At 71.9% G+C, this 46,794-nt stretch carries 36 protein-coding genes (1 of these 36 running past the window's edge); 19 read left to right on the top strand and 17 right to left on the bottom strand.

Annotated elements, in window-relative coordinates; translation table 11 throughout:
• Positions 1–2,955, bottom strand: partial view of an amino acid adenylation domain-containing protein gene (locus ACGFIV_RS23340; RefSeq protein WP_392837605.1) — the 5' end (the start) only. Its footprint begins 3,282 nt before the window's first position; the window shows 2,955 of its 6,237 coding nt (coding positions 1–2,955); it begins with the start codon at positions 2,953–2,955; the stop codon falls past the left edge of the window.
• Positions 2,956–3,352: 397 nt separating this feature from the next.
• On the opposite strand from ACGFIV_RS23340, the gene ACGFIV_RS23345 reads away from it, so the two are divergent.
• From ACGFIV_RS23345 to ACGFIV_RS23385, 9 genes are all read left to right on the top strand, one after another.
• Positions 3,353–3,676, top strand: coding sequence for a phosphopantetheine-binding protein (locus ACGFIV_RS23345; RefSeq protein ID WP_358559978.1), 324 nt, complete (start codon positions 3,353–3,355; stop codon positions 3,674–3,676).
• An 8-nt stretch (positions 3,677–3,684) separates the two neighbouring features.
• Positions 3,685–4,983 (top strand): glycosyltransferase, encoded by a 1,299-nt coding sequence (locus ACGFIV_RS23350; RefSeq protein ID WP_358559976.1) that lies wholly within the window; start codon positions 3,685–3,687, stop codon positions 4,981–4,983.
• A complete protein-coding gene (locus ACGFIV_RS23355; RefSeq protein ID WP_392837607.1) occupies positions 4,983–6,341 on the top strand; it encodes a glycosyltransferase family 4 protein in 1,359 nt (452 codons plus the stop codon). The genes ACGFIV_RS23350 and ACGFIV_RS23355 overlap by 1 nt, the downstream gene beginning before the upstream one ends.
• Complete coding sequence (locus ACGFIV_RS23360; RefSeq protein ID WP_358559972.1) at positions 6,338–7,327, top strand: thiamine pyrophosphate-dependent dehydrogenase E1 component subunit alpha; 990 nt, start codon at positions 6,338–6,340, stop codon at positions 7,325–7,327. Before ACGFIV_RS23355 ends, ACGFIV_RS23360 begins: the two co-directional genes overlap by 4 nt.
• Positions 7,324–8,337 carry a transketolase C-terminal domain-containing protein gene (locus tag ACGFIV_RS23365; RefSeq protein ID WP_358559970.1) on the top strand — a complete coding sequence of 338 codons (1,014 nt, stop codon included), beginning with the start codon at positions 7,324–7,326 and terminating at the stop codon, positions 8,335–8,337. The genes ACGFIV_RS23360 and ACGFIV_RS23365 overlap by 4 nt, the downstream gene beginning before the upstream one ends.
• Positions 8,334–9,569: a 2-oxo acid dehydrogenase subunit E2 gene (locus tag ACGFIV_RS23370; RefSeq protein WP_358559968.1), complete on the top strand. Its 1,236-nt coding sequence runs from the start codon at positions 8,334–8,336 to the stop codon at positions 9,567–9,569. Before ACGFIV_RS23365 ends, ACGFIV_RS23370 begins: the two co-directional genes overlap by 4 nt.
• Positions 9,566–11,350, top strand: coding sequence for a condensation domain-containing protein (locus ACGFIV_RS23375; protein ID WP_392837611.1), 1,785 nt, complete (start codon positions 9,566–9,568; stop codon positions 11,348–11,350). Before ACGFIV_RS23370 ends, ACGFIV_RS23375 begins: the two co-directional genes overlap by 4 nt.
• A gap of 334 nt (positions 11,351–11,684) precedes the next feature.
• Positions 11,685–12,581, top strand: coding sequence for an aldose 1-epimerase family protein (locus ACGFIV_RS23380; protein WP_358558361.1), 897 nt, complete (start codon positions 11,685–11,687; stop codon positions 12,579–12,581).
• Between the two features lie 92 nt (positions 12,582–12,673).
• Positions 12,674–13,672, top strand: coding sequence for a phosphotransferase family protein (locus ACGFIV_RS23385; RefSeq protein WP_392837613.1), 999 nt, complete (start codon positions 12,674–12,676; stop codon positions 13,670–13,672).
• 138 nt (positions 13,673–13,810) lie between these two features.
• Here the strand turns inward: ACGFIV_RS23385 and ACGFIV_RS23390 are convergent, their stop codons facing one another.
• Positions 13,811–14,341, bottom strand: a complete 531-nt coding sequence (locus tag ACGFIV_RS23390) for a hypothetical protein (RefSeq protein ID WP_358558364.1) — start codon at positions 14,339–14,341, stop codon at positions 13,811–13,813.
• Between the two features lie 167 nt (positions 14,342–14,508).
• Between ACGFIV_RS23390 and ACGFIV_RS23395 the strand changes: the two genes are divergently transcribed.
• Together ACGFIV_RS23395 and ACGFIV_RS23400 are read left to right on the top strand one after the other, a co-directional pair.
• On the top strand, positions 14,509–15,726 hold the full coding sequence (locus ACGFIV_RS23395; protein ID WP_392837616.1) for an FAD-dependent oxidoreductase: 1,218 nt from the start codon (positions 14,509–14,511) through the stop codon (positions 15,724–15,726).
• Positions 15,727–15,813: 87 nt separating this feature from the next.
• Positions 15,814–17,154, top strand: coding sequence for a class II 3-deoxy-7-phosphoheptulonate synthase (locus ACGFIV_RS23400; RefSeq protein WP_358558366.1), 1,341 nt, complete (start codon positions 15,814–15,816; stop codon positions 17,152–17,154).
• Positions 17,155–17,249: 95 nt separating this feature from the next.
• Here ACGFIV_RS23400 and ACGFIV_RS23405 read toward each other — a convergent pair whose 3' ends face one another.
• Positions 17,250–17,648 carry a thioredoxin domain-containing protein gene (locus ACGFIV_RS23405; protein ID WP_358558367.1) on the bottom strand — a complete coding sequence of 133 codons (399 nt, stop codon included), beginning with the start codon at positions 17,646–17,648 and terminating at the stop codon, positions 17,250–17,252.
• 282 nt (positions 17,649–17,930) lie between these two features.
• Positions 17,931–20,351: an ExeM/NucH family extracellular endonuclease gene (locus ACGFIV_RS23410; RefSeq protein WP_358558368.1), complete on the bottom strand. Its 2,421-nt coding sequence runs from the start codon at positions 20,349–20,351 to the stop codon at positions 17,931–17,933.
• A 216-nt stretch (positions 20,352–20,567) separates the two neighbouring features.
• Here ACGFIV_RS23410 and ACGFIV_RS23415 point away from each other — a divergent pair, with 216 nt between their 5' ends.
• Complete coding sequence (locus tag ACGFIV_RS23415; protein WP_358558369.1) at positions 20,568–22,034, top strand: pentapeptide repeat-containing protein; 1,467 nt, start codon at positions 20,568–20,570, stop codon at positions 22,032–22,034.
• Positions 22,035–22,059: 25 nt separating this feature from the next.
• On the opposite strand, the gene ACGFIV_RS23420 is transcribed toward ACGFIV_RS23415, so the two are convergent.
• Together ACGFIV_RS23420 and ACGFIV_RS23425 are read right to left on the bottom strand one after the other, a co-directional pair.
• Entirely contained in the window at positions 22,060–22,545 is a 486-nt protein-coding gene (locus ACGFIV_RS23420) for an SRPBCC domain-containing protein (protein ID WP_358558370.1), read from the bottom strand.
• A complete protein-coding gene (locus ACGFIV_RS23425; protein WP_358558371.1) occupies positions 22,542–22,856 on the bottom strand; it encodes a metalloregulator ArsR/SmtB family transcription factor in 315 nt (104 codons plus the stop codon). Before ACGFIV_RS23425 ends, ACGFIV_RS23420 begins: the two co-directional genes overlap by 4 nt.
• Before the next feature lie 222 nt (positions 22,857–23,078).
• Between ACGFIV_RS23425 and ACGFIV_RS23430 the strand changes: the two genes are divergently transcribed.
• A complete protein-coding gene (locus tag ACGFIV_RS23430; RefSeq protein ID WP_392837620.1) occupies positions 23,079–23,783 on the top strand; it encodes a permease prefix domain 1-containing protein in 705 nt (234 codons plus the stop codon).
• On the opposite strand, the gene ACGFIV_RS23435 is transcribed toward ACGFIV_RS23430, so the two are convergent.
• Positions 23,776–23,991, bottom strand: coding sequence for a helix-turn-helix transcriptional regulator (locus tag ACGFIV_RS23435; protein WP_392837622.1), 216 nt, complete (start codon positions 23,989–23,991; stop codon positions 23,776–23,778). The two genes, ACGFIV_RS23430 and ACGFIV_RS23435, sit on opposite strands and share 8 nt — an antisense overlap.
• Here ACGFIV_RS23435 and ACGFIV_RS23440 point away from each other — a divergent pair.
• From ACGFIV_RS23440 to cydC, 4 genes are read left to right on the top strand one after another with little or no spacing between them, the layout of a single operon-like run.
• On the top strand, positions 23,977–25,059 hold the full coding sequence (locus ACGFIV_RS23440; protein WP_358558375.1) for a cytochrome ubiquinol oxidase subunit I: 1,083 nt from the start codon (positions 23,977–23,979) through the stop codon (positions 25,057–25,059). The genes ACGFIV_RS23435 and ACGFIV_RS23440 overlap by 15 nt on opposite strands.
• A gap of 31 nt (positions 25,060–25,090) precedes the next feature.
• Positions 25,091–25,894 carry a cytochrome d ubiquinol oxidase subunit II gene (locus tag ACGFIV_RS23445; protein ID WP_358558376.1) on the top strand — a complete coding sequence of 268 codons (804 nt, stop codon included), beginning with the start codon at positions 25,091–25,093 and terminating at the stop codon, positions 25,892–25,894.
• Positions 25,895–25,901: 7 nt separating this feature from the next.
• Positions 25,902–27,620: a thiol reductant ABC exporter subunit CydD gene (gene cydD / locus ACGFIV_RS23450; protein ID WP_358558378.1), complete on the top strand. Its 1,719-nt coding sequence runs from the start codon at positions 25,902–25,904 to the stop codon at positions 27,618–27,620.
• Positions 27,617–29,305, top strand: coding sequence for a thiol reductant ABC exporter subunit CydC (gene cydC / locus ACGFIV_RS23455; RefSeq protein WP_392837626.1), 1,689 nt, complete (start codon positions 27,617–27,619; stop codon positions 29,303–29,305). Before cydD ends, cydC begins: the two co-directional genes overlap by 4 nt.
• A gap of 122 nt (positions 29,306–29,427) precedes the next feature.
• On the opposite strand, the gene ACGFIV_RS23460 is transcribed toward cydC, so the two are convergent.
• A complete protein-coding gene (locus ACGFIV_RS23460; RefSeq protein ID WP_392837628.1) occupies positions 29,428–30,747 on the bottom strand; it encodes a S1C family serine protease in 1,320 nt (439 codons plus the stop codon).
• Between the two features lie 386 nt (positions 30,748–31,133).
• On the opposite strand from ACGFIV_RS23460, the gene ACGFIV_RS23465 reads away from it, so the two are divergent.
• Positions 31,134–32,069, top strand: coding sequence for a M12 family metallopeptidase (locus tag ACGFIV_RS23465; RefSeq protein ID WP_358559664.1), 936 nt, complete (start codon positions 31,134–31,136; stop codon positions 32,067–32,069).
• 22 nt (positions 32,070–32,091) lie between these two features.
• Here the strand turns inward: ACGFIV_RS23465 and ACGFIV_RS23470 are convergent, their stop codons facing one another.
• From ACGFIV_RS23470 to ACGFIV_RS23510, 9 genes are all read right to left on the bottom strand, one after another.
• Positions 32,092–33,627 (bottom strand): AMP-binding protein, encoded by a 1,536-nt coding sequence (locus ACGFIV_RS23470; protein WP_358559662.1) that lies wholly within the window; start codon positions 33,625–33,627, stop codon positions 32,092–32,094.
• Between the two features lie 472 nt (positions 33,628–34,099).
• The gene (locus ACGFIV_RS23475) at positions 34,100–35,248 is read right to left on the bottom strand and encodes a DUF3103 family protein (protein WP_358559660.1); all 1,149 of its coding nucleotides are present in this window, start codon (positions 35,246–35,248) and stop codon (positions 34,100–34,102) included.
• Between the two features lie 508 nt (positions 35,249–35,756).
• Entirely contained in the window at positions 35,757–36,908 is a 1,152-nt protein-coding gene (locus tag ACGFIV_RS23480) for a Fic family protein (RefSeq protein ID WP_358559658.1), read from the bottom strand.
• A gap of 114 nt (positions 36,909–37,022) precedes the next feature.
• The gene (gene lon / locus ACGFIV_RS23485) at positions 37,023–39,398 is read right to left on the bottom strand and encodes an endopeptidase La (RefSeq protein WP_392837632.1); all 2,376 of its coding nucleotides are present in this window, start codon (positions 39,396–39,398) and stop codon (positions 37,023–37,025) included.
• A 188-nt stretch (positions 39,399–39,586) separates the two neighbouring features.
• Positions 39,587–40,486: an STM4011 family radical SAM protein gene (locus ACGFIV_RS23490; protein WP_392837634.1), complete on the bottom strand. Its 900-nt coding sequence runs from the start codon at positions 40,484–40,486 to the stop codon at positions 39,587–39,589.
• Between the two features lie 56 nt (positions 40,487–40,542).
• A complete protein-coding gene (locus ACGFIV_RS23495) occupies positions 40,543–41,940 on the bottom strand; it encodes an STM4012 family radical SAM protein (protein WP_358556553.1) in 1,398 nt (465 codons plus the stop codon).
• A gap of 2 nt (positions 41,941–41,942) precedes the next feature.
• Entirely contained in the window at positions 41,943–42,770 is an 828-nt protein-coding gene (locus ACGFIV_RS23500; RefSeq protein WP_358556550.1) for an STM4013/SEN3800 family hydrolase, read from the bottom strand.
• Complete coding sequence (locus ACGFIV_RS23505; RefSeq protein WP_392837636.1) at positions 42,767–43,939, bottom strand: STM4014 family protein; 1,173 nt, start codon at positions 43,937–43,939, stop codon at positions 42,767–42,769. The genes ACGFIV_RS23500 and ACGFIV_RS23505 overlap by 4 nt, the downstream gene beginning before the upstream one ends.
• Positions 43,936–44,895 (bottom strand): STM4015 family protein, encoded by a 960-nt coding sequence (locus tag ACGFIV_RS23510; RefSeq protein WP_392837638.1) that lies wholly within the window; start codon positions 44,893–44,895, stop codon positions 43,936–43,938. The genes ACGFIV_RS23505 and ACGFIV_RS23510 overlap by 4 nt, the downstream gene beginning before the upstream one ends.
• A gap of 112 nt (positions 44,896–45,007) precedes the next feature.
• On the opposite strand from ACGFIV_RS23510, the gene ACGFIV_RS23515 reads away from it, so the two are divergent.
• The gene (locus tag ACGFIV_RS23515; protein WP_392837640.1) at positions 45,008–46,531 is read left to right on the top strand and encodes an MFS transporter; all 1,524 of its coding nucleotides are present in this window, start codon (positions 45,008–45,010) and stop codon (positions 46,529–46,531) included.
• Positions 46,532–46,794: the final 263 nt, after the last annotated feature.

The following is a 46,794-nucleotide window of genomic DNA, read 5'->3' on the forward strand; positions in this document are numbered from 1 at the left end:
CGCCAGCAGCGAGTGCCCTCCGAGCGCGAAGAAGTCGTCGTCCGCCGCGAACCGCCGGGTGCCGCCGGTTCCCAGCACCTCGGCGAACACGGCCGCGACGCGGTGCTCGGCCGGGGTCTCCGGAGGCCGTCCCCGGCCAGGGACCGCGCTCTCGGGCTCGGGCAGCGCCTTGCGGTCGAGCTTGCCGTTGGGGGTCAGGGGAAACTCGGTCATCGGGACGAACACGGCCGGGATCATGTACGCGGGGAGCCGGTCGGCGAGCGCGGCCCTGTCGGCCCGCCCGATCACGTAGGCGACCAGGGTCTCCCGGTGCACGGCGACCACGGCCTCGCGCACCTCGGGCTGGGAGGCCAGCGCCGCCTCGATCTCGCCCAGCTCGATGCGGTGCCCGCGCAGCTTGACCTGGTTGTCCGATCGGCCGAGGAACTCAAGGGTGCCGTCGTGGCGCCTGCGGACGGTGTCGCCGGTCCGGTACAGCCGCCCGCCCGCCGGGCCGTACGGATCGGGGACGAACCTCCGCGCGGTCAGGCCGGGACGGCGCAGGTAGCCGTCTGCCACCCCGTCTCCCCCGATGACCAGCTCGCCGGGGACGCCGTCGGGCACGAGTCCGAGGTCCTCGTCCACGACGTACACCCGGGTGTTGGCGATCGGGCCGCCGATGCTCACGCTCGCGGGGCTTCGCGGGACCTGCCAGGCGGTGGACCAGATGGTGGTCTCGGTCGGCCCGTACATGTTCCACAGCCGCCCCACCCGTGAGCGCAGCTCGGCGGCCAGGGGCGGCGGCAGCGCCTCCCCGCCCGCCAGCGCGGTCACCGCCGGGCCATCGAAGCCGGCGTCCAGCAGGACGCGCCATCCTGACGGGGTGAGCTGCGCGTGGGTGACCCCGGACCGCTCGATCAGGTCCACCAGGGCCGCGCCGTCACGGGCCACGCCGGGATCGGCGATCACCACTCGCGCGCCGGTCACCAGCGGCAGGTACATCTCCAGGCCGGAGATGTCGAAGGACGGCGAGGTCACCGCCAGCCACCGGTCCAGGGGCCCGGACCCGAGCGACTCCCGCATCGCGGCCAGGAAGTTCGTCAGCGCCCGGTGCGGCACGACCACGCCCTTGGGACGTCCGGTCGAGCCGGAGGTGTACAGCACGTAAGCCGGATCGCCCGGCCTCGCGAGGCTCGTGAGCCCTGTCCCCGCCTCGGCCCGGTCGTGGTCGCCGGTGGGGTCCAGCACCACCAGCTCGGCATCGTGCGCCGGGAGCCGGTCCACCAGATCACGCTGGGCCAGCACCACCCCGGCGCCCGAATCCCGCAGCACCATCGCGATCCGATCGGGCGGATACCCCGGATCCAACGGCAGATACGCCGCCCCCGTCGCCACCGTCCCAAGGAACCCGGCCAGCGTCCGGGCCGAACGCTCGGCGAACACCGCCACCAGCGCCCCCCGCCCCACCCCCGCCGCCCGCAACCGCGCCGCCACCCCGCACGCGACCCCCTCCAACCCCGCGTACGACAGCTCCACCCCGCCCTGGACCACCGCCACCGCGCCAGGCGTCTCAGCGGCACGGGCCGAGAACATCTCCACCACCGTGGGCAGGCCGGGGATCTCCAGTTCAGCGCCCTCGCCCCGGGCCAGCGACCGCCGCCGCTCGTCCTCCTTTACATCCAGCAGCCGCGACAGCCGTAGGCCAGGGTCGGCGACGGCGCGCGAGAGGAGGGACAGGAAGGCCGAGGCGTACCCGGCGATCGTGCCGGGCTCGAACAGGTCGGTGTTGTAGGTGAGGATCAGCCGCCGGTCGTCGCCCTCGCCGAACACGTCGGCGACCAGGTCGTGGTGGACCTGGTGGTACCCGGCGTCGATCACTTCCGCCCGCACGCCGGGCAGGGCGAGCCGCGTCTCCCCCATGTCGTGCAGCACGAGCATGGTCTGGAACAGCGGGGCGCGGCTGAGGTCGCGTTCGACGCCCAACTCGTTCAGCAGCAGCTCGAACGGCACGGTCTGGTGCCGGTAGGCCCCGACCGCGGCGGCACGGGTGCGCTGGAGGAGCTCGCGGAAGGTGGGGTCGCCCGACAGGTCGCCCCGCAGCACGAGGGTGCCGGCGAAGAAGCCGACGAGGGAGGCGTACTCCAGCCGGTCGCGCCCCCCGATGGCCGAGCCCACGCACAGGTCGTCCTGGCCGCTGTAGCGGGCGAGAAGGGCCTGGTAGGCGGCCATCAGCACCATGAAGCTCGTACACCGCTCACCGGCGGCGAGCCCGCGCACTCCGTCCATCAGACCGGGCGGGAGCGGGACGACCAGGGCGGCTCCGTTGGTCGTGGCCAGCGCCGGCCGCGGGCGGTCCGCCGGCAGTTCGAGGGCCCGCGCCCCGGCGAGCCGCGCCTTCCAGTACTCCAGCGACTCCGCCGGCACGCCCGTCCCCGCCGCTCCGGCGGGCTCGGGCGCCCGCTGCGAGCGGGTGAAGTCGGCGAAGCGCGCGGGCAGGGGCGGCAGCGGCGAAGGCTTGCCCTCGCCGAACGCCGCGTACAGCCGGGCGACCTCGTCGAGCAGCAGCTTCAGCGACCAGCCGTCGCAGGCGATGTGATGGACCACCAGGCACAGGACGTGCTCGGCGGGGCCGAGGCGGGCCACGCTCGCGCGGATCAGCGGCCCGGCGGCCAGGTCGAACGGCCGGTTCGTCCGCTCAGCGAGGTATCCGGGCACCTGGCCGGCGGTCAGCTCGGCGTACTCCAGCGGGAACGGCGCGGGGGCGTCGATCACCTGGACCGGCCCGCCATCCCTCGCGGGGAACCGCGCGCGAAGTGGCTCGTGCCGCGCGACCACCTCGGTCAGCGCCCTTTCGAGCACCCGGACGTCGAGAGGGCCGATGAGCCGTAACGTCGTGAAGAGATGATGCGATGAGTCCCCTGGGCGGAGCTGGTCGAGGAACCACAGCCGTTCCTGGCCGAACGATAGGGGGATCATTTCCGTGGGCTCGCGCATTGCGTCAGTACCTCTGCCGGACCGCGGCGGTGAAAGGGCTCTTGTCCGTCAGACAAGCGCGCGTCCAAAGCGAAATCACATAAGGCGTGGTGCAAACGCTCCCAAGGCCGACAGGTTAGAGATTGCGCTTTGGCGGCGTCAAGATGTCATACACGTTTCGTCCGGAATGGCCGTTATAGCGGGATATTCAATGACAACGATGTGTCCAGATCCTCACAAAAGCTTTGTCATTCTTGACACTTGTTCGGCCGGGTCCCTAGGGTGTGGGAGCGCTCCCACCTGACCAAACCCCCACGAAACCCCGTGCTGGAGGTTCAGTGACGCATTCGCTCCTGCCGGGCACGCCCGAAACCGCCCGAAACACCGCGTGGAGGGTCGCGTGACAGCCACGGAGACCGCGGTCGCCGCGATGTGGGCCGAGCTGCTGGGCGTCACGCCGGGCTCGGTCGACGACGACTTCTTCGAACTCGGCGGCCAGTCGCTGACCATGGTGAGGTTCCTCGCGCGCGTCCAGGAGACCTACGGGATCGAGCTGCCCGTCGACCTGCTGTTCACGGGCGACTTCACCATCGCCGAGGCGGCCAGGGCGATCGACCGGGGCCGGCTCGAAGCCGCCGACGACACCGAGATCGCGGCGCTCCTCGCGGAGCTGGAGAGCCTGTCCGACGAGGACGTGCTCGCCCTCCTCGCCGAGGAGGACTGACCTCCCTCATGGCCACCATGCTGCTGGTGACCCATGGCACCGACGGCGACGTGCTGCCGTTCGTACGGCTCGGACGGGAGCTCCGCGCCGGCGGCCACGACGTCACGCTCCTCACCCACGCCCACTACGCCGGGCACGCCGCCCGCGCCGGGCTCGACTTCGTCGCCATCGACACCCAGGCGGCGTTCGAGCGGACGCTGGCCGACACGCCCGAACTGCTGGACGGCCTCGGCTGGCCGGAGTTCTACGAGCGCAACGGGCTGTACGAGCAGATGACCCTGGAGTTCGGCGCCCTGGCCGCGCGGCACCGCCCTGGCCGGACCGTGCTCGTCGGGCGGCACACCTCGGCGCTGTCGGTGCTCTTCGCCGCGGAGGCACTGGGCGCCCCCGCCGCCTGGGTCGCCGTGGCGCCGATCCAGCTCATGGCCGCGCGCGGCGCCCTGCACGCCTACAGGAACCTGCTCGCGGACGGCATCGTCCGGGTGCGGCGGGAGCTCGGGCTCGACCCGGCCGCCGACTGGGACGCCTGGTTCGCCTCGGCCCGGCTCGAACTGGGCCTGTGGCCGCGCTGGTTCGACCGGGCGGGCGCCCGCTCCCCGGCCCGGGTCAGGCTGACCGGCTTCCCCCTCCCCGACGACGACCAGGACGACACGCTCCCCCCGGGACTGGACGCGACGCTGGACGGGCCCGTACGGCCGGTGCTGGTGACCGGCGGCACCGGCCGCATGCTGCACCGGGAGTTCTACACGGCCGCCGTCGAGGGCGGCAGGCTCGCCGGACGTCCCGTGCTGCTCGTCGTACGGCACCGCGACCTGGCTCCCGACCCGCTGCCTCCCGGCGTGAGCTGGTACCCGCGCCTGCCCTTCCGCGCCGTCATGCCCCGGGTCGCCGCGCTCGTGCACCACGGCGGCATCGGCACCCTGAGCCGCGCGCTCAGAGCCGGAACCCCGCAGGTGATCCTCGCCCACGGGGTCGACAGGCCGGACAACGCCGAACGCCTCGAACGCCTCGGCCTCGCCTCCTGGCTCCCCGCACCGCGCTGGACGCCCGAGGAGGTCTCGGCGCTCCTCACCAAGGAGATCGAGCGCCCTTCTCAGGCCGGGGAGCCCGGGGGGCCCCGCGACGACGCGGCGCTCTACGACACGGCGCTCGGCGAGGCGGCCGGGCGGATCGCGGCGCTGCTGGAGGCGCCCGCCACCGAGACCCCCGCCGACGGCATCCGCCGGCGGCTCGACCACCTGTCCGCCGAACAGCGGCGCGTCGTCGCGGAACGCCTGCGCGGGCGGCTCGCCCGGCGGGGGTCGTGATGCGGATCCTGCTCGCCCAGAACATGTTCCACCTGCCGACCCACGGCGGGGCGAACAAGTCGAACCGCATCCTGATGGAGCAGCTCGCCGCCCGGGGCCACGAGTGCCACGTCGTCGCCCCCATGTCAGGCGCGCTCCGCCAGACGTCCCTCGACCGGCACCTGTCCTACCTCGAAGGCCTCGGGGCGGCGATCCGCTCGGTGAGCGCCGAGTCGGTGACCTACGAGCACGAGGGGGTGGTGGCGCACGCCGTCGTCTCCCCCTCGCGGCTGGCCCGCGAGGTCGGCGCCGTGGCCGCGGCCCTGGACCCGTCCTGGACGCTGGTGCCGTCCGACGACCCCGGCATGATCATGCTGGGCGCCGCCTCGCGGGCGACGCCGGGCCGGGTCGTCTATCTGGCGCACACCTTGCAGCAGCTTCCCTTCGGCCCTGGAGCGTTCTACCCGAGCGCCGCGGGGACGCGCCTGGTCAAGGCCGCCGCGGGGGTCGTCGCCGTCAGCCGCGCGGCACGCGACCACCTGCGCGAGTGGGGCCCCATCGAGTCGGAGCTGATCTATCCGCAGGTGTACGGCGACCCCGTCACCGTCACCGTCACCGTCACCGTCACCGGCCCCGGCCCCGGCTCGGGCTCGGGCTCGGGCTCGGGCGACGAGGGGGCGGTGACCATGGTGAACCCCTGCGCGTACAAGGGCCTGCCCATATTCCTGGCCCTGGCCGACGCCCGCCCGGACACCTCCTTCCTGGCCGTGCCGACCTGGGGCGCCACCGGCGCCGACCTCGACGCGCTCCACAGCCGGCCCAACATCAGGCTGGTCGAGCCCGCGGACGACATCGGCGTGATCCTCGCCATGACCAAGGTCCTCGTCATGCCCTCGCTGTGGGACGAGACGTTCGGCTACACCGCCGTGGAGGCCATGCTGCGCGGCATCCCCGTGCTCGCCTCGGACGTCGGCGGGCTGTCGGAGGCCAAGCTCGGCGTGCCGTACCTGCTGCCGGTGCGGCCCATCACCGAGTACGAGGCCGGGGCCCACGCGCGGCCCGTGCCGGTCGTCCCCGAGCAGGACGCGCGGCCGTGGGCGGAGGCGCTCGACCGGCTGCTGTCCGACCCCGGCCACCGCCGCGAGCTGGGCAGGCTGTCGCGGGAGGCCGCCACGTCCTTCGTCGCCTCGCTGGACGAGGGGGCGCTGGAGCGCTACCTCGGCGAGCTGACGCCCGCGCCCGCCACCCCCGCCGCCGACCGGCCGAGGGCCAGGGCGCTCACCCCCGAACGGCGGGCGGCGCTGGCCGCCCGGCTGGCGGTCCACGCCGCACCCCCTCCGCCCGGCACCGTCCCCGACCAAGGAGACCATTCATCGTGATCGGCACCGCGCAGGCGCGGAGGTCGCCTGTGGCCAAGGTCGGCGACGAGGACCTCGAACGGCTCCTGCTCATCCGCCACTTCGAGCTGACCCTGCTGGAGCTGTTCGAGCGGGGCGCCCTCAACGGGACCACCCACACCTGCCTCGGCCAGGAGCACATCCCCGTCGCGCTGAGCCCGCTGCTCGGCGAGGACGACTTCGTCTTCAGCAACCACCGGGGGCACGGCCACTTCCTGGCCCGCTACCCCGACCCGCACGGGCTGCTCGCGGAGATCATGGGCCGCGAGGGCGCGCTGTGCGGAGGCGTGGGCGGCAGCCAGCACATCTACCACGAGCGGTTCCTGTCGACCGGGGTGCAGGGCGAGAGCCTTCCTGTCGCCGTCGGCGTGGCGCTGCGCCTCAAGCGCACCACCCACGGCGGGCTCGCCTGCGCGTACATCGGGGACGGCACCTTCGGCGAGGGCTCGGTGTACGAGGCGCTCAACATGGCGCAGCTGTGGCGGGCGCCGCTGCTCGTCGTCGTGGAGAACAACGGCATCGCCCAGTCCACGCCGACGGCCGCGCAGCTGGCCGGCACGGTCGCCGCGCGGGCGGAGGCGTTCGGCATCCGCCACCAGCGGTTCGCCGGCGTCGACCTCGCATGGATCCGCGACGAGCTCGGACCGCTGGTCACGGCGGTCAGGCAGACCTCCGGGCCGCTGGTCGTCGAGTTCGCCGCCCACCGCATCGGCCCCCACAGCAAGGGGGACGACACGCGCTCGGAGCAGGAACGGCTCCACGCGGAGCGGTCGGGCTGGCACCGGGCGTACGCGGAGGCGTTCCCCGAGCAGTTCGCCCGGATCGACGCCCGCCAGCGCGAGCTGGTCGCGCGGGTCGCCACCGAGGTCGCGGCCCGGCCTCCCGTCGCCCGTCCTCCCGTCGCCCGGCCCCCTGTCGCCCGGCCCACCGGCGCCGCGGCCCGCTCGTCCGCCGGGGAACGTCCGTGACGCGGGCGGAGCGGATCGTCGACAACCTGAACCAGGCGCTGCACCAGGTGATGGCCGACGACCCGAGCGTCCACGTGCTCGGCGAGGACATCGTCGACCCGTACGGCGGGGCCTTCAAGGTCACCAAGGGGCTCTCCACCCGGTACGGCTCGCGCGTGATGGCCACCCCGCTGAGCGAGGGCGGGATCGTCGGCGTCGGCGCGGGCCTCGCGCTGGCCGGTGACAAGGCCATCGTCGAGATCATGTTCGCGGACTTCGCGGGACTGGCGTTCGACCAGCTGCTGAACTTCGCGAGCAAGTCCACCATGATGTACGGCAGGCGCGTCGAGATCCCCCTGGTCGTGCGCTGCCCGACTGGGGGCGGGCGTGGGTACGGCCCGACGCACAGCCAGAGCCTGCAGAAGCACTTCATCGGCATCCCCGGGCTGTCGGTGTTCGAGATGAGCCCCTTCCACGACGCCCGCGAGCTGCTTCCCCACCTGCTGTCCCTGGGCGAGCCCTGCCTGCTGTTCGAGGACAAGGTCCTGTACACGCGGCGCGCCTACCAGCAGGGAGAGGTCGAGGACCTGTTCACGTTCGACCTGGTCGGGCCGCCGCCGTACGTCGCCCGCGTCAGGCTCGGCGACGGGTCCGAGCCGGACTGCACGCTGATCGCGCCCGGCGGGGTCGCGCACCGGGCGCTCTCCGCCATGCGGGCCCTGCTGCTGAACGACGAGATCACCTGCCAGCTCCTCGTGCCCGCCCGGCTCTACCCGTTCGACCCCGGGCCGCTGCTGCCGCTGCTCGAAGGGACGCGGCTCGTCTGCGTGGCCGAGGAGAGCACCGCCGGAGGCACCTGGGGAAGCGAGGTGGCCCACCGGCTGCACCGCCACCTGTGGGGCTCGCTCCCTCTGCCGGTGAGCGTGGTCCACTCGGCGCCGGACGTGGTCCCCACCGCGCTCCACCTGGAACGCGACGTCCTGATCCAGGACACCACCATCCGCGAGGCCGTCCTGGAGGCCCTGGCATGACCGACGTGCGCGTCCCCAAACTGAACAACAACGACACCCAGTACGTGCTGGTGGAGTGGGTCGCCAAGGACGGCCAGACGGTACGGGCCGGCGAGCCGCTGGCCGTGCTTGAGACCTCCAAGGCCGCCGAGGAGATCGTCTCCGAGGCCGGGGGCGTCCTCGGCCACCACCTCCCGGAGGGGGCCGACTGCGAGCCCGGCCAGGTCATCGCCCGGCTGTTCGTTACCGAGGAGGAGCGGACTCCCCCGGCCCGCGAGCACGCCAGGGAAGCCCCGTCGGCCGGGCCTGAGACCCCCGCCGATCCCGGGGAACCCGTCATCACCGCTCCGGCGCGGGCCCTGATGGACGAGCTGGGGATCGGCCCCGAGCGGGTGCGCGGCCTCGGAAAGAAGATCATCCGCCGTTCCGACATCGAGGAGCTCTCCCCGGCGGCCGGCCCCGCCCTCACGGCCGTACCTCAGGCCCACCGGGAGCGGGCCGAGCCGCCCGTCCCGGAGGAGCACGGGGAAGCGGAGCGGGCCACCGACCTGCCGCTGTCCCGCGCGCAACAGCGTGCCGCGGCGGTCGTGGAGCTGTCGCATCGGACCATCCCGGCCGCGTACACCGTCATGAAGGTCGACGTCGGCGCGGCGCTGGCGGCCGGCCGCGCGCTCACCAGGAGCCTGCGCACGCTGGTCGGCCTTCCCGAACTGCTCGTCGCGGCGGTGGGGTCGCTGCACGGGCGGTTCCCCCTCTTCTTCGCCTCCCCGGTCGACGCGCGCACCGTGCGGCTGCCGGCGGCGGCGCACGTGGGCGTCACCTTCGACGTCGGCAAGGGGCTGGTCATCCCCGTCGTCAGGGACGCCTCGGCACGCTCCCTGGAGGACGTCTCCCGCGACCTCATGACCTACCGTATGAGCGCGATGCGCGGTGATCTGCGCGAGCACGACCTCCAGGGCGCCAACATCGTCGTGACGCTGCACAACGAGCCCGGTGTGGTGCTGGCTGTGCCGATCATCTTCCCCGGGCACGCCTGCGCGCTGTCGCTCGCCGCGCCGCAGCAGGAGGTGGTCCCGGACGGCGCGGGCGGCTTCGCCGTACGGGAGGTGGTCTACCTGGGCGTGGCGTTCGACCACCGGATCGTGAACGGCCGCGACGCCGTCCTGTTCCTGGACGCCCTCCGCACGGCCCTCGCCTCCCCCGAGGCCCTGGCGTCCCCCGGCTCCTCCGCGAAGGACGGTGGCACGGCATGAGCGAAGAGCTGCGCGGACGGGTCGAGGGGCTCTCCTCCCATCGCCAGGAACTGGTCGCCCGGCTGCTCGCGGCCCGCAGGCGACCGGCCGGCGACACCATCCCCGTCGTGCCCCGCGACGCGGGCCTGCTCGAATGCTCTCCGGAGCAACGGCGGCTCTGGCTGGCCGCCCAGACCGACCGCCAGATCGCCGCGCCGAACGTCACCCTGGGACTCGGCCTGTCGGGGCCGCTCGACCTCGGCGCCCTGGCCAAGGCCCTGACCGGCCTGACAGAGCGGCACGAGGCACTGCGCACGCTCTTCGTGAACGCGGGAGGTGAGCCCCGCCAGATGATCCTCGGCTCGCTGGACGCGCCGCTCACGGTGGTCGACCTCACCTGCGACCCCGATGGCGAGGAGACGGCGCGAAGGCTCGCGGTCGCCGCCGGAGGGGAGCGGTTCGACCTCGCGTCCGGCCCGCTGCTGCGCCTGACCGTCTACCGGACGGCCCCCCGGGAGCACCGGCTGCTGCTCGTCCTCAACCATCTCGTGTGCGACGGCGGCTCCCTGGGCGTCCTTGCCCGCGACCTCGCCGATCTCTACGGCGGACGGGCGCTCCCCGCGCCGCCCTCCGTGACGTACGCCGACTACGCCGCGTGGGCGCAGGCACGTGCCCGCGCTCACGCCGGCGAGCGGCTGGACCACTGGCGCGAGCGCCTGTCCGACCCGCCGCCCCTGTTCGGCGGCGAGCCGGGCGCCGCCGGTGACGCCCCGCCCCGTTCCCCGGACGGGCGGACGAGCGCCACCACGACCGTCCAGGTCGAGGGCGGCCTGATGGACGCGCTGCGCGGCGGTTCCGCGACGCCGTTCGTGACCGTGCTGACGGCCTTCTCGGTCCTGCTGCGCCGCGTCACCGGCTCCCCCGGCCTGGTCGTCGGCACGGTGTCAGGCACGAGGGCGCGCCGCGAGCTGGAGCATCTCGTCGGCTGCTTCATCAACATGGTCCCGATCCCCCTGCGGGTCGAGGGCACCGAGGGCTTTCGCGAGCTCGTGGCGCGGACGCGGGACGAGGTCGGCACGGCGCTCTCCCACGAGGTCCCGTTCGACACGCTGGTGTCCGGTCTCGGGGGACGGCGGCGGCCGGGCGTCCACCCGATCTTCCAGGTGGCGCTCATCCAGCAGGACGACCCCCGGCCGCCGGGCGGGTGGGACGGGCTGCGGGCCTTCGAGTGGAGCCACGAGGTCGACGACTCGGCCTACGACCTCACGCTCACGATGATCCCCCGGGGCACGGGGTACGAGCTGGTCCTCACCCACCGGATCGACCGGGTGCCCGAGGTGGTGGCCGGTTCCCTGGGCGCGGCGTTCGAGGCGTTGCTCGACGCGCTCTCGATCTCGCCGGACGTGCCGGTCGCCGACCTGGCGGTGCCGTCCCTGGAGGCGTTCCTCCGCCGCCCCGCCTCCACGGGGCCCGGCGCGCCGGAGACACCCGCTCGGGAGGCCCGGGCGCCCGTTCCCGGGGCTGAGGCGCCCGGGGCCGTGGGCGACGAGCCCGTGGACGAGAGGCTCGCGGCGGAGGTCCGCCGGATCTGGTCCGAGGTCCTGAGAAGGCCCGATGTCGACGGCGACGCGGACCTGTTCGACCTCGGCGGCGACTCCCTGGCCATCACCCATATCGCGGCCCGCGTCCAGGAGAGCCTCGGCGTCGAGGTCCCGGCGTGGATGTTCTTCGAGGCTCCCACGGTGAGCGGTTTCGTCCGCGCCCTGACCGCTCTCGGAAAAATTCCTGACTCTCTGAATTGACGACACGGGTAGTCAAGCCGCACGCCGGCGGCCCGTGGGAGCGGGACGGGAAGGCGTGGCGCCGGGCTTCGGTACGCGCTGCCTCAGCCACGCTGACCTGCCGTTTCCTGGGCCCGGCGCCCGCTTGGCCAAACCGGCGGAAGATGGGCGCATTTACTGAATTAGTTGACTCCCCGGCCAAAAGCCCTTACCTTTTGGCGCTATGGGAGCGCTCCCACCGCCCCGTGAGGCGGGGGTCAAATTTTGATCACCGGTCGGCAACGGGGATGATGGGGCGTGCCCGCCATGGTGTCGCCCGGATTGTTGCGTTCGCGCGTCGATGAGAGGATTCTCCGTGCCTCAGTACGTTCTCCACGGTGGTGACTACCGCGCCGAGATAACCCGGCTGGGCGCGGCCCTGCGGGTGCTCAGGCACGGCGACCGCGATCTCGTGGCGAGCTGGCCAGAAGGGGGGCCTGTCCCTCACTACAGCGGCACCCTCCTCGCCCCGTGGCCCAACCGCCTCGCCGGCGGCCGCTACACCTTCCAGGGCGAGCGGTTCGAGGTCCCGGTGAACGAGCCCGAGCGGGGTCACGCGCTGCACGGGCTGGTGGCGTTCGCCGACTGGGAGGCCGTCGAGCTGCTCAGCGTCGAGGACGACCACGGGTTCGTACGGCTGGCGCGCACGATCGAGCCGTCGCCCGGCTACCCCTTCCGCCTGGCGCTCCAGGTGCGCTACGCCCTGGGCCCCGACGGCCTGACGACCACGCTCACCGCCGAGAACATCGGCGACCGCCCCGCCCCGTACGGTTGCGGGCCCCATCCCTGGCTGATCGCCGACGGCGGCGCGGAGGAGGGCTGGGAGCTCGAACTGCCCGCCGAGCGCGTGCTGCGCACCGACGAGGTGCTCCTGCCGACCACGCTGGAGCCCGTCGCCGGCACCGCGTTCGACTTCCGGGTCCCGAGGCCGCTCGGCGGCACCGTGGTCGACGAGGCGTTCACCGGGCTCGCCGCCGACCCCGGCGGCACGGCCCACGTACGGCTGCGCGGCCAGGAGGGCGGGGTGGGCATCTCCTGGGAGGCCGCGTCGATGCCGTGGGTGCAGGTCTGCACGGGCACCGGGTTCGGTCACCGAGGCATCGCCGTCGAGCCGATGACCTGCCCGCCCGACGCCTTCAACTCGGGCACCGACCTGGTGGTGCTCGACCCGGGCGGCAAGCACGAGGCGAGCTGGACGATCTCCGTCCTCTGATCGCCCGCGCCCCCGGCGACCGGCCCCCCGGCCGTCCCAGACCCGATCTTCCACGAACCCGAACGTCTCGACGACCCGAAGTGATGTGACCGATGGAGAGCAGGACCAAGCGCCGGCTGTCGGCCGCCCAGCTGGACGCGCTGATCCTTGGAGCGCTGGGGACGGGGGTGGCGTCGGCCGAGGAGCTCACCGACGGGTTCGCCAACGCGGTGTGGCGGCTCGCCCTCGACGACGGCCGGCAGGTCGTCCTGAAGGTCGCCCCGCCGCCCGATCTGGAGCTGCTCCGCTACGAGCGCGACCTGCTGCGCACCGAGGCGCTGGTGTACCACCTGGCGGGCCCCGCGGGGCTCCCGCTCCCCCGGCTGCTGCACTCGGGCTTCGACGACCCCGAGCTGGGGGGCGATTACCTGATCATGTCGGCGCTCGACGGGGTGCCGTGGAACCAGGCCACGGCCCTCGGCGAGGCCGACGAGCGGGCGCTCCGGCACGAGCTCGGGCGCCACCTGGCCACCCTGCACACCATCCCCGGCCAGGGGCTCTACGGCTATCCGTACGCCGCGCTCACCGGCCCCACCTGGCGCGACGCGTTCATCGCCATGATGGGCGCTCTGATGGACGACGCCGTGCGCTACGCCACCCCGCTGCCGTGCTCGCTGGTGGACGTCGCCGGCGGGATCCACTCCAGCGTGCACGTGCTCGACGAGGTGACCGCCCCCGCGCTGGTCCACTTCGACGTCTGGCCCGGCAACGTCTTCCTCACGCCGCCTTCGGAGGGCAGGCCGGGCATCCAGGCGCTGATCGACCACGAGCGGGCGTTCTGGGGCGATCCGCTGGCCGATTTCATCACCCCGACGATCTTCGGGGAGCTCAGTGACGACGATCCGATCCTCGCGGGCTACCGGGAGGCGGGCGGGAAGCTCGACCTCACCCCGGAGGCCCGGAGGCGCGAAGCGCTCTACCGCGTGTACCTCTACCTCATCCTGCTGGTCGAGGACGGCCCCCGGCAGTATCCCGAGGACTCCTACGCCCGCATCCGCGACCTGGCCACCACGGGCCTGACGAACAGCCTGGCGTTCCTCAGGCAGTGGTGACCCCTGGGGCGCCGGGCGCGCGCGTGCCGTACGCAGCGGTGGCCCACCGGCCTCGAAAGGCGGCGGCGGACGGGTAGAGCCGCCCAGGGACCGGGTCCCCGGGCGGCCGGCCGCTTCGAGCCCACCTCCGCCGGCATGTCAGACGCCGGTGTCACGGGGCGAACGGTTGCCCGCGACGAGCTGGTCGGCGGGGTGGGGATCCTTGACCACGCGCACCGGCTGCGTGCCCGCGCCGACCCGCTCGTCGCGGTCGTCGGCGCCGTCGCCGTCACGGTCGGGCACACCGGCGTGCCGTCCCGTGGGCGTGGTCTCGACGGGAACCGCGACCGGGACGGCGGCCGGCGCGGCGGAGGACTCCGACTCCAGCTTGCGCTCAAGCCGGCGCTTCTCCTCCTCCAGCCGCGCGACGCGGTCGCGCGTCTCGACCCGGGCCTCGCGCAGCTTCCTGCGCTTGGCGCCGCTCCGGCGCATGCCGCCGGTGAGCATCATCAGGCCGATCAGGAAAACGGCCGCGGTGGCCGCGCCCGCCAGGAAGAGCTCCAGCTTGCTCAGTTCCAGGGTCCGGTCCAGGACCTGGATCGACGCCGTGACGCCGCCGGTCGCGTCGTTCGCGACCGCGACCAGGGCCGCGCCGGCGATGACGATGAACAGAAGGCCCAGCACGATCATGTGACCTCAACTCCAAGTCGCCTCGGTGCCAAGCCCCTTTGGGGGGCCGACGACCGACTGCCCCGGAGTCATCGGGTTATGCCTCGCCACCGGGATCCACCGGGCCTCCTGCTGGGGAGGCTTTGTCAGGAAGGCGATGTGTGCGATGATTTCAACGGGTGATGAATATGCCGACCACGTGTGTGATCGCCGGAGGAGGCCCCGCCGGGGCCGTGCTGGCGCTGCTCCTCGCCCGCGCGGGCGTGGAGGTGACGCTCCTGGAGAAGCACGCCGACTTCCTGCGCGACTTCCGGGGGGACACGATCCATCCCTCGACCCTGCAGGTGCTCGACGAGCTGGGGCTGTCCGAGGAGTTCCACGCCCTGGCCCACCGCAAGGCGTACGACCTGTCGATCTGGACCGACGACCGGGTGATCGAGCTCGCCTCCCTCAGGGAGCTCAAGACCAAGTACCCCTACATCGCCTTCGTCCCGCAGTGGGACTTCCTCAACCTGATCGTCGCGGCGGCCCGGCGCCACCCGTCCTTCCGGCTGATCATGGAGGCCGAGGTCGTCGGGGTCATCCGCGAGGGCGGCGCGGTGCGCGGCGTCCGCTACCGCGACGGCGAGGGCGAGCACGAGCTTCGCGCCACCCTGACCGTGGGCGCCGACGGGCGGCACTCCGACGTGCGCAGGGCGGCGGGCCTGGTGCCGGTGGAGCGCGGCGCCCCCATGGACGTGGCCTGGTTCAGACTCCCCCGCGAAAAGGGCGATCCCGAGGACTTCTTCCTGCGCGTCTCCTCTGGCCACATGATGGTCGCGATCAACCGGACGACGTACTGGCAGCTCGCCTACCTCATCCCGAAGGGCGGCTACAAGCTGCTCCAGGCGGACGGCATCGAGGCGATGCGCGCGTCCGTCGGCGCGCTGCTGCCCTTCCTCGCCGGCCGCACCGAGAGCCTGCGGGGGTTCGATGAGGTGAGCGTGCTGGTGGTCCTGCTCAACCGCCTGCGGCGCTGGCACAGGCCCGGCCTGCTCCTCATCGGGGACGCCGCCCACGCGATGTCGCCGGTGTTCGGAGTCGGCATCAACCTGGCCGTCCAGGACGCGGTGGCGGCGGCCAACCTGCTCAGCGGCCCTCTGCTCGCCGGTGAGGTGCCGGAGTCGCTGCTGCGCAGGGTCCAGCGCCGCCGCACGGTCCCCACGGTGATCACGCAGGCCGCCCAGCGCCTCGTGCAGAACCGGCTGATCAGGCCCGTGCTCAAGGGCTCGGCGAAGCCGCTGCGGCTGCCCGTGAGCACGTCCCGCCTCCCGCTGATCGGGGCCATGGCACGCCGCTTCATCGGCTACGGCGTCCTGCCCGAGCACGTGCGGTCGCCCTCGGCCGCGAGCACCGGCGAACGCTGACCAGCCCCGCCGCCCGTACCGGGACCCGCCTTCTCACGAAGTGGACACCCGGTCGGTTAAGAGGGGTTGGTGCAATAGCCTTTCAGGGTGAGCGCCGAACCGATCAACCTGGATTCCTGGCGGGAGCTGCCCGCCGCCCAGCAGCCCGACTGGCCCGACCTCTCCGCGCTGGAGCGGGTCGTCACCGAGTTGCAGGGCCTGCCTCCGCTGGTGTTCGCCGGCGAGTGCGACGAGCTCAAAGACCGCCTCGCCGCCGTCGCGCGTGGCGAGGCCTTCGTCCTGCAGGGTGGCGACTGCGCCGAGACCTTCGCCGGGGCCACCGCCGACAACGTCCGCGACAAGCTCAGGACGCTGCTGCAGATGGCCATCGTGCTCACCTACGCGGGCCGTGTCCCGGTCGTCAAGATCGGCCGCGTGGCGGGGCAGTTCGCCAAGCCGCGCTCCAAGGCGACCGAGGTCCGCGGCGGCGTCGAGCTCCCGGCCTACCGGGGCGACATGGTCAACGGGTTCGACTTCACCCCAGAGTCCCGCACCCCCGACCCGTCGCGGCTGCTGCGCGCCTACCACTCCTCGGCCGTCACGCTGAACCTCGCGCGGGCCTTCACCAAGGGCGGGTACGCCGACCTGCGCCAGGTGCACGCCTGGAACCAGGACTTCGTGGCCGAGTCCCCGGCGGGCCGCCGCTACGAGCAGCTCGCGCGCGAGATCGACCATGCCCTGGCGTTCATGCACGCCTGCCGGGCCGATCCCGAGGAGTTCCACACGGTCGAGTTCTACTCCTCCCACGAGGCGCTGATCCTCGACTACGACCGGGCGCTGACCCGCGTCGACTCCCGCACCGGCCTGCCGTACGACGTGTCGGCGCACATGGTCTGGATCGGTGAGCGCACCCGCCAGCTCGACGGCGCCCACGTGGAGTTCTTCAGCCGCATCCGCAATCCGATCGGGGTCAAGCTGGGGCCGAGCACCTCCCCCGAGGACGCGCTGGCGCTCATCGACAAGCTCAACCCGGCCAACGAGCCCGGGCGGCTGACCTTCATCGCCCGCATGGGCGCCTCCCGCGTCCGCGACGCGCTGCCCACCCTGGTCGAGAAGGTCCAGGCGAGCGGCGCCCAGGTCGCCTGGATCTGCGACCCGATGCACGGCAACACCTTCGAGGCGCCGAGCGGCCACAAGACCCGCAGGCTCGACGACGTGCTCGACGAGGTGGCGGGCTTCTTCGAGGTCCACCAGGCCCTCGGCACCCATCCTGGGGGCATCCACATCGAGTTCACCGGCGACGACGTCACCGAGTGCGTCGGCGGCGGCCACGCGATCGTCGAGGAAGACCTCGCGCTGCGCTACGAGACGGCCTGTGACCCGCGGCTCAACCGGGGTCAGTCCCTCGACCTGGCCTTCCGGGTGGCCGAGCTCTACCGCTCCAGCTGAGCCCTGGACACCGGCCGGGGCCCTCCCACCTCATGGGAGGGCCCCGGTTTCCGTCCGCGCCGGCCTGATCGGCCGGGGGTGGGGTGAGCGGCCGGTCAGGGCCTGCGGCCGTCTTCGGGGCCCTCGGCGATCCCGGCGTCGATGTCGGACGCGATCTCCTTGCGGATCGCCTCCATGTCGAGCGCGCGCACCTGCCTGATCAGGTCCTCAAGGGCGGGCTCGGGAAGGGCGCCCGGCTGGGCGAAGACCACGATGCCGTCGCGGATCGCCATGACGGTGGGGATCGAGGTGATCTCGAAGCCCTCCGCGAGACCGCGCTCGGCCTCGGTGTCGATCTTGCCGAAGGTGATGTCCTCGTGCTTCTGGGAGGCCTTCTCGAAGATCGGCCCGAAGGTCCGGCAAGGCCCGCACCAGGCGGCCCAGAAGTCGAGGAGGACGATCCCCTCGTCGGCGATCTCGTTGAAGTTGGTCTCGTTCACCGCGATGGTCGCCACAGGTGGTTCCTCGTCTCGTGTTCTCGTCGTTTTCGATCGGCATAACCATCTACCCGGTACGCGAATTCCTCACCTCGCCACCCCGCCCGCCACCGGGCACGAAGGAAGAAGAGATCCTCGTGCCGCCCCGGCACCGGGTTCGTCCACTCCTGTCACGTCGCACCGCGGATCAGGACCGCCCAGATGATCCCGCATGGCGGCGTAGAGGCTCCGTGACGCGACGAGACCTCTGCGGGCCGGTCGGTCCGCAGAGGTCTCGTAGGGAGATTCAGAGGGTTGAAATCAGTTCTTCAGGTCGATGCCGAAGAGCAGGGGGTCGTGGTCGGAGGAGCGGAAGGCCGCGGACGAGTACAGGTAGGGCGGGTTGAACTCGGTGTTGTAGTCCATGAAGCGGCCCTCGTCGGCGTTGATGTGCCAGATCGTCGCGCCGGTCACCTTCTTGAGGAGCTGCTTGCCGACCAGCACGTGGTCGAGCTCACCCGACAGGCCGTCGAAGAGGTAGCTGTAGCGGTCCTGCTTGTCGATGAACTTCTTGCTCACGCTCACCAGCTTGCCCGCCTCCAGCGTGTGGATCGGGTCCTCCTCGCCGTAGGCGTTGAGGTCGCCGAGCACGACCGGGTTGGTCAGGTTGAGCGTGTCGATCAGCCCGAGCACGGCGTTGGCCTGCCGGATCCGCTCGGCGTTGAAGCAGCTCTGGCCGTCGCCCTGGTCCAGGTCGGCTCCGGTCGCGTCCTCGCAGCCCTTCGACTTGAAGTGATTGACGATCATGGTGAACGGGATCGGGTCGCCCTTGGCCCGCTTGAACTCCTGGATCAGCGGCGGCCTGCGGAACACCGGGTCGGTCGAGGACTGCGCGGCGCCCACCGGCTTGACGACCGCGGGCTTGTAGATGACCGCGACCTGGATGAGGTCCGTGCCCGGCACCGGGGAGAGGATGCCCTTGTACGTGCCCGCGCCGACCTCGGCGTTGAGGGCGTCCACGAGCGTGTTCAGCGCCGTGCTGCCGTTGTTCTGGACCTCCATGAGGCCGGCCACGTCGGGGTCGAGGCCCTTCAGCGTCGAGACGAGCTTGGCGAGCTGACGCTGCTTCTCCTCCTCGGTGGTGGCGCCCCGGGACTTCAGCGTGGTGAACCAGTTCAGCGTGTTGAGGCTGGCCACCTTGACGTTGCCGCCGACCTTGGCGGGCTTGGACGGGCGCGGGTTGGCGGCCGTGAAGACGACCGGCTGGGTCGGCTGCACCCGGTAGAAGTTGAAGCCGTAGGTCAGCACGCCCGTGAGGCCGGTGGTGGCGTCACCCACGCGGACGGTGTTGGAGCCGTTGGTGTGGTAGGGCAGGGTCGCGGGGTTCTGCGCGTTGGATCCGTCGTCGAGCAGGATCCGCCGCCGCGCGTTGAGCGCGGGGTCGATGTTGGGACGGTCGGTGGGCTGGAACAGCCGCCCGTTCGACGCGAGCGTGATCTCGCCGAAGCGGCCGAGGTTGTACACCTCGGAGACGGTGAGCTCCGCCGGGAACGTGGTGAGCATGCCCTCCAGCGGCTCCAGGCTCGCGCCCTCGGCCAGCGGCAGCTTCACCTTGGTCGGCTTGATCGTGCCGGTGCCGCAGACGTCCACGTAGGAGACCGAGGTCAGCTCCGTGAGGCCGTTGAACTCGACGGCGGTGCCGCTGACCAGAACCCGGTCGCCCACGGCGGCGGGCTTGTTCGTGAACACGAACACCGCGTCGGAGGTGGCGGGGTCGGCGTCTGGAGTCGGGTCCTGGATGTAGAAGCCGCCGAACTGGCCGGTGCCCTGGAAGTCACCGGTCACCACGCCCTCGACGCGCACCTCCTGGCCGGCGAGCGGGGTGGTGTCACCGCTTCCCTGCACCTGGGCGATCTGGTGGGTGGCCGGGATCGCGCACGGCTGACCCGTACGGGTCGGCGTCGGGCTCGGCGTGGGGGTGGCCGTGTCCGACGGCGTCGACGTGGGCGTCGCGGTCGGGGTGTCGGTGGGGGTCGCCGTGGGCGTGTCCGTGGCCCCGGGACTGTCGGTCGGGGTCGGCTCGCACGGAGCCGGCGTGGTGGCCGAGTTGCGGGGCGCGGGGGCCACGGCGGTGAAGTCCGCCGCGTTGGCGTCGGTGTCGACGCAGCCGCCACCGGCGCGCAGCGCCGCGGTGGAGTTGGTCAGGGCCGGGGCAGGCGAACCCTCGGAGAAGTTGGCGGTGCCGTATCCCACCAGGTCGGCGATGAGGGCGAGCTGCTCGGCCGTGCAGACCACGGAGCCGCCGTTGCAGGCGAGGCCGTCGGCCGAGCGGACCAGGGCCACCTTGCCGGCCGTACCGCTCAGGTTGAGGCCGCCGGTGGCGTCGGGCGCGGGCAGCGCGCCGCTCGCTGTGGTGCCGGCGGCGAGCTGGACCAGGTGGTACTGCCCCGGCGCCAGCGAGCCGGACAGGTCGACCTTGTTGGAGGCGAAGTTCCCGGTGCCGGTCGCGCTGGTGTACTGCAGCGACCAGCCGCTGAGGGAGGCGGTGTTTCCGCTGCGGTTGAAAAGCTCCACGAAGTCGTTGGTGAACGGGGCGCCGGAGTTGCCGCCCCCGCCGTACACCTGGCTGATCACAACGGTCCCCGGCTCCGCGGATGCCGGGGACAAGGAAACGATGGCGATACCGGCGACCGAAACGCCGGTTGCCAGTAGGGCGGCGAACGCCCGGGATAGTGCACGCATGGTCGGGAGCGTAAGGCCCCAAAACCCTTGAATCTCATACTAGAACTAGATAGAAGATGAAATAAGGGAATCTTGACACTTCATGTCGACTAGTCGTCGTCAGACTTGGCGTCCTTAGATCTAGCGGACCAGCGACATCGTCCAACCCCGGCACCCTGTGTCAGCTTTCCATCACGATTTAGTAACCTGTTACCTGACATTGGGTATGACTTTGGCATGACGCCCCTGCTGAAGATCCTGTCCCTCGACGTCGGCTGGAAGACGTGCGACGCCTCCCCCGAGTGCGTCGGGACCGCGTGCGGGCCGTACGGCCGCTGCATGGCGCACCTCACGCCGGACGAGCTGGACGGGGCGCTTCGCGGGCTGACCCCCGGGCAGGGCGTCGACCTGCGCGGCACCATCATCGGCGAGGAGCTGCTCACCCGCGTCCTGGACGCGACGGAGCGCCGTCTCGGCCGGGCCAGGTTCGACCACGCGACCTTCACGGGAGCGGCGCGGTTCGGCGAGGTGGTCTTCGCGGGCGACGCGACCTTCGACCACGCCCGGTTCGACCGGCTCGCCTCCTTCTTCGGCACGCGCTTCACCAGGAACGCGTCCTTCCGCGAGGCCGGGTTCTCCCGCGAGTTCTCCATGCACGAGGCCCGCGTCCGGGGGCACGGGGCGTTCGACCACGTCCGCATCGGCAGGGACGCGCTCTTCGGCGAGGCCAGGTTCGGAAAGGACGCGTCCTTCCTCGGGGCGGAGTTCCACGGGTTCGCGGCGTTCGACGGGGCCATGTTCGACGGCGAGGCGATCTTCCGCGGCGCCCGTTTCCACCGTGCGGTCTCCTACCGCAAGGCGGTCTTCGCGGGCACGGCCGGGTTCGAGGGGGCCCGCTTCCACAACTCGGCCTTCCTCACCCAGGTCCACGTCGGCCGCAGGCTGACGTTGTCGGGCGTCCACGCCTCGGCGCCCCTTGAGCTGGACACCGCCGGCTGCGCCGTCGACCTGCGGGCGGCGAGGATCTCCGGGCGGTTCACCGCGCGGCTGTCGGACGCCGACCTCGACCTGCGGGAGGCCGTCCTCGCCGGGCCCTCGGCCGTCACCCGGCGCGCCGGGCGGCTGCGCGTGCTGTCGCTCGACCGCCTGGACGCCGTCGCGCTCACGCTGGCCGGGGCGGACCTCAGCGCCTGCCGTCTGGCCCAGCTCCGCAGGCCGGAGGCCCTGCGGCTGACGGACTGCGTCTTCGCCGCCACGCCACGCGGCGTACGCCTGGGCCTGCGCTGGCCGCCCGTGCTGTGGTGGACCAACCGCCGCGTGCTCGCCGACGAGCAGGCCTGGCGCGGCTGGTCGGCGAGGGTGGAGCAGCCCCTGGACGCCGGGCGCCTGGCGGCCCTGTACGAGCGGGTGCGGCGCGGCGTGGACGACAAGAGGACCTCGGCGGACTTCGCCTTCGGCGCCATGGAGATGCGCCGCCTGGCGACCGGCCGGGGGCGGGCCAGGCTGGCGCTGTCGGCCTACTGGCTGGCCTGCGGGTACGGGCTGCGCATGGGCCGCACCGCCGGCTGGGTCGCGCTCGTGGCGGCCGTCGCGGCCGTGGCGGTGTTCTGGTCGGCGGGCGCCCATCCGGCCAGGCGCCCGGTCGGCCACCGCTCCCCCAGCCCGGTCCCCGCCGTGCACGTCTCGGCCGTCCGCGCGGGCTGACCCCGCTCGGATCCCCCCGGGCCTCTCAGGGGAGGTGGACCAGGACCGCTTCCAGGTTGCGGAAGAGGCGGGACTTCCAGCCGCCGCCCATGATCCTCCGGGACAGGCGCTGCGAGGGGTCACGGGGGTCGAAGCCCTCGTGGTCGAGGAACAGCCGGGTGCCCCGGCCCTCCGGCTCCAGCCGCCAGGTGACGGTGGAGTCCAGGCCGTTTTCGTCACGCCTGCCCGCGTCCGCCCAGCTGATCCGGAGCATCCTGCCCACCTCGAACTCCAGCACCTCGCAGGCGACCACGCCGCTGAACCGGACGGCGGGCATCGGCATGGTGTGCATGGTGTAGCGGTGCCCGAGCTCCAGCTTGAAGTCGTTGGGCATCAGCCATCGGGCGATCAGCTCCGGCTCGGTGAGCGCCCGCCAGACCTTCGCGGGCGGGTGCGGCAGGAACTCGACCACGTGGACGGCCGTGAGGTCGTCCTCCGGGCCGTCCTCGGGGAACATCGGGTTGCCGCTCATTCGTCCTCGATCGTGTTGAGAATGTCGCGCAGGCCGGTCAGGCGCTCGCGCCAGAAGCGCTCGTAGGGCGCGAGCCAGTCCTTGACCTCGGCCAGCGGAGCCGTCTCCAGGCTGTACAGGCGTTCGCGCCCGTTCCTGCGCTCGGTGACCAGCCCCGCGTCCTTCAGCACCCTCAGGTGCTCGGAGACGCTGGGTCTCGCCATGGCGAACCGGCCGGCGAGCCGCCGCACCGGCTGTGCGCCCTCATCGCGGAGCAGGCGCAGCAGCTCCCGCCGGGCCGGGCTCGCCAGGGCGGCGAACACGTCGGTCATCCCGCGACCGGACCCTCGGGCGCCGGCCGGTGGCCTATGTGATGAATACGCATGTCAGGGATAATACGTAGGAAGCTTCCTACCCAACACACCGGGTACGCCCGACCGGCCGCGAGCGATCCCGGCCCCAGGGGCGGGTCAGGGATTCCCCGGATTCCGGCCCTCCCCCCGTGGACGACACAATGGGGTCGAGACTCATCGCGGGCGGGACATGAGGAGAACATGGCGAGCGCCGGTGTCATCGACGACTACGTGACCACGCTCGGCCGCACGCTGCGCGGGCCCCGGCGGGTCAGGCGCGACCTGGTGACCGAGGCCCGCGACAGCCTGGCCGACTCCGCCGAGTCCTATCTCTCCGAAGGGCTCGACCCGGTGGAGGCCGAGCGGCTGGCGGTCGCCGAGTTCGGGGCGGTGGCGGAGATCGCGCCCGGCTACCAGGAAGAGCTCGCCGCGCACCAGGGCCGCAGGACGGCCGCGGTCGTGTTCGTCACCGTGCCGCTGATGACGCTCATGTGGAGCGGCATCTGGATGGTCTTCCCCGAGGACGCGTCGGTCGCCGCGCAGGTCAAGCCCGCCTGGTTCTCGCCGCTCGCGCGCTTCCTCGACGTGTTCCAGTTCGGCATGGGCGTCCTCGCCGCCCTGGCCCTGATCGTCCTCGCGGGGCGGCTGCGCAGGATCGCCCGTCCCGAGCTCGTCACCCGGGCCATGGGCATCCTGCTGTGGATCCAGGTGCCGGCGATCGGCGCGATATCGCTGGCCCTGACGCTCGGCGGCTCGGCCGGCCGGGCGGGCTTCGACGACTATCCCCCGGGCGTGGCGGCATCCGTCCTCAGCTACCTGGTGCTGGGCTGGCTGCTGTGCGCCGCCACCCGCTGCCTGATCGTCTCCCGGGGCGTCCCCGCCCGGAAGGCCACGATCCTCAGGTAGCGGAGCCGCGGGGGGCGAGGACGCTGCCGATGGCGTCGGTGAACGCCTGCCAGGCCGATCGCTCGCCCGCGAGGGCCGCGCGGCCGGACGGGGTGAGCCGGTAGGTGCGGCGCCTGCGACCGCCCACCGTCGCCCACTCGCTCGTGAGGTGTCCCACGCGCTCCAGCCTGCGCAGCGCCCCCTCGTCGCGATCATGCAGACCCGCCACGCCATCAGCGGCAAGCCGGTCTTCGAGCGGATGACCCGTTTCTGGGGCCAGATCTACGTGATCAACTACGCGCTCGGCGTGTTCACCGGCCTGGTGATGGAGTTCCAGTTCGGGCTGAGCTGGAGTGGCCTGACCCACTTCGCCGGCGCCGTGTTCGGGGCGCCCCTGGCGATCGAGACGCTGGTGGCGTTCTTCCTCGAATCGACCTTCCTCGGGCTGTGGATCTTCGGGTGGAACCGCCTGCCCAAGAAGGCGCACCTCGCGTGCATCTGGCTGGTGACGCTGACGGCCTACGCGAGCGCGTTCTGGATCATGGTCGCCAACTCGTTCCTCCAGCACCCGGCGGGCACCGTCCGGCAGGGTGACCACCTGGCCCTGGTGGACTTCGGGGCGCTGCTCGCCAACCCCAGCCTCGTCATGGCGTTCCCCCACGTCATCGGCGCCGGGCTGTTCGCGGGCAGCTTCGTGGTCATCGGGGGCAGCGCCTACCAGCTGTTCAGGAGGACCCCCGAGCAGGAGTTCTTCCGCAGGTCGCTGCGCACCGGCGTGGTGTGGGCGTTCATCGGCACCACGCTGGCGGTCGGCTTCGGCTACGCCCAGTTCGGCTTCGTCGCCGGCATCCAGCCGGGCAAGTTCGACGGCGCGGTCGCCGGGCCGGCGCTCGGCACCATGATCACGATCGGGCAGCTCGTCCAGTTCTTCGTGATGCTCGTCCTGCTGCCCCTGCTGTTCAGGAACCTCCTCGCCCGCTTCCGGTGGGTCCACCCCCTGCTGATGATCATGACCCCGCTGCCGTTCCTGGCGGCGATCACGGGCTGGCTCGCGCGCGAGGCCGGCCGCCAGCCGTGGCTCGTGTACGGCGAGCTCAGCGTGGCCGACGCCATGTCACCCGGTCTCACCAAGGGCATGGTGACCTTCTCGCTCTTCGCCTTCGCCGGCGTGCTCGGCCTGCTCGCCGTCGTCGACTACCTGCTTATCGCGAGAACCGTGCGGCGCGGCCCCACGCGGGTCGACCTCGGCGCGGCCGAGCCGGCCGAGCCCGCCCCCGCGTCCGCCCTCGTCCTGTGACCCCCTCACAAACCCCTCAGGAGCTCCCCCCATGGAGATCATCTGGCTCGCGGCCCTCGCCGTGCTGCTGATCGGCTACTTCGCCCTGGAAGGGTTCGACATCGGCGTGGGCATGATGCTTCCCCTGCTCAGCCGGGCCCGCGAGCGCGCCGGGGAGCCGGGCACGCGCCAGTGGCACCGTGACCGCCTGGTCGCCGCGATTGCCCCGTTCGTCCTGGCCAACGAGATCTGGCTGGTCGCCGTCATCGGCACGCTGTTCGGCGCGTTCCCCGTCCTCGAAGGCACGGTGATCGGCGGGCTCTATCCCCTGGTGGTGGCGCTGCTGGTGTGCTGGGTGCTGCGGGACGCGGGCCTGTGGTTCCGGCGCAGGCTCGACGGCGGCGCCTGGCGGGCGTTCTGGGACCTGGTCCTCTGCGCCGCCTCCTGGGGGCTCGCCCTGACCTGGGGCATCGCCCTGGCCTCCATCGTGCGGGGGCTGCCGGGCCGTCCGTTCGACCTCCTCGGCCTGCTGTACGGCGCCGTGGTGGCCGCCGCGTTCTGCTTCCACGGCCGCGCCTTCTCCGCGTGGCGGCTGTCGGCCCCGAGCGAGGCGCGGCGCACCGGACGGCGGCTGCTGCTCTCGGCCGTCGTGACGGCCCTGCCCGCAGCGGTGCCACTGGCCGTGTCCGTACCGTCACTGCTCGGACACGTGGCGCCGCCGGCGACGCTGAATGTGCTCAGTCTCATGGTCCTGCCGTTCGCACCCATCCTGGTCGGGGCGCAAGTATGGGTATGGCGCACGTTCGGCCCCACCCGGGCCACCGGCGCCGCCGCCCGCATACCGTCGTTCTTCTAGGGAACCGATGCACACCGATCTCGTACTGCTGGCGCGCACGGAGCGGACGGTCCGCCGTCACCTGCTGACGTGCGTGGCGGCGGCCGTGCTCGCGGGGCTGCTGGTCCTGGCGCAGGCCGAGCTGCTGTCCGGCGTGCTGTCGGGCGGCCTGACGGCCGCGGCGCTGCTCCCCCTGGCCGGCGTGGTGGTGGCGCGGGCGCTGCTCGGGTGGCTCAACGGGGTCGCGGGCGGCCGTACGGCCACGGCGCTGAAGTCGGTGCTGCGGGCGCGGCTGCTGTCCCGGCTGCGCGATCTCGGGCCCGCCCGGATCACCTCGCACCGCTCAGGCGAGCTGGTCACGCTCGCGGGGCGCGGCCTGGACGCGCTCGACCCCTACGTCACCGGCTACCTGCCCGCGGTCGCCGTGGCCGGCGTGGTGCCGGTCGCCGTGCTGGTGCGGCTGTTCGCGGCCGATCTCGGCACCGCCGTGATCGTCCTGGTGACGCTTCCCCTGATCCCGGTGTTCGGGGCGCTGGTCGGATGGCAGACCAAGGTGGTCACCGAGCGGCAGTGGCGGGCCCTGTCGCGGCTCGGGGGCCACTTCCTCGACGTCGTCCGCGGTCTTCCGACGCTCCGCGCGTTCGGGCGGGCGCGTTACCAGGCGACGGTGATCCGGCAGGTGGCCGACGCCCACCGGTCCGCCACGATGCGCACCCTCCGGGTCGCGTTCCTGTCCTCGCTGGTCCTGGAGCTGGTCGCGTCGCTGTCCCTGGCCCTGGTCGCCGTGCCGGTCGGGCTGCGGCTGCTGTCGGGCTCCCTGGACCTGCGTACGGCCCTGCTGGTCCTGCTGCTCGCCCCCGAGGCCTACATCCCGCTGCGCGCGGTCGGCACGAAGTTCCACGCCGCGATGGAGGGCGTCGCCGCCGCCGACCAGGCCTTCGCGGTCCTTGGGGAGCCCGTCACCGGCGCGGGCGGCGACGCGGCGCCGGCCCCGGGCGTGCCGGAGATCCGGCTGGAGAACGTCACGGTCCGCTACCCGGGCCGCGAGGACGCCGCGCTGGACGGGGTGTCGCTGGTCGTGTCGCCAGGCGAGCGCGTGGCGCTGGTGGGCGAGAGCGGCGCGGGGAAGAGCACCCTGCTCCACCTGCTGCTGGGCTTCGTGACGCCGTCCGAGGGGAGGGTCCTGGTCGGCGGGACCGACCTGACGGCGCTCGACCTTCCCGCCTGGCGCCGGCGGCTCGCGTTCGTGCCGCAGCGGCCCCACCTGTTCGCGAGCTCCGTGGCCGACAACATCCGGCTCGGCTCGCCCGCCTCCCCCGAGGACGTCCGCACGGCCGCCGCCGCCGCGCGGGCCGCCGAGTTCGTGGAGGCGCTCCCCGAGGGGTACGCGACCGTCGTCGGCGAGCGCGGGGCGGACCTGTCGGCGGGCCAGCGGCAGCGTGTCGCGCTGGCCAGGGCGTTCTGCCGCCCCGATGCCGAGATGCTGCTGCTCGACGAGCCGACCGCGCGCCTCGACGGCAGGAGCGAGGCCGCGATCGTCGAGGCGACCAGGACCCTCGCGGAGGGGCGCACGGCCGTCATCGTCGCGCACCGCCCCGCCATGATCGATCTGGCCGACCGGGTGATCCGCGTCGACGCCGGGAGGATCGTCTCCGACCGGCTCGTGTCCCGGCGGGTCGTCCGCGCGGGCCCGGTTCCGGGCACCGGTGCGCCGGACCACGACGCATGGGCGGAGGGGGCGCGATGAACATCCGCCGGATGACCGGGAGGCTGCTGACCGCCGCGGCGGCCGGCGCCGCGGCCGAGCTCGCCGCGCTGGGGCTGATCGCGGCGGCGGCCTGGATGATCACCAGGGCCGCCGAGCAGCCGCAGCTCGCCGCACTGAGCGTGGCGATCGTCGCCGTACGCGCGTTCGCGACCAGCCGCGGCCTGTTCCGGTACGGCGAGCGCCTCGCCGGGCACGATGTCGCCCTGCGCGCGCAGGCGTCCACGCGCGAGAGGCTGTACGAGGCCCTCATCCCGTCCGGGCCGCTCAGCCACCGGGGGGCCGACCTGCTGAGCCGGATGGTGGACGACACCGACGCCGTGCAGGACCTGCTGGTGCGCTGCCTGCTGCCCGCCGTGGCCGCCGCGGTGACCGCCGTCGCGGCGGTGACGCTGGGGGCCTTCCTGCTGCCCGCCGCCGCGCTCGTCCTGCTCGCGGGGCTGCTGGCCGCCGGGCTGCTGCTGCCCGCCGGCACGGCCGCCGCCGCCCGGCGCCGGTCCGCCCGGCTCGCCCCCGCACGGGCCGACCTCGCCGCGCGGGTCGCCGACCTGGTGCACGGAAGCGCCGACCTGGCCGCCTACGGGGCCGGGGAGCACGCCCTAGCGGCCTCGGCGCGGGCCGGCGCGAAGCTGGCGGCGCTCGAACGGCGGCAGTCCAGGGCCAACGCGGCCGCGCTCGCGCTCGGCATGCTGGTCCAGGGCCTCACCGTGGCGGCGATCGTGCTCGTCGCCCAGCGCGCCGGGGCCGGCCAGGTGGCCACCGCCGTCCTGGCCCTGACGGCGTTGGTGTCGTTCGAGCCGATCCTGCCGCTGGCGGCCGCGGGCGAGCGGTTCGCCGGGGTCACCGCGGCGCTGCGCAGGCTGAGGGAGATCAGGGCCACCCCGCCCGCCGTCCCCGAGCCGGCCGCGCCCGCTCCCCCGCCGGAGGGTCCGCTTACCGTCCAGGTGGACGACCTGGTGGTGCGGCACGCCCCCGGCCGGGCTCCAGCGCTCGACGGCGTCTCCCTCACCCTGACCCCCGGCAGGCGTGTGGCCGTGGTGGGGCCGAGCGGGGCGGGCAAGAGCACGCTGCTGTCCGCGCTGATGCGCACCGCCGACTTCGAGTCCGGGGACATCCGGATCAACGGCACCGGGGTCCGCGACCTGCCGCCCGACGAGGTGCGGGCGAGGATCACCGGCCTGACGCAGGACCCGTACGTCTTCCGCGCCTCCGTCCGCGACAACCTCAGGCTGGCCGGCCCCGAGGCCGGCGAGGAGGAGCTGGCCCTGGCCGTGCGGCGCGCGCGCCTGGACGCGTGGGTCGAGCGGACCGGATGGGACGCGACGCTGGGCGAGGACGGGCGCACCGTCTCCGGCGGTCAGCTCCAGCGGCTCGCCCTGGCCCGCGCGCTGCTGCACGACCCCGAGGTGCTGCTCCTGGACGAGCCCGCCGAGGCCCTGGACGCGGCCACGGCGGACGCGCTGATGGCCGACCTCCTCGACGCCACGCACGGCCGTACGACCCTGCTGGTCACCCACCGCCTGCACGGTCTCGAAGGCGTCGACGAGATCATCGTCCTCGAAGGCGGGCGGGTGACGCAGCGGGGGCGCCACGACGCGCTCGTGGCCGTGCCCGGCTACTACCGGGACCTGTGGCGTTCCGAGGCCCTGACGGCCACGCCCGGCTGACCTCCGTACCGCGCCCCGGCGTCGCCAAGGGCCGCAGGTTCTCCTGACGCCTTCCCCGGGGCCCCGGACATGGATTCGCCGCCGGGCCCGCAGCGTCCCGGCGGCGAATCCAGCTCGGATGGTCAGCTCGTGACCGTCTTCTCCGCCAGGGTGACCGTGGCCGTGGAGGTCGAGCCGTCCCGGACGTACGTCAGGGTGACCTTGGTGCCCGGCTGGTAGCCGCGTACGGCGCCCACCACCGTGTCGGCCCCGGCCACGGGCTTGCCGTCGATCTTCGTGATCAGGTCGCCCGCCTTGAGTCCCGCCTGGTCGGCCGGGCTGCCGGACTGCACCGAGCCGATGACGGCTCCCTGGGCGTCGCCCGTGGCGTCGGCGAGATTGACCCCGAGGAAGGCGTGCGTGGCCTTGCCCGACTTGATGAGCTGGTCGGCCACCTGGTGAGCGGTGTTGATGGGGATCGCGAAGCCGACGCCGATGTTGCCGTCGCCTCCGTTGGTCGCGATGGCGCTGTTGATGCCGACCACCTGGCCGGAGGCGTCGACGAGCGCGCCGCCCGAGTTGCCGGGGTTGATCGCCGCGTCGGTCTGGATCGCGCCGCCGATCGTGGTGCCGCTCTGCTGCCGCTGCTGACCCTGGCCGAGGCCGCCCTGACCCCAGCCGGGCGGTAGCTGCTGTTGCTGCTGGGACTGGTCGCCGACGGTCAGCGTACGGTCGAGCGCGCTCACGATGCCGGCGGTCACCGAGCCTTCAAGCCCGAGGGGGCTGCCGATGGCGAGGACGGCGTCGCCGACCCTCAGCTTGTCGCTGTCGCCGAGCGTCGCCTTGGTCAGCCCGGAGACGTTCTCCGCCCGTACGACCGCGAGGTCGGTGGTGGGGTCGGTGCCGACGACGGTCGCCGTCGCGCTCTTGCCGTCGCTGAACTTCACCTGGACCTTGGCGTTCTGCCCGGCGCCCGCGACCACGTGGTTGTTGGTGAGGATCAGTCCGTCGGCCGAGAGCACCACGCCGGAGCCCTCGGCCTGACCGGCCTGGCTGCTCACGGTGATGGAGACCACCGACGGTTGCACGGCCCGTGCCACGTCGGCCACCGTCGTCACACTGGCGTCGGACGCAGGCCTGACGATCGGGCTGGAGATCACGGTCTTGGTCCCGACGGCCGCCGTCGCGACGAAGGCCCCCGCGACCCCGCCTCCCACGGCCACCGCCGCGAGAGCGAGCCCGGCCACCGCCTTGCGGCCGGTCGTCCACCACGGGGGGGCCGTGCCCGCCGCCTGGGAAGGCATGATCTCGGTGTCCCCGGCGAACCGTTCGGAGCCGCTCCAGCGGGGCTGGAAGGCGCCCGCCTCCGGCGGGGTCTGACCGAACTGGGTCCATCCACGCGAACCCGGCGCCTCGGCCGGAGTGGTGTCACTGCTCTGCTCACGCGGGTCTTCGGTGCTCATCTCTTCCCCCAGGGTCATCCGCACTCGTCGCCCATTTGGCGACGGCCGGCTTCGGACCGGTAAATCAATGATGACAAACGGGCGATAAGAACTGCCTAAGCCCTAACTGGACGTTGGCTGAACGTCCCGCGGTGGCGAGCCGCCCCCGAGGGTCGACCTCCGGGGGCGCCGGGATCCCGACGATCCGCCACGCTCGGGCACGCACCTAGCACGAAATACTTAAAGTACGAATAAAGCGGAGATTCTCCGAATTCTCGGAGCGAGTAGGAGCTTGCAGCTGGGTTATCGGAATCAACCACCCGCCCTTCCTGGAGTACCAGGTTGCCATCGGGGTATTTTTCATGGGACGGCCCGTAAATGGTACGGACACTTCCAGGAGCATAAATATGAGACATATCGCTGTATTGGCGGTCGCGCTCTTCGTACTGGCGGTGGGGGCGTCACCGGCCGCCGCCGAAGAGGACCCGTTCGATCCGCTATGGGAGCAGCAGACGGGACGTCCGTCCTTCTCCATTACCACTCCGGATATAACCGGGGAGCCCCAGACGATCGAGTACGTCGACATCGACGGGCACGCCGTGACCGAGGGTGACATCGTCATCGGAACACCCGCCGAGGCGGCCTCGGGAAAGATCCAGATGCCGGGCGTATTTCCCGAGGTCACCTATGACACTCCGCCTTCCGTGGAAAGGCCGACCCCCGACGCTCCCCTGCGGCCGGGGGACTGCCGGGTGCCGGAGGGCGCGGCCACGACGCAGGCCGGCGCCCTGTGGCCGGACAGGAAGGTGCCCTACGTCCTCTCCCCCGAGCTCTCCGCGCCCGCCCGCGAGGCGATCGGCCAGGCGATGCGGGATTTCCACGACAACACCTGCGTGCGTTTCGTCCCTCGTACGACCGAGGCCGGTTATCTCAAGATCTTCCCCGGTGACGGCTGTTATTCGTACGTGGGGCGCATCGGCCCCGAGCCGCAGGATGTATCGATCGGAAAGGGGTGCGAGCGGAAGGGCATCGCCATTCACGAGCTGCTGCACGCGATAGGATTCCTCCACGAGCATTCCCGTTCCGACCGCGACGCAGCGCTGACCGTTCACCTGGAGAACGTCGCGAAGGGATACGAGTCCCAGTTCAAGAAACTCGCCCTTCCGCAGAACCGCCTTTTCACCCCGCTCGACTACGGCTCGGTCATGCTGTACGGAAGGACCTTCTTCAGCAGGAATGGGAAGGACACCCTGGAGCCCTCGGCCCCCGTCTCGATCGGCCAGAGAATCGGTTTCAGCGCGGCCGACCTGGACGCCGTCCGGGCCCTTTACGGCTGTCCGTGAGCAGGTGCCCGCGCGGGCGGCCTCAGGATCCGGCGGGCCAGTATTCGTCCTTCAGCAGGCGCTTGTAGAGCTTCCCGGTGGGGTGGCGGGGAAGCTCGGCCCGGAAGTCCACCGATCTCGGGCACTTGTAGGCGGCGAGGCGCGCCCGGCAGTACTCGATCAGCTCGGCCGCCAGCGCGGGGCCCGCGTCCGCCGGGTCCGCGGGCTGGACCACCGCCTTGACCGCCTCGCCCATCTCCTCGTCCGGCACCCCGAAGACCGCCACGTCCGCGACCTTGGGGTGGACCGACAGGACGTTCTCCGCCTCCTGCGGGTAGATGTTCACCCCGCCCGAGATGATCATGTGCGAGCGGCGGTCGGTGAGGTACAGGAACCCGTCCTCGTCCAGGTAGCCGATGTCGCCGAGCGTGGTCCAGCCCCGGCCGAGGGGGTCCTGGGACGCGCGGGTCTTGTCCGGGTCGCCGTGGTACTCGAACTTCGGGCCGTCGGAGAAGTAGACCATGCCGTGCCGGCCGGGCGGGAGCTCGTCGCCGTTCTCGTCGCACACGTGCGTGACGCCGAGCAGCGGCCGGCCGACGGTGCCCTTGTGGCTCAGCCACTCCTCCGAGCCCACGTACAGGAAGCAGTTGCCCTCGGTGCCGGCGTAGTACTCGTGGACGATCGGGCCCCACCAGGCGATCATCTGCTCCTTGACCGGCACCGGGCACGGCGCGGCGGCGTGGATCGCGCAGGCCAGCGAGGACAGGTCGTACTTGTTCCGCACGGCCTCGGGGAGCTTGAGCATCTTGATGAACATCGTCGGCACCCACTGCGAGTGCGTCACGCCGTACTTCTCGATCAGCGCGAGCGCCCGCTCGGGGTCGAACCTCTCCATCACCACGATCGTCGCGCCGATCCGCTGGAAGGTCATGCAGTAGCGCAGCGGCGCGGCGTGGTACAGCGGGGCCGGTGAGAGGTACACCGCGTCGGCCGATGGCGCGAAAAGGAACCGCACGAGCTCCAGCAGCGCGCCCGGGGTCTCCAGCGGCACCTTGCCCAGCCGGGGCTTGACCCCCTTCGGCCGCCCGGTCGTGCCGGAGGAGTAGAGCATGTCCGAGCCCTGGCACTCGTCCTCGACGGGGGTCGCGGGGTGCGCGGCCACCGCCGCCTCGTACGGCTCGAAGCCCGGCGCGACGCCGTCCATCATGAGCCTGAGCCGCACCTTCGGGGTGTCCTCCGTGGCCGAGGTCGCGACCTCGGCGAGCGCCGCCGAGGAGATGAAGACCTTCGCCTCGCAGTTGTCCACGATGTAGGCCAGCTCGTCGGACCGCAGGCGGGAGCTGATCGCCGTGTAGTACAGCCCGGAGCGGTGCGCGGCCCAGGCGACCACCAGGAACAGCGGATGGTTCTCCAGCATGAACGCGACATGGTCGCCCGGCCGCAGCCCCGCGGAGCGGAAGAGGTGGGCGAGGCGGTTGGACTCCTCGTCCAGCTCGCGGTAGGTGACCACACGCCCGGAGCCCGCCATGATCACAGCGGGTTTGTCGGGCGTCTGTGCTGCGACTGCTCCCGGATGCATAAAACCGAACGGTACTCGGTCGACTCCCCGGTGGAAAGGATCCGGGCGGGGACCCTCCGCGCGCCCCATCCTGTCATTGACAGGATCGACGCCGCCTATCTACCTTGACTATGAAAGTTGACCCCGGGAGCACGGCCGGTCAGAGCCAGGGAGCAGCCGAGAAGGCGGGCCTGGCCGAACCGAAGGCCGCGGCTTGGGTTCACACACGGCCTCTCGGTCCGTCCGGCGCGGGGGTACGTCCGCGCGCTTTTCGTGTTGAGAAAAGGCGTATTGAGGTACCTCCGGCCAGAACGCCGAATTCGGCTCCGGACACCGTTCCGCCGCGATCGAATTCCCGCCCTGGAAACGCCGTTACGCCCCGGAGAACAGGCATCGACGGGCTGTTGTGTGACGACGGAAAAGCGCCCCCGGCGAGAAGCCGGGGGCGCGGTCATCTTCGGGCCGCTCTATTTGCCGGAGCCGGCTTCGCCCGTTACAGGTAGACGAGGGACATGCCCAGGCCCATACCCTTGGGAATAGCGGCGCACTGGGGCGCCGCCATGACCCGCGTGATGGCGTAGCAGGAGTCGACCCAGTCGTCGGTGTCGATCGTCCAGTCGGAGGGCAGCGCGCCGACGATCTTGTCAGCGACGGAGACGTAGGAGCCGTTCCCGCTGATGACGAGCGCCCCCTCGACGACGGCCTTCACCAGGCCGGACAGGTCGGCGTTGTCATCGCGTTCCATGAAGACGACGTCGACGGCGCTCCACTTGAAGGCCGACCAGTCGATCAGGATCTGGTTGGGCGAGTAGATCACGCCCTCAGTCTTGATGTAGGGCATCTCGACGGTGTCGACCCGGGCCGCGCCATCGACGCCGGCGCCCGCGACCCAGGCGTAGATCTCCGGTGAGCCCTTGTACCACGGCTCGTGGTCGTTGTAGTTGGCGATGCGGCGGATCTGGCCGAGCGGCCGGACAGCCGCCGAGGCCGAAGGAGCGGCCGTGTTGTCCGTCCGGTCGGTCCCGGAGATGCCCGCCTCGGTGAGCTTCCGGCGGAGGGCCTCCCTGCTCAGGGTCGCGACCTTGCTCTCGTCCAGTCCCACGATCAGCACCGGCCGGGCGGGAGCCCGGAAGGCGTCGATCTCGTGCGCGCGACCGGCGGAGTCGTAGGCCGTCACCGTGCGGAGGGCCTTCTCATCGACGGACGGCGTGAACATGACGAGGGCCTTGTCCCCGGCGGCCACCCGCTTGGCCGTGGCGGGGTCGGTCCGCACCTGGAGCAGCGACTCGTTCGTGGCGTCCAGGCCCTTCAGCCGCAGGATGTCCCCGTTGGCGCGGCGGGTGTAGTCGGCGACGTCCCCGGCGCCCGCCACTGAGGCGAACAGGGACGCGAGGTCCGCCTGGCCGTCGTCGGCCAGGTCCCGCGTGATCGTGCCCCGGAACGCCGGGTCGTCCAGGCGCCTGGCCACCTGCTGGGCGAGCGCCCGCTTGTAGCCGTCCATGGTGGCGGCGCGGTTGGGGGCCGAGGAGGCGACCGGCTGCTCCGGGCCGCGCGTGGGGGCGGCCTCGGCCGATGTCGGCGCGATGCTCCCGATCAGGGCGGTGGCCATCGCCAGTGCCGCCAGTCCGGTGAACTTCTTCACGTGTTCTCCTACTGATTAGTGGGAACAGAATGCAGTCGCGAGAACACGAGATGCGACGCCGTCGTCACGACTTCTCACCCGCATCCACAGTCGACGCCGCCACACACCACCACTATGGGAAGCATCTCGAACGGCTAGCGCCTTTCGAAGCAGAGCGGTGGGCGTCGCTCCCACAAAGCTCGCAGGCACGCCTTGGATATGACTTACAATTCCTTGTCAGGAGCTAGTCAGGCGATTGCCAATCAGAAACTAGTCAGATTAAGCGATCTCGGATTCATGCCCGTAACGCCGCATAGTTGGCTCATCGTCAGTGTGGCCTGTTCTCCCACCTACGATCCTTGTCGTGTCCTGGGATGCCTAACCGACCGCGTTGACCGAGCGGATCGCTGAGCCGCTGTTCAATCGACCCGAGCCCCGCTCCACTTCCCTGACCTGCTACGCGGTCTGCCGGCTGACGTGCCACGGGAGAACTGCCGGACGCCGACCCGCTGAGTGACGAGGTCCGTTCCTACGTCCTGCGGCACGCGGAATGCGCTTGGTAGGGGTCGCGGAGCGGCTCGACGCGGGCGGCGAACTCCCCCTTCACCCGCTCCATCTTCGGGCCAGGGGCGTAGAACCGGCCCTTGGTCTCGCCGTACGGGGTGAGCCAGTCGCGGGCGGCCAGCTCGCGCAGGTCGCGCGCCGCCTGGCCCTGGCTCAGCGACTCGTCGGCCTGGTAGGTGCCGCGCCGGAGCCGCCTGCTCACGAAGACCTGGTAGAGCGCCGAGACGCACCGGGGATGGAGCCGCTCCTTGTCGACCTGCTCCTCCAGCACGAGCCACACCTCCCCGGCCTCGGCGAGCCGCCGCCGCACCCGCTGCGCCTGCATGTGATGGGCCCGCAGGCAGAACCGCATCCAGGAGTGCGTCCGATCGTGCGGATCCCACCCGCCCTGCTGAACCTCACGCAGCGCCCGGTAGTAGTCAACGGTGTTCTCCCCCATGCCAAGCCATTCCTCGATAGAGGAGAACTCGGGGGTCAGGATCTGGTCCCGGCCGAGGACCAGTGTTTGCAAGGCTCGGGACATCCGCCCGTTGCCGTCACGCCATGGGTGTATCGCGACAAGGTTGAAGTGCGCCATGGCCGCCCGGACGTAGCTCGGCGCTTGCAGGTCTCCGCCGTTGAGCCATCCCACCAGCTCGTCCAGCAACGCCGGGACGGCTTCCGCGTCGGGGCCCTCGTAGACGACCTCGCCGGTCGCCGAGTTGCGGACGTAGATGCCACCCGGGCGTGGCGTCCCCGGGGTCTTGTCGTGGTGGTGGCCGATCATCATGAAGTTCAGCGCGTGCAGCATGCCGGTGTCGAAGCGGAACGACCGGGCCAGAGAGAGATGGCGGATGTAGGTGAGCGCCTGCTGGTATCCGGCGATCTCGCTGGTCACCGCCGAGGAGGTCTCCAGCGGCTCCTCACCGAGCATGATCGACTCGATGTCCTCGACACTCGCGCGGTATCCCTCGATCGTGTTGGAGCCCTGGATCGCGCGCGCCTGGAGCTGGCGCCTGAGCTGGCCGTCCCACCGATGGGACTCCGCGAGACGGTACTTCAGGTCGCGGCGCATGTCCTCGATCTCGCCGAGAACGGCCTTGTCGGCAGGATCCAGCTCTGGTGTCCCGTACAGCATGCCGTCATGACAGCATGGACGAATCATCCTGTCAAGCGACAGGATGATTCGTCCATATTTGTCCGCGCGGGCCGTCAGAGCCGCGCGGACCCGGCAAGCCCGTGCCGGGCCAGGTCAGGCGGCGGCGGGCTCCGCGACCGTCGCGGGGGTCAGCGCGATGGCGAGCACCTCGCGCACGTCGCTCACCGCGTGGACGGTCAGCTCCTCGCGCACCGCCTCGGGCACATCGTCGAGGTCGGGTTCGTTGCGCGCGGGGATGAGCACCGTGGTGATGCCCGCCCGGTGAGCGGCGAGCAGCTTCTGCTTGACCCCGCCGATCGGCAGCACCCGCCCGGTGAGCGACACCTCGCCGGTCATCGCCACGTCGGACCGTACGGGGCGGCCCGACAGCAGCGAGGCCAGGGCGGTGGTCATCGTGACGCCCGCCGAGGGGCCGTCCTTGGGGATGGCGCCCGCCGGGACGTGGATGTGCACGGACCGGTCCTTGAGGGACCCGACCGGCAGCTCCAGCTCGGCGCCGCGCGAGCGGAGGTAGGACAGAGCGATCTGCGCCGACTCCTTCATCACCTCACCCAGCTGGCCGGTGAGCGTGACGGCGGTGGAGCCGGTCTCCGGGTCGGCCAGCGACGCCTCGACGTAGAGGACGTCACCGCCCGCGCCGGTGACCGCGAGCCCGGTGGCCACGCCCGCCACCGCCGTACGCTGCGCCGACTCGGGCAGCGAGGACTCGGGGACGTTCCTCGGCCTGCCGAGGTAGCCCACCAGGTCGCCCGGCCCGACGTGCACCGGCAGCGCGGCCCGTTCGAGGGCCGCCCGCGCGGTGACCTTGCGGAGCACCCGCGCGATCGACCGTTCCAGCGAGCGTACCCCCGCCTCGCGGGTGTACTCACCGGCGAGCCTGCGCAGCGCCTCCTCCTCGACCGTGACCTCCGAGGAGGTCAGACCGGCCTTTTCGAGCTGCCGGGGAAGCAGGTGGTCACGGGCGATCGCCACCTTCTCGTCCTCGGTGTAGCCGTCGAGCGTCACGATCTCCATGCGGTCGAGCAGTGGGCCGGGAACGGCCTCAAGGACGTTGGCGGTCGCGAGGAAGAGCACGTCCGACAGGTCGAGCTCGACCTCCAGGTAGTGGTCGCGGAAGGTGTGGTTCTGCGCGGGGTCGAGGACCTCCAGCAGGGCCGCCGTCGGGTCGCCCCGGTAGTCGGCGCCCACCTTGTCGACCTCGTCGAGCAGGACGACGGGGTTCATGCTGCCGGCCTCGCGGATGGCGCGCACGATGCGGCCGGGAAGCGCGCCGACGTAGGTGCGCCGGTGGCCGCGGATCTCGGCCTCGTCGCGGACGCCGCCGAGGGCGACCCGGACGAACTTCCTGCCCATGGCGCGGGCGACCGACTCGCCGAGCGAGGTCTTGCCGACCCCGGGAGGCCCCGCCAGCGCCAGCACGGCGCCGCTGCGGCGCCCGCCCACCACGCCGAGCCCCTGGTCGGAGCGGCGCTTGCGCACCGAGAGGTACTCCACGATGCGGTCCTTGACGTCGTCGAGGCCGGTGTGGTCGGCGTCCAGCACGGCCCGGGCGGCGGCGATGTCGTAGGAGTCCTCGGTGCGCTCGTTCCACGGGATGTCGAGGACCGTGTCCAGCCAGGTGCGGATCCAGCCGCTCTCGGGCGACTGGTCGGAGGCGCGCTCCAGCTTGTCGACCTCCTTGAGCGCGGCCTCCCAGACCTTCTCGGGCAGATCGGCCGCCTCGACGCGGGCGCGGTAGTCCTCCTCCTCGGAGGCGGCCTCGCCGTTCAGCTCGGCCAGCTCCTTGCGGACGGCCGCGAGCTGCTGGCGGAGCAGGAACTCGCGCTGCTGCTTCTCCATGCCCTCCTGGACGTCCTTGCGGATCGTCTCGGCGACGTCAAGCTCGGCCAGGTGCTCGCGGGCCCAGTCGACCAGCAGGGCGAGGCGCTCCGCCGGGTCGGGGTCCTCCAGAAGCTCGACCTTCTGGGCCGTGGTCAGCCACGGCGCGTAGCCGGAGCTGTCGGCGAGCTCCGACGCTTCCTCGATCTGGTTGATGGCGTCGACGATCTGCCAGGCGCCGCGCTTCTGCATGATGGTGGTGGCAAGGGCCTTGTACTGCTTGGCCAGCTCCCCGGCGCGCTCGTCGGCGGCGACGGCCTCCATCGTGGTGGACTCGACCCACAGGGCCGCGCCGGGCCCGGTGGTGCCGGAGCCGATGCGCACCCGCTCGACACCGCGCACCACGGCGGCGGGCTCGCCTCCGGGAAGCCTGCCGACCTGCTCGACGACGGCGGCGACGCCCACCGCGCCGTACTTGCCGTCGATGCGTGGAACAAGCAGCACCCGGGGCTTGCTCTGGTTCGAGGAGGCCCGGGCGGCGTCGATGGCGGCGCGCACCTCGGTGTCCGACAGGTCGAGAGGAACGACCATGCCGGGGAGGACGACCTCGTCGTCGAGCGGCAGCACCGGGAGGATCAGGCTCTGACTCATGCGAACTCCAAAGGTTGAGTTACATGCACTCAATTAATGAGAGCCCACGATTGTTCCCAAGACTGCGCTTGTTCGCTGCGAGCGATCGTAATTCTGTAATCTCCTAGGCCGTGACGCGCGGATGTCCCTCGCCGACCCCACACGTTCAAAGACGACCACCGGCCCGACGCGAGACCCGGCCACCACGTTCACAGGCGGCCAGCGGGCCGAGGGTGAGGGGGCGGGTTGGGCGGCCAGGCGTGTGGGACGCGTTCCAGCACCCCGCCGGCGTAGACGTCGTAGAGGCCGAGCGGTTCCAGGTGCACGTACCCGATGTGGCAGTCGCACGTCGCCAGCGGGCAGGCCCTGGGACGCAAGGCCTCACGGAACGACCCGTCGTAGAGGTTGCCGATCACCGAGGGCACGAAGTGGCACCGCCGGACGGTGCCGTCTCCCGCGACCGAGATCACGCTCTCCCCCGTGCGGCACGGCAGCCCGGCGCTGGGATGAGGGTCACGGCTGTAGGCGAACAGCGGGTCGATCTCCTGCCAGCCGGCCGCCTCATCATCGCTGTAGAGGTGACCTTCGGCGGCGTTCACCCACAGGTAGGTGGTCGCCGGGAGGTCGGCGCGGAGCCGGCGCGCGTGGCCGAGGTGCTCGGGAAGGCCGACGATGCCCACGCTGTGCCGCACGCCTCGCGCGGCCAGGGCGCGGCATCTTCCGAGGAACCGGTCATAGGTCACCTGACCGGGGTGGAAGGTCACCCAGAGGGCCAGCCGGTCGCGATCGGCCTCCTCCAGCCAGTCGAGGCGGCAGCTCAGGTTGGTCTGGATCGCCACCCGGCGCACGTGCGGGAGATGGCCGAGCATGACCATGGCCCGGCGATACCACGACCGGACCAGGCCCTCGCCCCAGGGCGTGAACAGCACCGAGATCGGGTGGTCCTGCTCCTCGACCCATCCGGTGAACCGCTCCAGCGCGGCCCGGTCCTCGCGAAGCCGCGCCGGAGAGTCGCGACGCTTGGCGAAGGGGCAGTACGGGCAGTCGTAGTCGCAACTGGCCAGCGGCCCTCGATACAGAATCGACAGATGGCCGTCCGGCTCCCTCACGTCACCACTCCAGGCATCCCGCACCGCTCACCGCTCCTCCCATGGCCACCAGCGGGTCAGCGCTCCTCGTAGCGCGCCATGAGCTCGCGGACGCGGGGGGAGAACAGGGCGGGGCCGATCGCGTCCGAGTGCGCGAGGCCCTCGGCGGTGAGCCGCGACACGCCGCCTGGCGGGCCGGCGCCGGGGATGCTCTCCAGCCAGCCCCTGCTCGCGAGCTCGCCGAACTCGGCCGCGAAGTCGGAATGCGCGTCGGTGCCGAACCTCTGCCGGTAGTCGTCGCCGTCGAGTCCGCCGGCCTGCAGCAGTGACTGGACCAGGTGCCGGCGGCGACGCTCGTCGTCGTCGAGCCGGAACCCGACGTTGGTGACCGTGAACTCCTCGCCCGGAAGGCTCACATAGTCGTCGATGATCGCCCGGACGTGACCGGCGCCGACCGCGTACTCGAAGGAATAGTGCAGCTCACCGGTGTAGGAGCGGGCACCGCAGCCCAGCCCGACCATGCCGTCGGACTGGCAGCGGTAACGCGCCGCCCCGCCCTGCGGCACGGTCGTCGTCGCGTCGACCGGCTCCCCGGACCCGGGCAGGCGGAACATGCGCATCGAGACCTGCTCATAGCCGGCCGCCAGCAGGTGGTCCCGGCCTTCGCGGTAGAGGGTCAGACGGTGGTCGTCCCAGTCGCGGGCCCGGCGGCCGAGGCCGGTGAGCGGACGTACGTACAGCGGGTAGAGGTAGATCTCCTCCGGCCGCCAGGCCAGAGCGGCGTCCAGGGAGTACCGCCAGGACCGCGTGGTCTGGCCGTCGATCCCGTAGATCAGGTCGATGTTGAGCGCGGGGAAGCCCACCTCGCGGATCCGGCCGAGCGCCGCCTCCACCTCCGAGCGCTTCTGCGGCCGTACGGCGGCGCGGGCCTCGGCGTCGACGAAGCTCTGCACGCCGATCGACAGCCGGGTGGTCCCGCGCTCGGCCAGCACCCGCAGCCGGTCGGTCGTGGCCGTCGCGGGCGAGGTCTCGACCGACAGCGGGACCACGCGCGGGCCGGCGCCCATCGTGCGCTCGGCGATGTCGAACAGCCGGGTCAGCTCGCCCGGCGTGAGATAGGTCGGGGTGCCGCCGCCGATCGCACCGGCCGCGAACCCCGGCTCGGTCAGGGCGTCGCGTGCGGCCCTCGCCTGGCGTTCGAGCGCGTCGAGGTAGGCGGCGACGAGCTCCTCGGGCGCGCCCGTACGGGTGAACAGGTTGCAGAACCCGCAGCGCATCTCGCAGAAGGGGATGTGCAGGTAGAGAAAGAGCTGATCCGTCGGCTCCGCCGCCCAGACCTCGCGCAACGACGGCCGTGGTTCGAGCGGGCGATAGGCAGTCTTGTGCGGATAGGCATAGACATACCCCTGATAGGGGCTCTCGGATCCCTGCTCGGCCCCCTGAGAGGGCCGGCCCGGCGCGGCAGGCGCGTTCACTTTCACGTCCACTCCCCTACTTCCATGAGGAACTCCCCGTAGGGGACGGTCCACACGACCTCGTGGCCGATCCGATGGCCGACATATCCGCCTTCTCCGTATGCCGTGCCGTGGTCGGAACAGACGATCGCGAAACACGGCCGCCGCTCGGTCATGAGGGCGAACAGCCGCCCGATGTGCCGATCGACGTACTCCAGCGCGGCGGCGTGGCTCTCCCGGCTGTCGCCGTCCTCCCGCGTCCCGTCCGGAAGGAAGAACCAGTTGGGCTGGTGGAGCGCCGACACGTTGACGAACAGGAACACCGGCCCCCCGTCCCCGGCCGGGGTGGCGGACCGGGCCCGGAGGACGGTCTCGGCCCGTTCGATCTGCGCTTCGAAGGACGTCGGCGAGGTGACCCCGAACCCGGGCTCCCAGTGGCTCTCGGCGAACATCCCCGGAAGGGCCGAGCCGAGCTCGGTGAGCTTGGAGAAGAAGCCGACCCCGCCGACGCAGACGGTGTGGTAGCCCGCCTTCTCCAGCCCGCTCGGCAGGTCGGGGGCGTCGAACACCCAGGTCCCCCCGGCCGTGGTCTCGCTTCCGGGGAACCTCGCCGCGAACGGACGCGGATGCGGGCCGGGCTCGACCGGAGTCGGGAGGAACCCGGCGAGGATCGCGGCATGCGCCGCGTAGGTGAAGCTCCCCGGGCTGTGGCGGCGCTCCCACCGGCCGCCGGGCAGCGCTCTGGCGAGGTTCGGCAGGCGGCCCTCCTCGGCGAGCCGGGCCGCCACGTCGTAGCGCAGTGTGTCGAGCGTGACGAGCAGGATGTCGTGCCCGCCCACGATCGCGTTCATGTCGCGCACGCCGGCGCTCCTTCGGCCCGCGAGCGGTCGCGCCCGGAGGAGGCGGGACCCATGGCGAGGGCGCTTCCGGTGAGCACCGCCTCGACCTCGGCCTCATAGGTGGAAAGGCCTTCTGCCCCGCTGCCGGGCAGGCCCGTCAGCCCGGGAAGGAGATCGCCGAACGCGTTGACCTCGGCCACCGCGAACCTCTTCCAGCCCACGCCGAGCAGCAGGTCGACGCCGACCGCCAGGCTGCCGGGGAAGCAGGCCGCCGCCTGCGCGCACACCTCCATCGCGCGATCCCACCGGCGCGGCCCGAGCGCCTCACGCACCACGCCCAGATCGCCCCGCACCCCGCCGAGGTGCAGGTTGGTCATCGGGGTGCGGCTGGCGCGCACGACGACGTGGGTCGGCACCCCCGCCACGACGACCACCCTCAGATCGATCACCCGCCCGCCGGCCGACGCCTTCGGGAACCACCGCTCGACGTGCAGGCCGTCGGGGGCGAGCGCGTCGATGATCGCCGCGACGTCGCTGTCGCCCTCGTAGGTGCGCACGCGGAGCGAATTGCGCAGAGCGGAACGCGCGCCGGCCGGGACGCCCATGGGGTCAGGAACGGCCGACGTCGTGGCCCTGACCCGGCCGCCGGCCGCGTGCAGCGCCACCACGCCCGACGCCGAGGAACCGTGCGCGGGCTTGACGAACACGCGCGCCCAGCCCGCCGCCTCCATGCGGTCGCGGAGCTCGCCGTAGGAGCGGACCGGGCCCGGCAGGGCGGGCGGCACCGGCACGCCCGCCGCCGACAGCCGCGCGTGGCAGCTCCGCTTGTCGAACATCACCGCGATCTCGCCGAGGTCGCCGAGCACCACGGCTCCCGGAGCCCGCGCGACAGCCCGGCGTACCCGGTCGAGGGCCCAGAGGAACGTGGCGTACCAGGCGGCGCCGCCGCCCGCCCGAGCCGGATCACCCGGCCCTCGCAGCAGGGCGTCTGCCTCGGGGTCCTCACCGGGAGAGTCGACGCGGACGAGGGTGCCCGGCTCCAGGCGGATCTCATCGCCGGAGAGCACGGACGTCCAGGGCAGGACGGCCGGATCGGGCAGCCCGCGTCCTCGCGTGGCCTCGCCGAACATCGTCACCCGCCGGTCACCCGGCGTGCCCACGACGGTGAAGGCGACGGTCATTCGGCGACCGCGACATAGCGCCACTCTTCCTCCGGCTCCTTCTGCTCCGAGAGGTCGACGTCGACTCCCGGCAGAGCCTTCGCGACCCGCTGGACCATGTCGTCACCGAGAAAGTGGTGATGCAGGTCGAGCCTGCGCAGGTGGGTGAGCGGCTGACCGCTGAGCAGGGCCTCGGCTCCCGCGTCGGTGAGCACTCCCATGGCCAGGCTGAGCGAGGACAGGCGGGCGACGACGGGCGCGGAGGCCACCGCCTCGGCCAGCTGGTCCTGGATCTCCGTGTCCTGCAGGCCCAGGTGCCTGAGGGAGGGCAGCCGCTCGCCGGACAGGATGGGCGCCAGGTCGGCCACGGTGGTGTCGCCGCCGTACTCATCGATGCCGAGCCACATCTCAAGGCATTCGAGGGCGGGGAGCTCGCTGTCGCCAACGGCGCGGACCACGCGCGCGGGGAGGCCGCCGGACTCGAAACGCAGGATTCTCAGAGCGTCGTGGCGCACCGGGCTGAGCTTCAGCCCGTCGCCACCGCGGACCTCCAGCCTCTCAAGCCGGGGAAAGGCGCGCAGGAGCGGGGTGACGTCACCCTGCTTGATCCACGAGATCTCGCACTCGTCGGACGTGATCGCGCCGAGGAAGATCGAGCGCAGCGCCGGAAACCGGTCGGCGTTGTCGGCCAGCAGACCGATCGGCAGATCGGCGCGGACATCCCACGGGCTGTCCCAGGATCCGATCACGATCGCCGTGACCTCGGTGGAGTCCACGGCGTCCATGAAGCGGGCGAACTGCCGCTCGAACGTCTCATCGGAGTCGTAGTCGTCGTCGATCCCGAGCCGCCAGGCCGCCTCCCCGGCACCCGGCAGCGCGCCGCCGTCGTCGTCCTCGGGCGCCGGGGTGACGGGCAGGCCGGCGTACACACCAGCGCGAAGGCCGCCGACCTCGTCGGTGAACTCGGCGTAGTCCATGCGGGTCTCCAGTAGCAGGGGGTTAAGTAGGGCGAGATCTTCCTACCAGAGGGCACCGACAGACCGGGACCGTGGGTTCTGAGCGTGTCGCGCGTCCAGCATTATGGACAGCATGGACAAAGGCGGCATCCGCGTGAGCTCCCCCAGCGGACGGTGGATCCTGTTCACCACCGTGCTCGGGTCGGGGATGGCCTTCCTTGACAGCACGGTCGTCAACGTGGCGCTGCCGAAGCTGGGCGAGGACCTCGGTGCCTCGATGTCCGGGCTCCAGTGGACGGTGAACGCCTACACCCTCACGCTGGCGGGGCTGATCCTGCTCGGCGGCTCCCTCGGCGACCGGTACGGCCGGCGCAAGATCTTCGTCATCGGTGTCGCCTGGTTCGCCGTCGCCTCGGCCCTGTGCGGGCTCGCCCCCGGCATCCAGACGCTGATCGTCGCCCGCGCGCTGCAGGGGATCGGCGGGGCGCTCCTCACGCCGGGGTCGCTCGCGATCATCCAGTCGTCCTTCGCCCGCGAGGACCGTCCCCGTGCCGTCGGCGTCTGGTCCGGCCTCGGCGGCGTGGCCGGCGCGATCGGCCCCCTGCTCGGCGGCTGGCTCGTGGAGACGGCGGGCTGGCGGTGGGTCTTCCTGATCAACCTGCCCATCGCGGCCCTGGTGGTCGCCACGGCCGTACGGCACGTTCCCGAGACCCGCGACGAGACGACCACCGGGCGGTTCGACGTGCTGGGCGCGGCGCTCGCCGCCTTCGCGCTGGCCGGGCTGACCTACGGGCTCATCGAGCGCGGCTCAGCGGTCCCGCTGGTCGCCGCGGTCGCGGGCGTCGCGCTCGGAGTGGCGTTCGTGGTGCTGGAGGCGCGCCGCTCGCGGATCGGCCCGGTGTCCCCGCTGGTCCCGGTCCGCGTGTTCGCCTCACGGGAGTTCACCGCCGTCAACATCGTGACGTTGATCATGTACGCGGCGATGGGCGTGGTCTTCTTCCTGCTCGTCGTGGAGCTCCAGGTCGCCGCGGGCTTCTCCCCCGTCGCGGCCGGATGCTCGATGCTCCCGGTCATGCTGCTCATGCTGCTGCTGTCGCCCCGCGCGGGCGACCTCGGCCGGCGGATCGGGCCACGCCTGCCGATGACCGCCGGCATCCTCATGTGCGCGGGCGGCCTGCTGCTGATGAGCAGGGTCGGGCCCGGCTCGTCGTACCTGCTCGACGTGCTCCCCGCGGTGACGCTCTTCGGGGTCGGGCTCTCCGCCGCGGTCGCCCCGCTCACCGCGACGGTGCTGGCCACCGCCGAGGAGCGCTACGCGGGGGTCGCCAGCGGCGTCAACAACGCGGTCGCGCGGACGGGGAGCCTGCTCGCCGTCGCCGCCATCCCCCCGCTCGTCGGCCTCACCGGCGCGGCCTACACCTCGCCGGTCGCCTTCACCTCGGGTTTCCGCGCGGCCATGCTGGTCAGCGCCGCCATGATGGCCTGCGCCGCGGTCCTGACCTTCGTCACGATCAGGACCAACGCGCTCCGCGAGCCCGAGCGCAGGGCGGCCTGCGAGCTGGGAGCCCCGCCGCTGGAGCCCACCGAGCCCACCGAGCCCGGCGGCGAGACCGGCACCGGCACGCCGGGAGCCCACCCCACGTCAAGGCCGGGCTAGCCGCGGCAGGCGCCGATTCCCGGTCAGCGGCGCCAAGGAGCCGCCGCCAGGACCGCGCGGAAATCGGCCACAGATCTGAATTGGTTTCAATGTGCTTCTCGGGGAGGCCCGGGATAATAGCCGCATGCGTGTGCTCAGGTGGATTATCGCCTTGCTCACCGTCGCTGCCATGTCGCCGGCCAGGCTTATGGGACCACCGAGGGTGGTTTTCTGCCACGAGCATGGGACCACCCGGTTGCCAGTGATGGGACCACCCCGCGTGT

Source organism: Sphaerisporangium sp. NPDC049003, from assembly GCF_043197795.1.
GTDB lineage: Bacteria > Actinomycetota > Actinomycetes > Streptosporangiales > Streptosporangiaceae > Sphaerisporangium.

Excerpts from the sequence above, each read along its gene's own strand:
- ACGFIV_RS23420 (WP_358558370.1), bottom strand. The coding sequence starts at position 22,545 with ATGAGCGGCAACCCGATGTTCCCCGAGGACGGCCCGGAGGACGACCTC.
- ACGFIV_RS23465 (WP_358559664.1), top strand. The coding sequence starts at position 31,134 with ATGAGACATATCGCTGTATTGGCGGTCGCGCTCTTCGTACTGGCGGTG.
- ACGFIV_RS23505 (WP_392837636.1), bottom strand. The coding sequence starts at position 43,939 with ATGACCGTCGCCTTCACCGTCGTGGGCACGCCGGGTGACCGGCGGGTG.
- cydD (WP_358558378.1), top strand. The coding sequence starts at position 25,902 with ATGCACACCGATCTCGTACTGCTGGCGCGCACGGAGCGGACGGTCCGC.
- ACGFIV_RS23500 (WP_358556550.1), bottom strand. The coding sequence starts at position 42,770 with ATGAACGCGATCGTGGGCGGGCACGACATCCTGCTCGTCACGCTCGAC.
- ACGFIV_RS23515 (WP_392837640.1), top strand. The coding sequence starts at position 45,008 with ATGGACAAAGGCGGCATCCGCGTGAGCTCCCCCAGCGGACGGTGGATC.
- ACGFIV_RS23460 (WP_392837628.1), bottom strand. The coding sequence starts at position 30,747 with ATGAGCACCGAAGACCCGCGTGAGCAGAGCAGTGACACCACTCCGGCC.
- ACGFIV_RS23375 (WP_392837611.1), top strand. The coding sequence starts at position 9,566 with ATGAGCGAAGAGCTGCGCGGACGGGTCGAGGGGCTCTCCTCCCATCGC.
- ACGFIV_RS23395 (WP_392837616.1), top strand. The coding sequence starts at position 14,509 with ATGCCGACCACGTGTGTGATCGCCGGAGGAGGCCCCGCCGGGGCCGTG.
- ACGFIV_RS23385 (WP_392837613.1), top strand. The coding sequence starts at position 12,674 with ATGGAGAGCAGGACCAAGCGCCGGCTGTCGGCCGCCCAGCTGGACGCG.
- ACGFIV_RS23350 (WP_358559976.1), top strand. The coding sequence starts at position 3,685 with ATGGCCACCATGCTGCTGGTGACCCATGGCACCGACGGCGACGTGCTG.
- ACGFIV_RS23430 (WP_392837620.1), top strand. The coding sequence starts at position 23,079 with ATGGCGAGCGCCGGTGTCATCGACGACTACGTGACCACGCTCGGCCGC.
- ACGFIV_RS23390 (WP_358558364.1), bottom strand. The coding sequence starts at position 14,341 with ATGATCGTGCTGGGCCTTCTGTTCATCGTCATCGCCGGCGCGGCCCTG.
- ACGFIV_RS23440 (WP_358558375.1), top strand. The coding sequence starts at position 23,977 with ATGCAGACCCGCCACGCCATCAGCGGCAAGCCGGTCTTCGAGCGGATG.
- ACGFIV_RS23470 (WP_358559662.1), bottom strand. The coding sequence starts at position 33,627 with ATGCATCCGGGAGCAGTCGCAGCACAGACGCCCGACAAACCCGCTGTG.
- ACGFIV_RS23355 (WP_392837607.1), top strand. The coding sequence starts at position 4,983 with ATGCGGATCCTGCTCGCCCAGAACATGTTCCACCTGCCGACCCACGGC.
- ACGFIV_RS23410 (WP_358558368.1), bottom strand. The coding sequence starts at position 20,351 with ATGCGTGCACTATCCCGGGCGTTCGCCGCCCTACTGGCAACCGGCGTT.
- ACGFIV_RS23415 (WP_358558369.1), top strand. The coding sequence starts at position 20,568 with ATGACGCCCCTGCTGAAGATCCTGTCCCTCGACGTCGGCTGGAAGACG.
- cydC (WP_392837626.1), top strand. The coding sequence starts at position 27,617 with ATGAACATCCGCCGGATGACCGGGAGGCTGCTGACCGCCGCGGCGGCC.
- ACGFIV_RS23510 (WP_392837638.1), bottom strand. The coding sequence starts at position 44,895 with ATGGACTACGCCGAGTTCACCGACGAGGTCGGCGGCCTTCGCGCTGGT.
- ACGFIV_RS23425 (WP_358558371.1), bottom strand. The coding sequence starts at position 22,856 with ATGACCGACGTGTTCGCCGCCCTGGCGAGCCCGGCCCGGCGGGAGCTG.
- ACGFIV_RS23445 (WP_358558376.1), top strand. The coding sequence starts at position 25,091 with ATGGAGATCATCTGGCTCGCGGCCCTCGCCGTGCTGCTGATCGGCTAC.
- lon (WP_392837632.1), bottom strand. The coding sequence starts at position 39,398 with ATGAGTCAGAGCCTGATCCTCCCGGTGCTGCCGCTCGACGACGAGGTC.
- ACGFIV_RS23370 (WP_358559968.1), top strand. The coding sequence starts at position 8,334 with ATGACCGACGTGCGCGTCCCCAAACTGAACAACAACGACACCCAGTAC.
- ACGFIV_RS23480 (WP_358559658.1), bottom strand. The coding sequence starts at position 36,908 with ATGCTGTACGGGACACCAGAGCTGGATCCTGCCGACAAGGCCGTTCTC.